Origin of the sequence: Paraburkholderia elongata, assembly GCF_013177735.1 — a bacterium.
Classification (GTDB): Bacteria; Pseudomonadota; Gammaproteobacteria; order Burkholderiales; family Burkholderiaceae; genus Paraburkholderia; species Paraburkholderia elongata.
This window is the reverse complement of record NZ_WOEZ01000090.1, coordinates 1-54,729: the sequence shown is the minus strand read 5'-3', so window position 1 is coordinate 54,729 and position 54,729 is coordinate 1. Positions and strand designations below refer to the sequence as shown.

Here is a 54,729-nt window from a genome sequence, read left to right as displayed (position 1 = left end):
AGAAGGTAATCGCCTCGAACGGCAAAATCTCCATGCGGGCAACCTGCGACCTGCCAATCCGTGGCGTGACTACCTGTGCGATAAGCGCAAGCACCAAGATGGGGCCCACCAATGCGTGATGCTTCCCTGATGTCAGCATGATTGCCCCTCATGAGGATGGTAGCCAGAGTCGGCGCGCTAAGGTTCCGGCGTGGCCAAGAGCATTCCATCGGCCACCATTTATTTCCAACAAGCCAAATTTGTCAGTGGGTGGTACCTCTGGGCCAAGTAATAGACAAAATCCCACCCTTTGATACGGTTAGGCGACGTGTGGCTAGGCCAGCAACGAGCCCAGAATGAGCATCGGCTGGCCCCAACGACAGGTTCGAAGGTCAGGGTATGGGATTCTCTCAGTGTGTGATGGATACCGACGCGGCTCTATTGTCTTGTACAGAACCAAATACGGTCGAAATCGGTAGCGGCCCGAGAATTTGCGTGGAGACACTGACGGAACCAGTAGCCGAACTGGAATTTCCGTCGCTGTGACGGTTCACTGACACCGAATTGGTAGACGAAATTGGAACCGTCATCTGCTCGGTAATCGAGTCTTGGAAGGGAAGCCCAACTGCGTTCACGGTGACCTGGAAGCTAATGGTGTCGGCCCCGTCGAACGTGGGCACGTTGCCCGACACGGTGACCGATTTGGGTACCTGGGTGCCATTTCCGTCTTGGGCGGCAAATTGGATGTTAACGCTACTGAAGCCGGCAGTGCTAAAGAAGGTGTGGGTGCAGGAATTGAAGCCAAATACCACCACGAAGGCAAAGGCGGACTGCTGCGTGGGAGGCGAATTTGTAGGGGCATGCGTCGCCCCAGCAGAAGAATTCAGAAACATGCTGCCCGACCTGCAGTTGTCGGAAATCACCCCAGACACTTGGACCCCGGTGCCGCTCGAAGTGAACTGGTCTGTGGTCGCCGCTCCTTGTGCGAACAGCGGTGCGAGTGAAAACAGCGCGGCGGCAACGGACCGCGCGCCTACTCGAAAAGCGCCGGTATGTGAAGGCGAAGCAAGCTGAGTAGTCATTTTCGATACCTCCATCTGTAGTCGTCGAGGGCTGCGACGTCCTGCCGCGTTGCACTCCGGATGATGAAGTTGGCAGCGCACAGGGCAGCCCCCCGGTTGGTTCAGTTAGTCTTAGTAGGGTCAGTGGGCCACAGGGGCAACACCGGCGGCGCCACCGATGTGGTAATGCCGCTGTTGCTATCGACGAGCTCTGCGTTCGTCACAATTCCGCACTGCGGCGTGGTCGGATTTGTGACGATTGCAGACGTCTGGAAAATTCTCTTAAGGAGCGGAATCAGGTCTTTCATGTCGACCTCCAACATGCCAAAGCTGTTTTTAGGCGGGGCGCCGGTACCGCGTGGGACGGTGGTAAGAAATGGCAGACAACGGCCGACGCGATGCCGGAGGGCAGTGGCGCAGCAAGTTGGCCGGAGATGTTGCAAAACTGCTATTTGGGCGAATTGATGAGCTTCGCATGGCGCGCCACTATGCCACGTCCATCTCCGGATGGACCGAGAAGCGAGCGAACGCAGTCACCCGGCCTCTGTGTTTCGTTATCGACAGAGACAAGCGCACGCGCACGCCGGAGAGGGCGCACCAAGGCGCTACTGACGGGGTATCGAGAGTATGTGCTGGAAGCAAGTGTCCATAGTCGCCGCTTAGTCTTGGTTAACTACACCGCCCCGGACACCAAGCAGGCCCACGATGAGGTGAGCAGTACTTCTATTTATTTGTCAATAAACGATAGGCCAGCGTTTGACGGATTTCAACCTGCTACTGAGAAAACGGTACGCTTAAGTCAGGTAACAAAAATGTCGCTGAAACCCTTACGGAACGAGGACCTCGTGGCGTTCACGCGACCCTCGTCTAAGCCACGGTGGGTCGGAGTGAGTCGTTGAGTTTCATCCGATTATTGCAGGGCTCATAACGCGCCAATTTTTTAAAGCGTCTTCGAGTTTCGAGCGGGCGCCGGCTTAATGGCCGTCAAAGGGCGGGCTCAAGATGGGTTGAAAAAGGAGCGTAGCGTGTCAGGGGCGGAAGCTAGGGGCAGCGCCAGCTGTACCGGTCGCAAACACCACCGCCCATACAACCGAGACAAAGCTGGTCCGCGCGTCACAATCAGCACAGCGACCTGAGCCTTGCTGGCTCAAGCAACGCGACAGGTGCAATCATTTCGTAGCTTGAACGTCTAACAATAAGGCTGCGCTTCTCAATGGGTAGACCGCAATGCTGAAAGTTATTTGCAGATATCTGCTCGCTTCGAGCCTGTTTCTGGCCGTCGGTACCGCTTTCGCTGGCGAACAGGCTTTCAACCAGGCCCAGTTCGACAGGTTGAACGCTGACGGGAAGCCAAACATCGTCTACTTCCATGCGACCTGGTGCCCCACCTGCAAGGTCCAACAGCCCATTGTGGACCGTCTGGCAGCGCGCCCGGAAATGAAAGACGTGACCATTTTCGTGGCCGACTACGACAAGGAAGTTGCTTTGAAGCGGGCGATGAAAGTGACCCAACAGTCGACATTCGTTGTTTTCAAGGGTGGCCACGAGGTCGCGCGCTCAACGGGGCAGACGCGCGAACAGGATATCAAGAACACGTTCGCCAAAGCCCTGTAATGGATTTCACGCCGGGTACGTACGTGCTCGGGTTCCTGGCCGGAGCCCTGACGACGTTGTCACCGTGCGTGCTCGCGCTCGTTCCCATACTCGTTGCGTCGGCATTGGCGGCACATCGGCTGGGGGTTGTTGCACTCTCAGCTGGATTAGGCGTGTCGTTCTCGGTCATCGGGATTTTCGTGGCCAGCGTCGGCGCGTCGCTGGGTGTGGATAGTGAACTCTTTCGTCGCCTGGCCGCCGTGCTGATGATTTTGTTTGGGCTTGCGATGTTTTCCCACCGATTGCAGGCCATTTTCAACCGCGCGGCCGCTGGAATCGGTGGCCCGGGTCAGAACTGGTTGAGCAGGATACGAGGCGACACCCTGTCAGGCCAGTTCGCGGTCGGACTGCTTCTGGGAGCCGTCTGGAGTCCCTGCGTCGGCCCCACATTGGGCGCGGCAACCACACTCGCCGCGCAAAGCAGGAGTCTCGGCAGTATCGCACTGTTGATGGGCATATTTGGCATCGGAGCCAGCCTTCCGCTGGCGATTCTCGGTTCCCTTTCCCGGACCTCGACGCAGAAGCTGCGACGCCGACTTGGCCCAGTGGGAACGGCAGGGACAACCATCCTCGGAGCGGTGTTCATCGCCATCGGCATGCTCGTGCTTACGGGGCTGGACAAGACGCTGGAGACAGCGCTGCTGTCTGCAAGCCCCGCGTGGCTGACGGACTTCACAACGTCCCTTTGAACCTGACAAACGCGGTTATCGGCATCGGTGGCCGTGCAATGGCCTCCCCAACGGGCTCCGATACCGCAGAACATCCGGGCTTCCGTTGCGCCATCGCAATATCACTTCATTTTCGCCAGCATGTCCCAATTTGAATCCAATAGCCTGTGTCTCCCGTATATGCGGTTAGGGCAGGGCAATTGTGCGCTGCGTTTTCATGAGACCAATTATGAAATGCAAGATGATTTTTTCGGCTGCAGCGTGGTCGACGGCAATATCCAACGCCTTTGCCGTCGGCGGGACCGTGACTGTAGGCAGTCAGGCGATGTAAACGAATGCGACTTCGGCACGACCAGGAGCACACACCCACTGCCGCCTCTGTCATTTTCAGCACCCAACCACGACCAAACCACATGCTTGAGTCCTGATGCCACGCAAGTCCGGCATCTGCCAGCTCAATCAGCTGGCTGCGCTCTGCCGCTGCGCTACCAGGCTGTCATCAGCGGCTTACGTAAGCTCGCAGCGACCCCAATTCCTGCCGAGCTCGCCGGGAGAAATGTCATGCGCAAGCTAACGCTAAAACTCATGCTTGGTTGTACCGCTGCTATTTCAGTCGTTGTGTGTAGTACGACGTTCGCACAAGGTGGAGGAAATGGACAGGGCGGAATCGGTGCGGGCAATGCCCACGGTGCGGCAACGGCAGGAATGACGTACCACGGGGACCCCGTCACGAGTCCGCTGGATACGATGCCGGGAAATGCAATGAAAAAAAATGACCCGCACGAAACCGATATGCACTCGATGTCGCCCGATGACGCCATGAGTCCGGCGAAAACCGGACAGTGAACTGCACCCGCGCTTCGCATCAGGCGTCACTCAGTCTGATGAAGCGCGGGTACCTTCCGTGGCTTATATGTCAAAGAGACTGTTCAATAGAAGAGGATGTTAAAGACATATTGAACGAATGGCTTTATGCACTACATGCCTTCTAAAATTTAGCGCCGCTTGCAGCTCGAGGACGATGGGCCACGAGCAATTTCGAGGCGCTACCCTTTGTGGAGCGAGGCCGTCTTTGCCAGCAGGCAAGCAGGTACGAACCCTCGTTGACTTTGTGCCGCCCCTCCCGTAATGTGAAATTCGCCGCTGTGAACAACGTTGCTCTGGCGGCCGTCTGTCGAGCTAGCAGCATCCCGGCATCCCGACCTTCGAACTTTCTCTATTTCTCCAGTCGCTTTGTCAGCCATAGAAAGCAATCGCGCGCCCAGTCAAACGGATGAGCTCGCCCGCAGGCCGGTCCGTGCCGCAGATTATGCGGCCGAGAACCGAGCGCTTGTGGCACTCTCCCGAGCTCAGGCCGGTCCGCGCTCCGAATTTCTGCAAGCCATCGCGGACACGGCTCTGGCACTTTGCCATGCTGGTAGCGCTGGCATCAGTCTTGTCGAAGGACCAGATGACAATCGGGTCTTCAGGTGGCTTGCAGTTGCCGGGCTCTGCGCTGGCCTGCGCGGCCATACGACCGCATGGGACGAGTGCCCGTGCGCTGTAACCCTGGAGGCGGGGACACCGCAACTATTCGTCAACCCGCAGGCTCAGTTCCCTTGCCTTGCGTTTCCGGGAGTCGACGTACCGGAAGGAATAGTCGTTCCAATCACGGCTGAGAATGCGGAGCTAGGAGCGATATGGGTGATGTCACACAGAGAGGATTGGAGATTTGACCTCGAAGACGTCAGACTGCTCTCAAACCTCGCCGTTTTCGCCGGCTCGGCGTTGACCATCGTCAATGCGCGCGACAGCGGTGAAGAGAGCGACCGGCGGCACAACGAATTCATCGCGATGCTCAGCCACGAGTTGCGAAATCCGATGACGCCAATCGATGGCGCCATAAGTGCAGCAAAACGACTTTGCGCTGACGACGAAAGAGCCGTCGAAGTGCTGACTATCGCGCAGCGCCAGATGAGGCATCTGCGCACGCTGGTCGATGACCTGCTCGACGCCGCCCGTCTGAAACATGGCAAGCTCGCTATCAAGCACAGCGACACGTCACTCAGCGACATTGCGTTTGATGCCGTGACAGCCATCAGACATCACATCGCATCCCGCAGGCACACACTCAAAATCACCGGGCTGGACGAGCCCATCCCCGTGCGTGCTGACCATGTGCGCCTGAGCCAGGTGCTAGGCAACCTCCTTTCGAACGCAGCGAAATACACACCTGTCGGAGGCACCATCGAACTCAACGTTCGCGTCGAGCCAAACAACTCGCGCGAAGAAGCACCCGGGCTGATTGTGATTGACGTCACTGATAACGGCATGGGCATCGATAGCGCGGTCCGGCCGCACGTCTTCGAGTTATTCGCGCAGTCTGCCCGCGGCCAGACGCGTTCCGAAGGAGGCTTGGGAATAGGGCTCGCGGTGGCAAAGCGGATGGTCGAACTTCACCATGGAACAATCTCAATCAGGAGTGAAGGCTCGGGCAAAGGCACGGTTGTGACGCTTCGTTTGCCAATACTCCGAATGGAAGCGGATACAGACGTAGCTGCCCCCAAGGTGCACAGCGCGACTCCCGAGCCGACGCGGCTGCTGCTCGTTGACGACAATCAGGATGCGCTCAAGGCGCTGAGCGTTTTGCTCGAGCTTGAAGGTCACGAAGTAACAACGTCGAACAACGGGCGCGATGCCATACGGCTGATGTCTGAAAAGCACCCAGAAGTTGCAATCATCGATGTGGGGATGCCGGAAATGGACGGCTTCGAAGTCGCACGCGCAGTTCGACTTGAACGAGCACTCGACGGCATCGTGCTCGTGGCCCTTACGGGCTATGCATCCGAATCCGACAAATCGAGGGCTTTGGCGGCCGGTTTCGATTTTCATCTGACCAAGCCCCTTTCGCTCGATAAGCTGCAGTACATCCTGGCGAATCGTGCCGACGGCACGTTGCGGGGAATTGTCTAACGTCGGCGCGCCCTTTGTCGCGAGTTTCAGTGCTACAAGAAATCGGCTGAACTTGGAGGGTGCACAGGCCCAAACGGGCAGAAACGCCCTCACCACCTGCCAGTCATATCCAGTTGTTTACCTGGCGCTTGGAATGCGCAAGGAGGCAGGCCGGAAGAGCCTCTGACTCGCAGCACGTAATCGTATGACGCGCACGCGTCAGCTTGACGCCGCCGAACGGACACGGATGTTTTGGCTAGACCTGCGCGACAGTCACTCTCACGGTATTGATGCCCGAGCCGTGTGTGTATGCGGAGTGTGACGAATCGCCCGACAGCCGTGATATCGGAACGCTCACGCGTACGCCGCAGGTCCAGGCAGAATACGCTCAACAGCGAATCACTTGCGACCCGCGTTCTCGGGCCGATATGAAAGCAACGCTGGAACGTTCACGTCTTCATCTATTTCAGGCCAGATTATCAGCTCATGGTCTAGAGAGATGGCAAAGTGTTCGCGCTCGGCTGCCGTGGCGGCCTGCAACACGGGAAACCAGTCCAGTGGAAATTGAACGGCGGGACCGTCGGACATGTCGATGAACATGTGCACGCGGTCAAAATGCACGTCCACTGCAGCGCGGTTCATGGTCATCTCCTGAAGTGAATCAGCTTAAAGATAGGCCGCGGCAGAGCGGCGTTCAAGAAAGAATGCCGGAAAGAAGGCCCGCGCCAGCGCTGGAACGGAACAGCCCGTTCGCTGGCTCCACCAGCGGCCAATTTCACGCCCGGCCCCAAGGCTTTGTCGAACGATGGTTGCGCGAAGTATTCAAACGAACAACTCGCCGTATTGAACTACAGGTGACGTTCACCCTGTGTGGAGCTCGTGTGAATGACGGGTTCTCAACAACGAACAACGCTGAGAATGGAGGACACGTCACTTTCTTCGAAATACACGCGGTCAAGCGATAGTGTCACGCCGAAGATTGAAGCTCGGCGTCGACCCGTCGTTCCACAGATTTCAACCTGTCCGTGCTGGCCAACGACCATGACTTCGCGGGCGCCGCCTTCCAGATAGGCATTGACCCTCCGGCCGATATCTTGCGCCCTGTCGCTATCAAGAAGGACCTCAACGCACAGGTCGGGCACGAATGGCACCGGCTCGTCGCGGTCGAAACTTTCCCATCGTTCGCACGGCATCCAGACCACATCGGGGACCCTGATGCCAAATGACCGTGTCGTTACGGCGACCGACATGGCCGCAAGATGTCCAATCTGTCCGGTGATGTCACAGTAGACGTCCGTGAGCGCTATCTGGCGCCGCGCCGACGGGCGTGGATTTGTCACCACTTCACCGTGCTCATCCAGCTCGCACCAGTCTGTTCGGTCAGACCCCACCGTCGCAGCCATGTGGCGCCATAAAGCAAGCAATCCGTTGCAGTCCAGAAGAGGAGACACGTCCATGAGCTTCTCGCAGGGAAGGTGCTTAAGCGTATACCCTCTCGCCCCGATTTAACAATTATGTATGTGTGCACTGCATCATTTACGCGGCTTTCACGGCCGACGCCGGCACCAGTCTGTTTTGTTCATGCGGGATTGCGGCGAACCGACCCACGTTCGTTTTCGGACAGGCGACGAATCCGGCTCGCCTTTGCCTGATGGGTCAGCCACATCCCGACGAAGCCAAAATATGACCTCTGCCGCTGGGTTGCCCCCGTCCGGGCATGGGTGTTGCCGTGCTGTTGCTATTTTCATGAACGTTTGCGGTGAAATCGTCCATCTCCTTGCGAGGCAGCCCTTCACAGTCTAAGGTTCAAGTAGTTTCTTAAGTCTGTTGTGCACTGCGGCGGGAGGAAGAGATGAGAACCACGACGCGACATCTCGTACGATTGCTGTCCGATATCAAGCGTGCCCATGAATGCAGGACGCTCCGAGCGGTCGCCACCCGCAACACGATGCGCCTGGCGGCGGAGGAAGCCGCCGCTGAGTCGGCCTCACCGAAAGACATCCGTCGCGACGAGACGCGCCGCTCGTCGGCGGAAATCTACCTCCTGCCCCGTCCCGAAACAGGCTCTCGGCTGCACTAGAAGTGTGCGTGCGAGGGCGTTGGCTGAGGCCAGTTCACATCGGCGCGCCAGGCAGCAGGAACCGTAACCGGCGTGTTAGCGCCAGGAAAGCTGATAGAGCGTAGGATTGGGACACGGCCTTGCGGACTAGCGCGCTGTCGGCCCATGCCGGTCCTGCATCGTGTGCCCGCATTCCGGTGAAAGACACCACGAAATTCGTTGCAGCGACAACCGCCATATTCAACGAGCCAGGCAAATGAAGGAGAAACATCGCTTTGGGGCTGGTCGACTCAGGGTGTGCTCCGCCGTCTGGCCACAGGAGGTCCAACATGAAACTAGACGCCGCCATGTTTGTGCGACTGCGCCGTCTCGCTCCGGTTCTCGATGACGTACTCAACGCAGGAGAGGTCGAGCACGCAGACCAGGCCGTGGACCTCACTTCACTTGCTGAGCTGTGCTCACAGTTGTTCGACGCGTACCACTGCGAACACCCGGGCGAGATTGCGCAAGCGCGACTCGACGCTCTCGAGTCGCAGTAACATACTTTGTCTGGACAAACCCCACACGGCTTGCCAAACAACGGGAACGCAGTCCTGAATCATCGGGCGTGCTGATAGTGCGTCTTTTCTTGCATCGCGACACTTTATACGAGACAAGGTGTTGCACCTCACATTCGAGACCGCCACCCGAATTGACCCGTACTTCGCAATCGGATACAAATTCGGTGTCGGAGTCTTGGATAGCGGTTTCAACACTGTGGTTGAGCGCCGGGCAGTAACTTCCGCTGTTGCAATATGTACAAGATTCAGGCGTACGGAATTCGGTGCGCTCTTTACACTTTGTTGGATTGAATGATGGATACAGGTACAGTAAAGTGGTTCAACGACGCGAAAGGCTTCGGCTTTATCACGCCGGACAATGGTGGTGCGGACTTGTTCGCTCACTTCTCGGAAATCAGGGCAGAGGGTTTCAAGTCATTGCAGGAAAACCAGAAGGTCAGCTTCGACGTGAAAATGGGCCCGAAAGGCAAGCAGGCCGCAAACATCACGCCAGTCTAAGAGAAAATCTGCATCACTGCAGCACACGATGCCCGGTTCGCCGGGCATCGTCCATTTGTGCTCGGTCGTCTTCAGGATGAAAGTCAGACTTCCCGTCGAGGGACCGCGACGGGTCCGCACATCACACTCTGTTATAGGTCTCCCGCGTTGGAGTTCAACGAACATTCAATGCAGCGTCTGGACGCTGTGCAGCGGCGACCAGCTCTGCCACATTTGCGCTGCGGCGAACGGATATCGATGTTTTGCACGCCTGGCAACACAGGCGAATTGCAAGTGTTGGCTTCGCGTCGGCAACCATGATTCATGGTGTTAGCCGGGACCCAACACTGCGGCATCCTTTCCACCCTCCGCTTACCGGGTCCCGCCGGTGCAACGCAATGAAGCCCTTGTGTCACAAGCGAGACGGGCGACTGGTGCGGTCATAGGCACACTCATTGCGTCGTTGTGCCAGCCCGTCACTCGAGCGGCGTTCAGACTACATCTCACTGGAGGCAAACGTGCTGGCAACGAAATCGTGCACTGCAACTTGCGTCATAGACGGCATAGCCGTCACGCTCACATTCTTCCCTGACACTGGTGTCTTGCGAATTACCGACACCACTGGTGTCCGCTTAAGGGAGACAAGGTGGGCCGCTTCATGGCATAGCCTTGTCACGACATTCCGCGAACTCAGCGAAACACCGGTAGAGGACCGTGCCGACCCTGAGACGCTCTTCGGTCGTCAGAACCGCGGCTTCGGGCGCATTGAAGAATCGATGGCCACGTTTAGCTGAGGTTACGGGTAGAGCGCCCCCCTGAATTTCAGGACACAGTCTCCTACTTAAAAGCGGGTACGCGCACCGCCAGGTCTAGCTCTCGCTCTTGGTCACTAACTAAGGCTAACCATTCACTTTTTCGCAGCGATGCGGGTAGCCGCGAGTCGCATCGAGGAGTGACCGTGGAGGCGCAGATGACAGAATCGTAATCTGCCGGTCAGCACACAGTCAGTTTAAAAGGTCAATATAAGGACATTGCCTTGTGGACTTGGGGTGCCGACCTATGCCGGTCCTGCATTGCCACCCCTTCCGGGTAGAGACATCATGAAACTCGTTGCATGCAAACGACATTTTTAACGAGCCAGGCATACGGAGGGTGAGCATCGCCTTGGTGCTGGCCGACTCGGTGAACTGCACAGTCTGGCCACAGGAGGTTCAACATGAAACTAGACGCCAGCACGTTTGTGCGACTGCGCCGTCTCGCCCCGGTTCTCGATGACGTACTCAACGCGCGCGAAGTCGAGCATGCAGAGCAGGCCGTAGACCTTGCTTCACTTGCCCAGCTATGCTCGCAGCTGTTCGACGCATACCATTGCCACCACCCCGGCGAGATTGCGCAAGCACGACTCCAAGCCGTTGATTCGCTGTAACGTACCACCTCGGGGACTGGCTCGAGGCTTCAGGTATCGCCGGTACAATCGAAGGACCTATCGCATTGACCTCAGAACATGACTGCACGTGCGTACAGGGCAGACTTTCTGCAGACGCTCATAACGGACAAGACCACCGCACTGTGAACGTGTTCCTCGTGAACGGCATCAGACCGAGTGGCCAACTGGCCGGCTTTGACCAGTTTGCAGTTCTGCAGGCGTTTGGCGCTGACCCGCATTTTCCGGTTGAAACGCAGACCAGCCGCCGGAAGAAAGTTCGGGCGAGTTGGCTCGTGCGGCAGGCTGGATGCGAGTCAATTGCTGGTGAAAATGCACAATTACGGTGGCAGGCGAGCTCTGCAAAAAATGGAAGGCGCTCTCAACGTGTCGGTCGCAGTGTGCTCGCCGCTATCATGTCGTCGATGATGCGCTGAGCGGCGCCGTAGCCCCGCATCAAGGGTTCGGCTTCGGTAGCGAACGGGCGCCCATTGTTCCGAACGAAGCGCAATGGCTGAATTGTTGCAGGACTTGCGCCCGATGAGATGCGGACGACGACGTATCCGACCGGCATGGAAAGAACCTTTCCGCCGCAAATTCCGTCGGTGGTCTCGGCGTCCAACTCGATGGAGAAGTCTTCGTAGCCGTATGTCCGATGCACGTCGAAACCACCCTGCATTGCGCCTTCGTGAAATTTCATCGTCCGCGCACATCACCCAATTGCTCCAGCGCCTTGTTGTGGGCGCTAGAACCCCGGGCCTTCGGGCCGTGCCTTTCGCGCTCCGGGGCGATTCTTAGCCCATGTGCAAGCCACCGTTCAGCGAGAAATCCGCCCCCGTCGCGAAAGCCGCTTCATCACTCGCAAGCCACGAGACGATTGACGCAATCTCAGTGGCCTCTCCGAGACGCCGGACCGGAATGCTCTGGACGATTGCATCCAATACTTCGGGACGTACGGCACGAACCATATCCGTCCCAATGTACCCGGGGGAAACCGTATTCACTGTGATGCCCTTTGTCGCTACTTCCTGAGCAAGCGACATCGTGAAGCCGTGAATGCCCGCCTTGGCAGTTGAGTAGTTGGTTTGGCCGAACTGCCCTTTCTGTCCGTTCACGGACGAGATGTTGATTACCCGGCCCCACCCTTTGCTGACCATAGCCTCAATGACCTGTTTGGTCACATTGAAAAGGCTCGTCAGGTTCGTGTCAATGACATCGCTCCAGTTCTCTCTCGACATTTTGCGAAACACGCCGTCTCGAGTAATGCCGGCATTGTTCACCAGCACGTCAACGTCACCGACCTCTTTCTTCACCTTCGCGAGGGCGGCCTCTGTCGACTCCCAGTCCCCGACGTTGCCCTCCGAGGCGGTGAAGGAGAATCCAAGCTCTGACTGCTCGGCTAACCATCGCTCCCGTCGGGGCGAGTTTGGTCCGCATCCGGCCACGACGGTTAGCCCATCCATATGCAGACGCTGACATATTGCTGTTCCAATTCCACCCATGCCGCCGGTCACATACGCGATTCGCTTTGCCATGCTGCCCCCTCTCTCTTTTGTGCTACGTTCATGAAACAAAATGCTCTTAAATGAAGCGTCAACGATTAACGTGGCGGTCCCGCTCATGAATTGCAGGTCAGCCCATAGGACCGATTCGCCCGCGTCCTGGATTGCACCATTCTTTTATGCAGAGAACAATCCGTCTCCCGAAAAAAGCATCGATGCGTCCTGCATACCCCTCGCGTCAGGCTGCATCTGCTCGGCACAGTCTACGCTTTTTAATGCGTAGTCCTATTCCTATTCGCTTGAACGCCAATGCAACGACAGTGGTTCCTGTTCGTCTGATGGCATCGTCGCCCAATGCCATGTTTTTTCAATTGCGCCGGTCGCTTTTTATTCACGCAGCACCTGTCGTTATGCGTGCCTAGCCTTCATTGAGTGAGTACCTCGCAGCTTTTGGTCGGGTGGTCCGCTGGATGCGCCCCATGGCGAGTTCGACAGCGCTCCACAACGGCTTCGGCCGGCTGACTGCAACCTTTTTTGCGGCGTTGCACACACCCAGGTAAATGTGCATGCGTGACCTCCAGGCAAGGCCCTAAGCGTTGGTCGGGTTTTCCCTGGAGCACTGCTGTGCGTCAATACCAGCGGAGCATTCAGCGTCTCTGGTACACGCCGCGCATCGCCGCGACGCAGCAAACGATTGACATTCGCACACCCGGTCCTAGAATGAATTCCGCTGCACCGCACCAACGTTCCTACTTTGTGGCTCGTCGATTGTGATGCCGTTCGGCGGTATTCCGGAGACTCGCCACGTCCACCCTTATGGAGTTAGTGATGAGCAGTCTCGCCCCTGAACAACTTTTCGCAGCGCAGAAGGTCGTTTTCGAAACAATATCTGGATTCCTGAACACATTTTTTGGCGGCATTGAAAAACTGGTTGAGCTGAACCTGCAAGCAGTCAAATCGACGCTCACCGAAAATCAGGAAATCACGGCCAAGGCGCTTTCGGTCAAAGACCCACAGGACTTGTTCGCTCTGCAGGCCAGCTATACGCAGTCCGTGACAGACAAAGCGCAGTCGTACGGCCGTAACGTGTACGAAATCATCTCCAGCACGCAAGGTGAATTCGCGGCGGCGGCTGAAGCGCAGTTCCAGCAGTACTATCGCGAGACGCAAGAGTTCGTCGACAAGTTCGCGAAGTACGCACCTGCCGGAAGCGAAACCGCCGTGGCAGCATGGAAGACATTCATCACGACGGCCAGCGAAACGGCCAGCACGACGTATGAAGCTGCCAAAAACGCTACGAAGCAAGCGGTTGAGATTGCCGAAAGCAATGTTAGCGCTGCGTCGTCGGCCTCGGCTAAGCGGACTCGACAGGCCGTCGTACCAGTCGCCGCCGCTGAGGAGTAACCGCGGCTTTGACGTCGGCCACCGTCGTCTAATTCTTCAAGCGAGCCCCTGCTCGCTTTTTTTTGCGCGCGGCCTTTTGGAACACGGGCGGCGTCCAGCGCGCCTCGGACGCCGTCATGGAGCAGTGGCCTGAGCCAGAAATTCGCGGGCATGGTTGCGCGGGTGGCCGCCGTTGCTTCGTTAGGTTGCGTCCACTGCCAATGATGCTAATTGACCAGACCTCTTGTGGCCGAAACTTCGTCGTGCCAAGTCCAACGGGGTACGACCGAACCAACGGCAACGAGGTTGAAGGAGAAGCGGATGACCACCGCAGAAAACTCTTTGCGTTTTTTGGTTGAAAAATGGCTGACGCCAACTTCAGCGATACCAGTTCGGGTAACCCGATTCGGTCGCACAGCCTCTAACGGGAGACGTTATGTATGCGTTGAGGCACTGCGACCTGAAGGCCCGGTTGCGCTTTTTTTCTTCCGGCACAATGACGGTACCTGGCGCGTGTTCCCGCCTGAGACCGGGAGCTAACAATACGTGCTTACGCAAGTGCCGTATGATTGGGTTAGACGTCGCCGCTCGCTCCGCCCAGACCGAGCGGCTGCGCCGAGCCGCAACGGTGCTCATACTACGGGGTGTTTATACAGGTATGCGTTTTCTCGTCGCTGGAGGTTTGCACGGCCGGAATGGCGCCTTCGGTAGCGCTATTTTGTCGCAAGGAGCCGTATGCCCACAGTAAGGAAGCCAACTGATGAAGCACTTGCGCTGGAACGAGTGGTGAATGCTGCTCGGGCAGTTCAAGCTGCGCTGGCCGCTCTTCAACCGCACTTTGCTTCGGATGGAGACGGACAGCCGTCGACGCTGGAGCTCGTGGCGTTCGAAGTCGCGATGCAAGAACTGAAAGACGCGCGCGAAGCGTTTGACATCCTCATGTCCCGCACGTCAGGCGAAAATCCGACAGCGAGGCATCTGTAGCATGCAGCTCGTTACCGGTTCATCCGCTGTTTGCGACGTCCCGCCGCAGGCAGCTTCGTAGCTCAACTTGGCCGGTGGGTGCAGCCGACGCCGCGACGAATGTTCGGCCGGGCAATCGAACCCCGATGAAATGCAAGCAATGGGAGATGTTTCATGCGTATCAACGGTGCGACAGGCACGATGATTCTGATGACTGAGCGAGACGACACGACCGGCCAAGACGTGCGCGTCTTGCGACTGGAAGCGGCGGCAGACGGCAAGGCCGTCCTGCTCATCGACGTCGACCAACGGAAGCCCGGCATTCATCGCGAAATACGCTACGAGATTACTGCCGCAGAGCTGATTGCAGCGATTCGTGCGCATGGTGCTGAGTTGCCTTGGGAGCAGCCCAATCCGTGAAGTACGCTACAACTCGGGGCCCCTGGACCAGCACCGGTCGTTCCACCGCCCACTAAGCCCGACCTGGCACCACCCTGGAACGGCGCGCCGGCGAGCGAACGGCTGACGAGCGCGTCGCGTTCCCAGGGGCGATTTCCCGAACCGCTAGTGACATTCCGTACAATGGGCATTCAATTGCGCCGGCATACTCTGCGGGACCGTTACTGGCAGTTAAACGTTGAACTCAGATACGCATTATCAGACGCTTGGCGTTGCGAGCACCGCGTCTGCCGACGATATCGTGAAGGCGTACCGCCGATTGGCGATGCGCTGGCACCCGGACCGCAACCCGGCCAACCCGCACGACGCCAAAACGCGGTTCCAGCAAATCAGGAGCGCGTACGACGTGCTGAGCGACCCGCGCAAGCGAGAGCTTTACGACCTCCAGATTTCACCACGCCGGTCTAGCTCATCCGGTAATGCGTCGCCAGGCTCGTCCTTTGACGAGGCCGTCCGGGCGCAATGGAACAGGCGACGTGGACCGCCGCCGGTCCAAGGTGCGGATATCGAATGCAAGATGACGGTCCCGCTCGAAACGGTAATTTTCGGCGGCGCTTTGGACGTAACGATGCGTGCACCGAGGCCGTGCGGGACCTGTGACGGAAACGGCAAGCTCGCCGGTCGTTTCGCGTGTCCGTCATGCGGCGGCGACGGCAAAAACGGCCATGGGCGCAACTGCAGAACGTGCAGTGGCTACGGCGCGGTCGACGAGACACGATGTCCGAACTGCAACGGAAAGGGCGTAGTCAAGACTGAGAAGACGATAAGGGTGACTGTCCCGCCCGGTGTCGTCGAAGGAACGGTGCTGCGTGTTAAGGGCGCCGGAGGCCCTGGTCTGAATGGGGGTGCACCGGGTGCGGCTTTCTGCCGCATCAAGGTCCAGGCACATCGCACCTACAAGCTGCACGGCCTTACCCTGACCCGGGACCTTACGGTGGACTTTGTCACAGCCATGCTGGGCGGCTCGGTCCCGGTCGAGTTATTCGGCGCGAACGTCAAGGTCGCCGTGCCGCCAATGACCCGAGCGGGGAAAATCATCACGATGGAAAAAGCGGGGTTGAAGAATTCGAAGACCGGAGAAAACGGTGACCTCAAATTTAAGGTCGTCATTGATTTGCCCGCCAGTGCTCGCCGGTTGAGGTCCGAGCACAAAGAAATACTGCGGGCAATGTTCAACGCGGCTGCCGCTAAGTGAGGGTTCCAGCGGCGGCGCGCGTCCGCGTTGAATGACCGTGAAGTCGTGGGCGTTTGATTGCCCAGTGCGGTTTCGAACCGCACCGAAGCCTCGGCGTGCTTGTGCGGCGCCAGAAACGTTTTGAGGTGGCCGATGCCGCCCGTATACCCGCCACGCCCTGCGACACTTATTCCGACATTTTCTTGGCAAGGTCATGGACAACACGGGCACATGTGCCACAAGCATCTGAAGCTGGACGACTATCCCCTGCCAGCCCCGGACGCTGGCACACGCTGTCGGTCGTGGGCCCCCGTGCGAAAATTCGCTAACCGTCCATCGCCTCAAGCGCGGTGACCGCCAAGCACACATCCATTGAAGCCGCTAAATTTGCAATCGGAGGCGGCCGGCGAACCCATTGAGCTTGTCGGGCTCCCCCTTGAGGCGGATGCCGTGTCGCGACGGGCTGTTGCTCCGGAATAGCGTGCGTCGGATACCTGGGGCGTGCCTCATTCGCTTAACGAGGGACCACACTTACGCGTAGCACCCGTGCACTACGCGCGCGAGGTTCTCGCCCGATTGTCTTCCGCATTGGGAAGCGACCGTGGCGCCCGCTCCCCTGTGCTGGGCATCACCGTAGAGATTGCGTGCTTGAATACCATCTGGTGGCCGGACGGGGACTCCAGGAGAACTACGTATGAGTCGAACGACGCGACCTGGCCGCTCAGTCTGATTCCGTTAATCAGGTAAACGCTTGCCGGGGTCTTTCCCTTGAGCAGGGTCTGCAGGAATTCGTCTTGAACTGAGGCTTGATTTGACATGTTGTTCTCCGCCGCCGGTCGTGCTCCGGGACATTGTACGCTTACACCTTCAGTGAAAGAGTGAGGTGTTTTTGGCGATGTCGGCCGCTAGCCGCCCTCCGGCACGGGCTCTCCGGTTTCACAATGGCTAGCGCCATGGACACCCGTGTTCGCAAACCGGCCCTGCACCTGATGCCGGAGCTGGCGGCATTCATGACCCAGTTGCGGGGCGTGTTCGGTGACGCCGTCATCGACGACGCAGTTGGGCGCAGCAAGGCAGGTGAACCAAAGTTCTACGCATGCGAAAATGGCCACGCAGTCGGCACGGCCAGTCCGAAGAGTGGGAGCGCGTGGCGGGTCGACGATTCCATTCTCGGCCGCCACTTTTGCCCCGGCTGCGATGTGGCACCTGCGTGGGACAGGGGGACCGCTGTAGCGAGTGGCTCAAGCGGCGCAATATGGAGAAGAGAAGGTGAGAATAGCTGGATGCGCTTTGCTAGTATTGGCGTTTGCTTCCTCCGCGTTAGCGGGCGAACATCACGACGTCGGGAATCCACCAGAGGCACAGAGTCGATTGCACCAGGCCCGGACCGCCCAGAAACATATGACGCACCAGCATTCGGCGCCCCATCTTGTAAAGACGCGGGCGCATCAACCGGCGACTGCCAGTACGAAGCTGACTGCCAAGCCGCGCGCCAGACATTTCGGCGCTCCACACATCGCTCCAGACGAGTCCGATATCCCGCGAGTCACCACTTCAGATGGAAACGTGCTCCGCGTCGGGTCCGATGGAAGCGCAGTACGGGTGGGCAACCGCTGATGGAAGCCGAGAGCTACAGGGGATACCGCATCTGGGGGCATGCCATTCTGCAACAGGAAGATATTCTTCAACCTGTGCGATACGCTGCAAGCGGGACCATTACCCGAAACGGCAGGCTCGTGGAAGCCTCGGGAGTCCTCGGCAGTTGTGAAACGGAAGAAGAGGCCCAGCTGGTCGGCCTGGACTGGGCACGAGCGTGGGTCGACAACCATGGCTAACCGGAGCTGAGCCATCGCAGGCTAGCGAGAAGCAGCGCGCGGGCGGAACGCCAAGGGAGTCTAAAACGAACGCGCCTTGCGGGTAAAATACCGGTTCGCTAAAGATGTCTTTAACTTCTTGTTCTTCTGTATCCCCCTTCAGACATCAAAGCCATCATGTGGATGGGGGTCTTTTTGCTAGCGCGAGGCGGTCCACACGGACCGCCTTGCAGATGGGTCAGCTCCCGGAAAACCTCAGAGATACTCCGGCAGACAGTGCGATGCGCATTGCGCATCCGCGCAGGCCAAGTTGCGCCGCATCGACTCGAACAAGAAAAGATTAAGTAACATTCAGAGCATCGGATTCGAGCTCGTTACGGGTCAACAAACACTATTTATCGGGTGACGGTTAGTACGTGTGTCTTGTAGTTGTATAGGTAAACTACAAAGTTTGAAACGCTTAGATTCCCAACGCTTTGCGAGGAGATAGTTACTGCTCCGGTTCCCAATGTGGCGTTCATATCGGCCTTATCGTCAATCTTTAGCACGCTATTGCCGAATGAAAATATTTCATGGTCGTCGCGCTTATCCTGATACGCGACACCAACCCCGTTGAGAGCCATATTAAAGGTTACGGTGTCGGTACCGTCGTCCGATGGCAACTGACCAGATGCAGTTACTGTTTTGGGAACCTGTACTCCTTTGCTGTCGTCCGCAGAGAACTGAACGGGTCCGGAGTAGGAGTTACCAAAGGTGGTTTGAGTGCAGGTATCGTAGCCGGCGACTTCCACGAAGCTATAGGCGGCAAGTTGCGTAGTTGCCCCGCCACCATGCGTGACACCTGCATTTGCGTACACATGTATGTCAAAGAAGCCTGACTTGCAGTTGTCCACAATCGTTCCGGAGGCTTCTGCGGCATCTCCGTAGGTGCTGGTATTCGTCACGACGGGAGGCTGGCCATACGCGAGCAGACATGAAGCCGCGAAGGCGGCAACTGCGGTCAGTGTTCGTCCGGCGATGTTGAGCATGGGAGAACGGCGGGACGGGAGAGGATTTTTAGTCATATCAGCACCTTCGGGCAAGGCAATGGCGCCGCGCCGGGGCGCAGCGGGCTAGTGATTTCACGCATCTGCTATCAAATCGCGCTGGCTAGACGGGTCTTCAGGTTCACCCCTTGATTTGAGTGCAAGTATTCATCCACAGTGATTCGGTAAAACTTGTGCCGACGTAACGAGAAATCCGAAAAGCGAAATGCGCCCTCCATCCTCATTGACATGGGGAGAAACCTACCGAGTCGTTTGGCTGGTCTAGAACGGTCACTAAGCCATCGCTTGTCGGCTTATTGCTGGCAGACAGGTACTGAAACGCCGCACAGAAGTCTGCTCGGGCTGACTCTATGTGTCAGCAACCGCATCAAGATTGCGATGCATGATGTGTTATAGGCAAGCGTCGTGACGATTACAAGACAGCAACTTTGCAAGCATGCAAAGACTAGGTAACCACAACGCATTTGCCGACCTGCCGCTCGATTTACGGGGATGGCCCAGTGCGCTACGCCAACCTGGGAGTCTAATTCCTGGAAATGCTCCAGTCCTCCAACCGTGTGGCTTCGTGATTGTTGCTGGCTCCATACCCGGAAGGGGTAAAAAAAATTATCGACACCAGTGGCTGGACGAAGCCGAGGGCCACGTCAAGGAAACGGAAAAGCGGCCGGTCTGCTCAACGTGCCAGCTACCATGCGCGTGCCACACGACTGCTTGCGGCGCATCATGCTCTTTGCCCGGCTGTATGGCGTATTGAACGGAACCATCACTCCTCGTGGTCATGGTTGCGTCGAAGCCGTTTATGTACGCGCGAACATTTGCGTTGCTGACCAGCGTGGTGACCTGCTCTTGCGACAGCGGCGCGGTCCCCTCCGGAACCACGACGTAACGCGAAGGCGCACACCCGGCAAGCAGTGCCCACCCAGTTGCGGCAGCGACATTGATAATTTGACGTTGAGTCGGCACGACGAGTCACCGGCATCAGCCGCCCGAAACGTCGAAATCGAAATACTTCTTCGATATCGTTCCGTAGACCCCGTTTGCGCGGATGTCGGCAATCCCTTTATCCAACCGCTCCTTCAGTTCTGCCGCTTTTCAAACCGATGGTACAGGCTATCCAGGGCTTTGACGCCCGCACCCTGCCTCGGTGGAAATGGAGCGCGGCGCCGGGAGCCATGGAGCGGCATCTGCAGCGGCGCTATAACAATCCCCTGTTTCCCCTACATCGCCAGGTTGTCACCTCAAGCGACGTCTATGCAGCGCGTGTCGCGGACTATGAGGCGCTGGCTAATATTCGCAACGAACTCGCTGAACTCACCCGGGAGTTTTACGGACTCACAGAACTGCCCGCCGACTGGCAGCATCCGACGCAGCCTGAGTCTAAGAGGTGCCGGCACTCCGTCAGGGCGCCTCGCTATCACAACCATAGCCATCCGTATCACGATTATTCTTGCGCTTCTCTCAGTCACGCACGCGACACCGGGCGCGAAGCCACCGTCCGGCCGTGCGGCGATAGGAACGTTCAAGCGCTTTTCCGTCTCGGTTTGTGACTTCGGCATCCCGATGACGGCGCGCGACCAGGACAGCCAGCGCCGCATCTACAAAATGTAAATGCGAGATATCTCTCCCGTGCCGTCGGCGAACTCAAACACATCCAGGCGACCAGCTCTGACGTGAAGCAGAAGCCGCTCGACGTCCTCAATCGCGACCGCAAGAGACGGGTTGAATTCAACTTCGGATGTGAGTTCCCGCCTTCTCTCGAGAAGTCGTTCAATGGCGCTAGCGCGGGAAACAAAGAGTTGCTCCATCGACAACCGCCATTCAGCTAGAACCTGTACCGGCTAACTCTGCGCCGGCAGGCCAATCGCGTTGGGGCGCGAATTACCTCACCGCTCAATCCGGCAGTGCCTTTCCCAGCGCAGAGGTTGTGGTCGCGGGCAACGCCAGGCGCGCCGCCCTTCGTATTCTAGGACAAACACAATTCTGTCGCCGCCCCACGGCGGCGACCGTCCCCACGAGCGCCCCTGGGTACGAAGGTGCAACGTTTGATGACCTTTCTGTGAACTTGGACACATCAACGTTACAGGCAAGTATCGCGTCGTAGGCCGTGGAATCAATCGCGTAGACGGGTAGCGCTCGTGGGCGGCGTCGGGGCACGTTGACGAAAGGCTCGCCATCGGGCTAAGTAATTCGGCACAAAGGAGACCGGCCGTTAACCTTGAAAAGCGTCTCGTGGCTGCCTAAGATAAGGGCTAAGCGAATTCTCGCGAAAGGCGAGCGCCTGCCAAACCGGCTCAAACAAATTTTGGGCAAGGACAGTGCAGGAGTTCCGCCGCGTAACCGGCCTCGGTGTAATTCGACGCGACCACGTCTTTACGAATTTCAGTAATGGCTCCGACAAACTCGAACGCCCTTTGTCTTGTTAAAAGACGAAGGGTCTAGTGGCGTACCTTGAACATGCGGAGGTTAACATGAAAAAGCTGTCAGTCGTGGTTGGTCTGTTGGTGACATTGGTTTATGGAGGAATGGCAACAGCAGCAGACTCTGGCCCTTATCTGGTAGGGCATTGGAAGCTCAACGACAGCTTTACGGACTTCAATAACCCGCCATCCCCGATAGTGACTGATAACACAGAGTTCGTTTTCCTCAATCCCACGCCATTAACGCTCACGCTCGAATACGCTTTTTTTGATTCACAGGGTACTTTTTGTGGTTGTGACCGCGATACCCTCAAGCCCAACGGGCGTACTCGGTACACCATGTTGGGGGAATTGCAAGGTGGTCAGTTTTCTAGAACGCTGTGCCCTGGCACGAACACGGCAAACCCCCAGACCGACGGTGTAATGAAAACCATAGTCTTTACAAAGGCGGATGCTGATGGTGATAACGTTGATGTTGGTGATGCGGTAGAGGCGGGGTACCAAATTGATTTGTTCGGAAGCGGAAGAACGGAATCCGACTTGAAGGCGGTTATTCTGAACCACCATACAACAGCTGAAATCACCTCGATTCACCGGCAGTGCAACAAGTTCATTAAAAAGTAACTGACATCCAATACAAAAACTATCTGTTAAAAGACATGCTCTGCGCTTAAATCTGGACGGCCGCTTTATTTTCGTCCAGCAGTTTTGAAGGCGGGCGTGCGCTGTACGCGTGGGGGTCCATGCACTTCGCATCCCAAAGCTCCACCGCGGGCGGATTGAAGTTTAGCTGCACCGCCACGCTGGCACACACAACCGCCAATCAGAACGCTGGCGAGCGTCGCGCCTCCTTATCGAGGCTTAACTACGCAAGGCATCGAGCTCAAGCTGCTCTCGGGGTACATGACGAACATTGGTACCCTTGATAACGTAGACGACAACCTCGGCGATGTTGGTCGAATGGTCGCCGATACGCTCGATGGCCTTCGCGATGAACAGGTAGTCCAGTCCATTCGAGACCGTCCGAGGGTCTTCCATCATGTACGTTACGAGCTTGCGCACGAAAGCCCGGAACTCATTGTCGATGGCTTCATCATCCCGGACAATCTGCGCTGCTGCAACGGTATCCATCCTCGCAAAGCGTACGCTCCGCATTGCCATGGATGGCACCGGGTGGACCGTCAACGAACAACGCCTGACAACGGCCGCAGTGGACGGTCAGTCCGCGTGCCACAATGCGCGCTTTGTCAATTGGTGGATGCGCCCAGTGGCACACGGGCCTCGGCGCTCCGCAGCTTGCCGGTGTCTACCGCCCACCGCTCTGCGCTGACTCCGATACCTTCCAATACAGGACTAAGACAGTGCGCCCCGACAACCACGAGCTGAGCCGGTGTCCGGCTCGCAGCGCATGACCAGGAATATCTGCGACCGACGACACACTGATGTCACGAAACATGATTAACCTTCGGGTCGAGGCAACCGACCGCCGAGACATACAAAAGACCGTCCGGCCCGAACACCACACCTCGCGGATGGAACTCGGCAGTGAACGCTTGCCGGTCCAGATTGCCAAGAAAGGCACCCGCGGCGTCATATTCCTTGACATTGCCTTGATTGGAACACTTGCTAGACTGTGCACCGATATCGGCCACGTAGAAGCCATTGTCCTGCCCCCCGCGCACAATGCCGCGCGGTGCGAAGGGTGCGTTTCGGTCGCTCGAGGCGACAAGTTTGCCGACAAAAGTGCCGGTCGCGCCGTCGAATTGCAGAATCTCGCCGGACTGGCCGGTGCCCAGGTTCTGGTTGACAACCACAAGTTGCCCACCCGTAAAAATCATCCCCATGGGCCCCTTCAGCCCGGCAGTCTTCGGCGCAATGAAGGCGCCAAGGTATGTCCCGCTCGAGGCATCAAAACGCTTGACAGAATTGTCGCCAACGTCGCCGACGAACAGCTCCCGCGCCCTCGAGGATTGGCTGACCGACAACACACTGAACCCCAATGCTGCGGACAGCAGGATGGAGCGCAATACATTGCGATAATTGGTGAGCGGCGCGCACAGCGCCGCAAGCAGTACCAGCACACAGTTCTTCTTGTTCACGGGAATGACTCCTTTCAGGAAAGGTCCGCGCCGACGCGGCGCCATGGTGTATTGGACGATTGGGTTTTACGTCAGGCGCAGCAAAGAGAACGCCTGAGCTACCGCAAAGGGGGGGCATGGAATGTTCATGGTGACCTCCTCAGAGGCAGTGTGTTGCACACAATGGGCGGCACCGCACGACACCGCCCAACCGTCGCTACGGACCGAGCGGGTGTAAATCAATCACCTCGGCAGGGAACCCATCCAAGGCGACTCGACTGTTTGGATTGGCTGTACTGGACTTAGCAATAAGGCCAGTTTGGCTGACGGTGCACCGACCTTGGGTGCCTTGCGGCAGCCCGTTAATAGCCAAGTAATATGGGGTAAACGGTCCGGTTGCTTGCGACCGGAAGGCGGCGTACTGTAGGCCAGGTGAGGTTAGGAACGTCTCCAAGTCGACCATCGGGTTACCGGTGGTAATGTACGTGATATCGAGAAACGAATCGCCCAGACATACTCCAGAAGGCGTTATGCCAACCATCAATCGGCAGGATAGTCGCTGTCCCATCGGCGCGGGCTCGACCTGGCAGCAGACCCACGCCGCCAAGGGCAGCACCAGCAACAACTCCGCCTGCAGCCTTGAGCCAGCCGCGACGAAAAGACAAGAGAGAATGTGTCATTTCAGTGTCTCCTATGGTTCTACGGGAAGACTATCCGGATGCCGTAATGACTGTCGCCTACTCTCGGCATCCGGTGAATTCCATTGCAATGGATGTGACAATTGCCAATGCCTGCAATACTTTCTTGACGAATGGGACCAAGTCGTGTGGCTATCGAAGAAAACGCAGGTGGCCTAGCCTGCGTTTTCCCTAGCGGAAGCCGCGCAAGGCAATGGCTCACACGAACGGAGCCGACGTGTTTGCGATTGGTACGGTCTCAACTCACGGGCAACGCGCGAGGAAACGGTCGAGGTTCTGCTCGGCGCTCCTGCCGTCGCGACGCGGTACTGCACTGCGCGCATTGCTGCAACCAATTCGTGCCGACTCCTGCTATCAGACGCGTTTTCATGTTCACCCCTTGATTGCGAGCAAGCATTCATCCCGAGCGTTCCGGTAAAACCGGTGGCGATAAATCCGCCAATCCGAATAAGCCAAACGCTCCCCCTCCATCCTCATAGAGATGGGGAGAAATCCATCGAATCGGTCTTCTGTTGGGAACGCGAGCAATGTCTCTACTTCAATGAGAGATTGCCGCGACCGGAACCAGCGTTATAGGAGGGAGGGAGTACTGCATCACTAAGCCATTGCTTGGCGGTTTAGTGCTGACAGACAGGTGCTAAACGTTGCACAGAAGTCTGCCGGTGGTGACTTTTTGAGTCGGCAACCGCATTAGAATTGGGTTGCATGAAGTGTTATAGACGGGCACTGAGGCGAATACAAGATAGCGGCGATAAAGCTCGAGCTAGAGGCTGCGAGCCCGGTGAAGAGCGGACCGCAAGACGGCTCGCACGGCTTCGGGGGGCATTAGACCACCGGCTTGTAACCGCAATGTCATAACGAGCGCCTTGTCGTAATTTGTCTGCAATAACAGTCGGTGCCAGCCTGCACTATCCCGCTTGTGACTCCTGGTGTTGGTTCTTTGTGTTGGGACTTCGTAGCGTTGGTGTTAGCAGCGGCCCAACACCATGTCACGTTTTGAATCGCTCCCGTGTTGGTTGCCGCGCACTCAGCTTGATTAAACCCTTGTGCCTTAAGCGAAACGGGCAAGCGGTGTGGTCGTAGGCACATTCACTGCGTAGTTGTGCCAGCCCGTCACCCGAGCGGCGCTCTGACTGCACATTTCAATGGAGGCAAACGTGCTGGCGACGAAACCATGTACCGCAACCTGCGTCATTGACGGCATCGCCGTCACGCTCACATTCTTCCCTGACACTGGTGTCTTGCGGATTACCGACACCACTGGTGTCCGCTTAAGGGAGACACGGTGGGCTGCTTCATGGCATAGCCTTGTCACGACATTCCGCGAACTGAGCGAAACACCGGTAGAGGACCGTGCCGACCCTGAGACACTCTTCGGTCGTCAGAATCGCGGCTTCGAGCCCATCGAAGAATCGATGGCCACGTTTAGCTGAGGTTGCGGAAATTCGAGCCATCGTCTCACGTCGTAATGCAGTTGGCTGTCTGAGTTGCGGTGCCGTCGCGACGTTTGTTGTAAGCGTGGGTTCCATCCGTTGACTCGGGCGTTTGCGCCAGAGTGCTTGTAGACCATGGCCTGACGATAAGGAATTCCCGCGAGTCCTTACCATCCAGCCATTTGGGGCGTGCGCCCCATCCGGTCCAGGTTTGCCTGGTTTCTGGGTTCCTGTATCGCGGTGGGACGGGAGGCCGTCCACGCTTCCGGCCAACCAACTCACTCGGCGCGATACCATATTCGCGCATCAATGTGCGAATTTTCTGGATGGCGGCATCGCGTTCGATACGCCGTGCGCTTTCAATGCGCTTCTCAAGCTCAGCCAGGTCGGCCAAGAACTCCCGATAGGTCTTCTTGCTCACAGCTCTCACTGCAAGTTCTTCGTGAGTTGTCCCCGGAGGGTGACCGCTATCTGCTGCAGAATGTCAGGCAGCAAAACCTGCGCGTCCAGCGGTCCCACGACCGAGTATCCCGAGCCGGCGTCGCCGTCGATAACGATGACGGCAGCGCAGCGTGCGCCCGTCCGTTGCCGAACCTGATTGCACGCAGCATCAAATTGTCCGGCCGATTCGCCGCCCTGCATGACCTTCGCCCCAATGTTATCGGCCATCGCGTCCTCACCAGGAAGTAAACACTCGGCGGACATTGTATGCCGACGGGGCGCAGTCAACGCTACGCGAGATTGCCTCTCTCCGCTCCGAGAACATTTTGCATGAGCTAATCCAATGCACATCAATGCGCCGTCTCTCGTTGCCAATCCATCGGGTTACCAGGCATCCGAGACGCTTGCGTCGAGCGGGCCGTCCTAATAAAAGAGTCTCATAAGAACCGTGGCTAACGTGTCCGAAGAAGTTCACTTCAAGTGAAGAGGTTAAAGACACGAGTAGCGATGTCATTTAGACGCAGCATATCCCTAAAATCTAGATGGGCGGAGCCGCGGTCGGATGCAACCAGTATCTGCACGGCGGACTCCTTCATGCTCTGCCTTCGACATGCCCGTGCCGACACGGAAGACAACTGGTTCGCGCGTCACGGCTACGAATGAACGCTGGCCGAGGGGAGATTGCATCGGCGAGCGCCACGCTGGGGTTGGCAACAATCGTCCCCAATATCGGAGGACTTTCCGATGAACGCTACGAAGCAGTGGAGCACCAAACTCACTGGCGACCTGGACTCCCCTGCAATCTATGTTCGCGTGAAAGACCGCAGATGAATCGTCGCGGGCGCCACGCCGACCGAGGTGCGAGCATCAGGACGCATCTGGACTCACAGGGTACCAACTCGTGAGCCAAAGATTCCCACGAAGAGCGGACTAGGCGACATGGGTCTGCCCTGTTGCAAAGCCAGTAACCGTCGAGATTCAGAACAGCGGCGAGACGCGTACAAGCGTTCAGCGGCGGAACAGTGATTCCGCGTCGCCAATATTGCACGTCGTCTTCACTCACGCCTATACGCACGCGCCGCCAACGACTTTGCGCTTCGAGTTCGACAGCGCTCCACAATGGCTTCGGCCGGCTGACTGCAACCTTTTTTGCGGCGTTGCACACACCCAAGTAAATGTGCATGTATGACCTCCAGGCAAGGCCCTAAGCGTTGACCGGGTTTTCCCTGGAGAACCGCTGCGCATCAATACCAGCGGGGCATCCAGCGTCTCCGGTACACGCCGCGTATCGCCGCAACGCAGCAAACGATTGACATTCGCACACCCAGTCCTAGAATGAATTCCGCTGCACCGCACCAACGTTCCTACTCTGTGGCTCGTCGTTTGTAATGCCGTTCGGCGGTGTTCCGGAGACTTGCCACGTCCACCCTTATGGAGTTAGTGATGAGCAGTCTCGCCCCTGAACAACTTTTTTCAGCGCAGAAGGTCGTTTTCGAAACAATATCCGGACTCCTGAACAAATTTTTCGGCGGCATTGAAAAACTGGTTGAGCTGAACCTGCAAGCGGTCAAATCGACGCTCACCGAAAATCAGGAAATCACGGCCAAGGCGCTTTCGGTCAAAGACCCACAGGACTTGTTCGCTCTGCAGGCCAGCTATACGCAGTCCGTGACAGACAAAGTGCAGTCGTACGGCCGTAACGTGTACGAAATCATCTCCAGCACGCAAGGTGAATTCGCGGCGGCGGCTGAAGCGCAGTTCCAGCAGTACTATCGCGAGACGCAAGAGTTCGTCGACAAGTTCGCGAAGTACGCACCTGCCGGAAGCGAAACCGCCGTGGCAGCATGGAAGACATTCATCACGACGGCCAGCGAAACGGCCAGCACGACGTATGAAGCTGCCAAAAACGCTACGAAGCAAGCGGTTGAGATTGCCGAAAGCAATGTTAGCGCTGCGTCGTCGACCTCGGCTAAGCGGACTCGACAGGCCGTCGTACCAGTCGCCGCCGCTGAGGAGTAACAGCGTTTTTGGCGTCGGCCACCGTCGTCTAATTCTTCAAGCGAGCCCCTGCTCGCTTTTTTTTTGCGTGGCCTTCTGGAGCACCGCGGCGTCCAGCGCGCCTCGGACGCCGTCATGGAGCAGTGGCCTGAGCCAGAAAATCGCGGGCACCGTTGCGCGGGTGGCCGCCGTTGCTTCGTTGGGTTGCGTCCACTGCCAATCATGCGAATTGACCAGACTCCTTGTGGCCGAAACTTCGTCATGCCAAGTCCAATGAGGTACGACCGAACCAACGGGAGCGAGGTTGAAGGAGAAGCGGATGACCACCGCAGAAAAGTCTTTGCATTTGCTGGTTGAAAAATGGCTGACGCCAACTTCCGCGACGCCAGTTCGGGTAACCCGATTCGGTCGCACAGCCTCTAACGGGAGACGTTATGTATGCGTTGAGGCACTGCGACCCGAAGGCCCGGTTGCACTTTATTTCTTCCGGCACGATGACGGTACCTGGCGCGTGTTCCCGCCTGAGAGCAGGAGCTAACAATACGTGCTTACACAAGTGCCGTATGATTGGGTTAGACGTCGCCGCTCGCTCCGCCCAGACCGAGCGGCTGCGCCGAGCCGCAACGGTGCTCATACTACGGGGTGTTTATACAGGTATGCGTTTTCTCGTCGCTGGAGGTTTGCACGGCCGGAATGGCGCCTTCGGTAGCGCTATTTTGTCGCAAGGAGCCGTATGCCCACAGTAAGGAAGCCAACTGATGAAGCACTTGCGCTGGAACGAGTGGTGAATGCTGCTCGGGCAGTTCAAGCTGCGCTGGCCGCTCTTCAACCGCACTTTGCTTCGGATGGAGACGGACAGCCGTCGACGCTGGAGCTCGTGGCGTTCGAAGTCGCGATGCAAGAACTGAAAGACGCGCGCGAAGCGTTTGACATCCTCATGTCCCGCACGTCAGGCGAAAATCCGACAGCGAGGCATCTGTAGCATGCAGCTCGTTACCGGTTCATCCGCTGTTTGCGACGTCCCGCCGCAGGCAGCTTCGTAGCTCAACTTGGCCGGTGGGTGCAGCCGACGCCGCGACGAATGTTCGGCCGGGCAATCGAACCCCGATGAAATGCAAGCAATGGGAGATGTTTCATGCGTATCAACGGTGCGACAGGCACGATGATTCTGATGACTGAGCGAGACGACACGACCGGCCAAGACGTGCGCGTCTTGCGACTGGAAGCGGCGGCAGACGGCAAGGCCGTCCTGCTCATCGACGTCGACCAACGGAAGCCCGGCATTCATCGCGAAATACGCTACGAGATTACTGCCGCAGAGCTGATTGCAGCGATTCGTGCGCATGGTGCTGAGTTGCCTTGGGAGCAGCCCAATCCGTGAAGTACGCTACAACTCGGGGCCCCTGGACCAGCACCGGTCGTTCCACCGCCCACTAAGCCCGACCTGGCACCACCCTGGAACGGCGCGCCGGCGAGCGAACGGCTGACGAGCGCGTCGCGTTCCCAGGGGCGATTTCCCGAACCGCTAGTGACATTCCGTACAATGGGCATTCAATTGCGCCGGCATACTCTGCGGGACCGTTACTGGCAGTTAAACGTTGAACTCAGATACGCATTATCAGACGCTTGGCGTTGCGAGCACCGCGTCTGCCGACGATATCGTGAAGGCGTACCGCCGATTGGCGATGCGCTGGCACCCGGACCGCAACCCGGCCAACCCGCACGACGCCAAAACGCGGTTCCAGCAAATCAGGAGCGCGTACGACGTGCTGAGCGACCCGCGCAAGCGAGAGCTTTACGACCTCCAGATTTCACCACGCCGGTCTAGCTCATCCGGTAATGCGTCGCCAGGCTCGTCCTTTGACGAGGCCGTCCGGGCGCAATGGAACAGGCGACGTGGACCGCCGCCGGTCCAAGGTGCGGATATCGAATGCAAGATGACGGTCCCGCTCGAAACGGTAATTTTCGGCGGCGCTTTGGACGTAACGATGCGTGCACCGAGGCCGTGCGGGACCTGTGACGGAAACGGCAAGCTCGCCGGTCGTTTCGCGTGTCCGTCATGCGGCGGCGACGGCAAAAACGGCCATGGGCGCAACTGCAGAACGTGCAGTGGCTACGGCGCGGTCGACGAGACACGATGTCCGAACTGCAACGGAAAGGGCGTAGTCAAGACTGAGAAGACGATAAGGGTGACTGTCCCGCCCGGTGTCGTCGAAGGAACGGTGCTGCGTGTTAAGGGCGCCGGAGGCCCTGGTCTGAATGGGGGTGCACCGGGTGCGGCTTTCTGCCGCATCAAGGTCCAGGCACATCGCACCTACAAGCTGCACGGCCTTACCCTGACCCGGGACCTTACGGTGGACTTTGTCACAGCCATGCTGGGCGGCTCGGTCCCGGTCGAGTTATTCGGCGCGAACGTCAAGGTCGCCGTGCCGCCAATGACCCGAGCGGGGAAAATCATCACGATGGAAAAAGCGGGGTTGAAGAATTCGAAGACCGGAGAAAACGGTGACCTCAAATTTAAGGTCGTCATTGATTTGCCCGCCAGTGCTCGCCGGTTGAGGTCCGAGCACAAAGAAATACTGCGGGCAATGTTCAACGCGGCTGCCGCTAAGTGAGGGTTCCAGCGGCGGCGCGCGTCCGCGTTGAATGACCGTGAAGTCGTGGGCGTTTGATTGCCCAGTGCGGTTTCGAACCGCACCGAAGCCTCGGCGTGCTTGTGCGGCGCCAGAAACGTTTTGAGGTGGCCGATGCCGCCCGTATACCCGCCACGCCCTGCGACACTTATTCCGACATTTTCTTGGCAAGGTCATGGACAACACGGGCACATGTGCCACAAGCATCTGAAGCTGGACGACTATCCCCTGCCAGCCCCGGACGCTGGCACACGCTGTCGGTCGTGGGCCCCCGTGCGAAAATTCGCTAACCGTCCATCGCCTCAAGCGCGGTGACCGCCAAGCACACATCCATTGAAGCCGCTAAATTTGCAATCGGAGGCGGCCGGCGAACCCATTGAGCTTGTCGGGCTCCCCCTTGAGGCGGATGCCGTGTCGCGACGGGCTGTTGCTCCGGAATAGCGTGCGTCGGATACCTGGGGCGTGCCTCATTCGCTTAACGAGGGACCACACTTACGCGTAGCACCCGTGCACTACGCGCGCGAGGTTCTCGCCCGATTGTCTTCCGCATTGGGAAGCGACCGTGGCGCCCGCTCCCCTGTGCTGGGCATCACCGTAGAGATTGCGTGCTTGAATACCATCTGGTGGCCGGACGGGGACTCCAGGAGAACTACGTATGAGTCGAACGACGCGACCTGGCCGCTCAGTCTGATTCCGTTAATCAGGTAAACGCTTGCCGGGGTCTTTCCCTTGAGCAGGGTCTGCAGGAATTCGTCTTGAACTGAGGCTTGATTTGACATGTTGTTCTCCGCCGCCGGTCGTGCTCCGGGACATTGTACGCTTACACCTTCAGTGAAAGAGTGAGGTGTTTTTGGCGATGTCGGCCGCTAGCCGCCCTCCGGCACGGGCTCTCCGGTTTCACAATGGCTAGCGCCATGGACACCCGTGTTCGCAAACCGGCCCTGCACCTGATGCCGGAGCTGGCGGCATTCATGACCCAGTTGCGGGGCGTGTTCGGTGACGCCGTCATCGACGACGCAGTTGGGCGCAGCAAGGCAGGTGAACCAAAGTTCTACGCATGCGAAAATGGCCACGCAGTCGGCACGGCCAGTCCGAAGAGTGGGAGCGCGTGGCGGGTCGACGATTCCATTCTCGGCCGCCACTTTTGCCCCGGCTGCGATGTGGCACCTGCGTGGGACAGGGGGACCGCTGTAGCGAGTGGCTCAAGCGGCGCAATATGGAGAAGAGAAGGTGAGAATAGCTGGATGCGCTTTGCTAGTATTGGCGTTTGCTTCCTCCGCGTTAGCGGGCGAACATCACGACGTCGGGAATCCACCAGAGGCACAGAGTCGATTGCACCAGGCCCGGACCGCCCAGAAACATATGACGCACCAGCATTCGGCGCCCCATCTTGTAAAGACGCGGGCGCATCAACCGGCGACTGCCAGTACGAAGCTGACTGCCAAGCCGCGCGCCAGACATTTCGGCGCTCCACACATCGCTCCAGACGAGTCCGATATCCCGCGAGTCACCACTTCAGATGGAAACGTGCTCCGCGTCGGGTCCGATGGAAGCGCAGTACGGGTGGGCAACCGCTGATGGAAGCCGAGAGCTACAGGGGATACCGCATCTGGGGGCATGCCATTCTGCAACAGGAAGATATTCTTCAACCTGTGCGATACGCTGCAAGCGGGACCATTACCCGAAACGGCAGGCTCGTGGAAGCCTCGGGAGTCCTCGGCAGTTGTGAAACGGAAGAAGAGGCCCAGCTGGTCGGCCTGGACTGGGCACGAGCGTGGGTCGACAACCATGGCTAACCGGAGCTGAGCCATCGCAGGCTAGCGAGAAGCAGCGCGCGGGCGGAACGCCAAGGGAGTCTAAAACGAACGCGCCTTGCGGGTAAAATACCGGTTCGCTAAAGATGTCTTTAACTTCTTGTTCTTCTGTATCCCCCTTCAGACATCAAAGCCATCATGTGGATGGGGGTCTTTTTGCTAGCGCGAGGCGGTCCACACGGACCGCCTTGCAGATGGGTCAGCTCCCGGAAAACCTCAGAGATACTCCGGCAGACAGTGCGATGCGCATTGCGCATCCGCGCAGGCCAAGTTGCGCCGCATCGACTCGAACAAGAAAAGATTAAGTAACATTCAGAGCATCGGATTCGAGCTCGTTACGGGTCAACAAACACTATTTATCGGGTGACGGTTAGTACGTGTGTCTTGTAGTTGTATAGGTAAACTACAAAGTTTGAAACGCTTAGATTCCCAACGCTTTGCGAGGAGATAGTTACTGCTCCGGTTCCCAATGTGGCGTTCATATCGGCCTTATCGTCAATCTTTAGCACGCTATTGCCGAATGAAAATATTTCATGGTCGTCGCGCTTATCCTGATACGCGACACCAACCCCGTTGAGAGCCATATTAAAGGTTACGGTGTCGGTACCGTCGTCCGATGGCAACTGACCAGATGCAGTTACTGTTTTGGGAACCTGTACTCCTTTGCTGTCGTCCGCAGAGAACTGAACGGGTCCGGAGTAGGAGTTACCAAAGGTGGTTTGAGTGCAGGTATCGTAGCCGGCGACTTCCACGAAGCTATAGGCGGCAAGTTGCGTAGTTGCCCCGCCACCATGCGTGACACCTGCATTTGCGTACACATGTATGTCAAAGAAGCCTGACTTGCAGTTGTCCACAATCGTTCCGGAGGCTTCTGCGGCATCTCCGTAGGTGCTGGTATTCGTCACGACGGGAGGCTGGCCATACGCGAGCAGACATGAAGCCGCGAAGGCGGCAACTGCGGTCAGTGTTCGTCCGGCGATGTTGAGCATGGGAGAACGGCGGGACGGGAGAGGATTTTTAGTCATATCAGCACCTTCGGGCAAGGCAATGGCGCCGCGCCGGGGCGCAGCGGGCTAGTGATTTCACGCATCTGCTATCAAATCGCGCTGGCTAGACGGGTCTTCAGGTTCACCCCTTGATTTGAGTGCAAGTATTCATCCACAGTGATTCGGTAAAACTTGTGCCGACGTAACGAGAAATCCGAAAAGCGAAATGCGCCCTCCATCCTCATTGACATGGGGAGAAACCTACCGAGTCGTTTGGCTGGTCTAGAACGGTCACTAAGCCATCGCTTGTCGGCTTATTGCTGGCAGACAGGTACTGAAACGCCGCACAGAAGTCTGCTCGGGCTGACTCTATGTGTCAGCAACCGCATCAAGATTGCGATGCATGATGTGTTATAGGCAAGCGTCGTGACGATTACAAGACAGCAACTTTGCAAGCATGCAAAGACTAGGTAACCACAACGCATTTGCCGACCTGCCGCTCGATTTACGGGGATGGCCCAGTGCGCTACGCCAACCTGGGAGTCTAATTCCTGGAAATGCTCCAGTCCTCCAACCGTGTGGCTTCGTGATTGTTGCTGGCTCCATACCCGGAAGGGGTAAAAAAAATTATCGACACCAGTGGCTGGACGAAGCCGAGGGCCACGTCAAGGAAACGGAAAAGCGGCCGGTCTGCTCAACGTGCCAGCTACCATGCGCGTGCCACACGACTGCTTGCGGCGCATCATGCTCTTTGCCCGGCTGTATGGCGTATTGAACGGAACCATCACTCCTCGTGGTCATGGTTGCGTCGAAGCCGTTTATGTACGCGCGAACATTTGCGTTGCTGACCAGCGTGGTGACCTGCTCTTGCGACAGCGGCGCGGTCCCCTCCGGAACCACGACGTAACGCGAAGGCGCACACCCGGCAAGCAGTGCCCACCCAGTTGCGGCAGCGACATTGATAATTTGACGTTGAGTCGGCACGACGAGTCACCGGCATCAGCCGCCCGAAACGTCGAAATCGAAATACTTCTTCGATATCGTTCCGTAGACCCCGTTTGCGCGGATGTCGGCAATCCCTTTATCCAACCGCTCCTTCAGTTCTGCCGCTTTTCAAACCGATGGTACAGGCTATCCAGGGCTTTGACGCCCGCACCCTGCCTCGGTGGAAATGGAGCGCGGCGCCGGGAGCCATGGAGCGGCATCTGCAGCGGCGCTATAACAATCCCCTGTTTCCCCTACATCGCCAGGTTGTCACCTCAAGCGACGTCTATGCAGCGCGTGTCGCGGACTATGAGGCGCTGGCTAATATTCGCAACGAACTCGCTGAACTCACCCGGGAGTTTTACGGACTCACAGAACTGCCCGCCGACTGGCAGCATCCGACGCAGCCTGAGTCTAAGAGGTGCCGGCACTCCGTCAGGGCGCCTCGCTATCACAACCATAGCCATCCGTATCACGATTATTCTTGCGCTTCTCTCAGTCACGCACGCGACACCGGGCGCGAAGCCACCGTCCGGCCGTGCGGCGATAGGAACGTTCAAGCGCTTTTCCGTCTCGGTTTGTGACTTCGGCATCCCGATGACGGCGCGCGACCAGGACAGCCAGCGCCGCATCTACAAAATGTAAATGCGAGATATCTCTCCCGTGCCGTCGGCGAACTCAAACACATCCAGGCGACCAGCTCTGACGTGAAGCAGAAGCCGCTCGACGTCCTCAATCGCGACCGCAAGAGACGGGTTGAATTCAACTTCGGATGTGAGTTCCCGCCTTCTCTCGAGAAGTCGTTCAATGGCGCTAGCGCGGGAAACAAAGAGTTGCTCCATCGACAACCGCCATTCAGCTAGAACCTGTACCGGCTAACTCTGCGCCGGCAGGCCAATCGCGTTGGGGCGCGAATTACCTCACCGCTCAATCCGGCAGTGCCTTTCCCAGCGCAGAGGTTGTGGTCGCGGGCAACGCCAGGCGCGCCGCCCTTCGTATTCTAGGACAAACACAATTCTGTCGCCGCCCCACGGCGGCGACCGTCCCCACGAGCGCCCCTGGGTACGAAGGTGCAACGTTTGATGACCTTTCTGTGAACTTGGACACATCAACGTTACAGGCAAGTATCGCGTCGTAGGCCGTGGAATCAATCGCGTAGACGGGTAGCGCTCGTGGGCGGCGTCGGGGCACGTTGACGAAAGGCTCGCCATCGGGCTAAGTAATTCGGCACAAAGGAGACCGGCCGTTAACCTTGAAAAGCGTCTCGTGGCTGCCTAAGATAAGGGCTAAGCGAATTCTCGCGAAAGGCGAGCGCCTGCCAAACCGGCTCAAACAAATTTTGGGCAAGGACAGTGCAGGAGTTCCGCCGCGTAACCGGCCTCGGTGTAATTCGACGCGACCACGTCTTTACGAATTTCAGTAATGGCTCCGACAAACTCGAACGCCCTTTGTCTTGTTAAAAGACGAAGGGTCTAGTGGCGTACCTTGAACATGCGGAGGTTAACATGAAAAAGCTGTCAGTCGTGGTTGGTCTGTTGGTGACATTGGTTTATGGAGGAATGGCAACAGCAGCAGACTCTGGCCCTTATCTGGTAGGGCATTGGAAGCTCAACGACAGCTTTACGGACTTCAATAACCCGCCATCCCCGATAGTGACTGATAACACAGAGTTCGTTTTCCTCAATCCCACGCCATTAACGCTCACGCTCGAATACGCTTTTTTTGATTCACAGGGTACTTTTTGTGGTTGTGACCGCGATACCCTCAAGCCCAACGGGCGTACTCGGTACACCATGTTGGGGGAATTGCAAGGTGGTCAGTTTTCTAGAACGCTGTGCCCTGGCACGAACACGGCAAACCCCCAGACCGACGGTGTAATGAAAACCATAGTCTTTACAAAGGCGGATGCTGATGGTGATAACGTTGATGTTGGTGATGCGGTAGAGGCGGGGTACCAAATTGATTTGTTCGGAAGCGGAAGAACGGAATCCGACTTGAAGGCGGTTATTCTGAACCACCATACAACAGCTGAAATCACCTCGATTCACCGGCAGTGCAACAAGTTCATTAAAAAGTAACTGACATCCAATACAAAAACTATCTGTTAAAAGACATGCTCTGCGCTTAAATCTGGACGGCCGCTTTATTTTCGTCCAGCAGTTTTGAAGGCGGGCGTGCGCTGTACGCGTGGGGGTCCATGCACTTCGCATCCCAAAGCTCCACCGCGGGCGGATTGAAGTTTAGCTGCACCGCCACGCTGGCACACACAACCGCCAATCAGAACGCTGGCGAGCGTCGCGCCTCCTTATCGAGGCTTAACTACGCAAGGCATCGAGCTCAAGCTGCTCTCGGGGTACATGACGAACATTGGTACCCTTGATAACGTAGACGACGGACTCGGCGATGTTGGTCGCATGGTCGCCGATACGTTCGATGGCTTTCGCAATGAACAGATAGTCCAGCCCAGGGGATATTGTCCGAGGGTCTTCCATCATGTAAGTCACGAGCTTTCGCACAAAAGCGCGGAACTCGTTATCGATGGCTTCGTCGTCCCGGATAATCTGTTCTGCGGCGGTCGTATCCATCCGCGCGAACGCGTCCAAGGCACGGTGTAAAACGTTCGAAGCCATTTCGGCCGAAACCTTGATTTCAGCGATGTTGACCTTCGGCGCGTTGGCATCCTTCGCAATGCGCTGGGTTCGCTTCACAATCTTGCGCGCCTCGTCGCCCGCACGCTCAAGATTGGTGACACATTTTGAAGCAGCCATCAGGAGGCGCAGGTCACGAGCGGCCGGTTGTCGACGAGCGATGACGTTGCTAATTTCCTCGTCGATTTCCATTTCCATCACATTGAGGCGGCGTTCGCCTTCGAGGACGCGTTCGATAAGGTCCACGTCGAACGTGTTCAGCGCCTCCATTGCGTGGACAATCTGTGACTCCACCAGGCCACCCATTTCGAGCAGCCGTGTTGAAAGCAGAGAGAGGTCAGCGTCGAACTGACTTGAGAGATGTTTGTCCGGCATATTTGCTCCTCAACCGACGCGGCCGGTGACGTAATTTTTAGTTGCCCGCCGTGTCCAGTTTGACCGAATCTGTTCGGGCTGTACCAATCCCGACGAGCTCGCCGAGATACATGAATGCCGTCCGTTCCGTGAGGCGGCCGCCCGATACATCGGTGCATTGCCCCGACCACCGCTAATGGCATAAGCCAAGTTGCGCTTGGGGGGGCATCCGCTACACAGCGGCACCTTGGAACCAGGCGGCGGATTTTGAAATTCCGCGCCGAGCGTAGGCTCCGGCGTCCCTGCCTGCCTCCGTCCAGACCATCAGGACCGTCAACCTCAACCGTTAAGCCATCAGTTAAAAACAGTATATACCGTATTATTCAGGTGCAAAATTCGACGCGCGGCACCATGTCACTCTCCCGAAATGAAGCGAGCGGTCAATCCCAATGGCTCAGAGCGCGTTTGTCGATTGGCAGACGCGCTTGCTTCGCTGACGTTTCGACGCAACGTCGGACGGTCACACATCCTGACCGGAGACCTTGACAGTCGTGTCCGCTCGACGCTGGTTTGCGACGGTGCGCCACCTTGGTGACACCAATGTGACGCACCATACGATGAGTGTCGCGACGTGGGAGTACCTTTGCGTGTCCGTCGTTGCACCAGGCGGTAGCTGGATGCTCCAGATACCTGAAGCCCAATCAACTCGATATCGGAGACGCTCGGCCTCAGTTATCCCCAGATTTTGTTGGCAAGGTTGGGGATAACATGGGGGCACTTGCGTTAAATGTGTGATGAGAACCGTGTATGCAGCCCCGGCCTCGACGCAAGCACTCGTGTCGACAGAGGCTGCGGTGCCTCGACTAACCTCTACCCCCGCGCCCTATCTTTAACCTTCATGAGGCTCCCATGGCTGCAAAGCGCAAGTCTAAGGTGAAGGACATCGCGTCGACGGGGATTTCTATCTCGGGCGACGACCTCAAACAAGCCCTTAAGCCGATTGCTACCGCCCTGTCGGAGGAGCTCGCGGCCCTTTTGGCGGCCGTCATGGATGGTCGAAAGAAAAAGACGCTCGACCGACTGTCGCAGGCGCTAAGTGAGGCCGTCCCCTCGCTCCTCCAGCGCGTTATTGAAGACGACCTGCTTGCAGATAGTGATGCGGACCGCGAACGTCGGGCGACGCTTGTCGCAGCGCTACGGGCGCGTGAAATGCCTGCGAGGCTTCAGCAAGCGAAGTCTGCCAGGCAAGGACCGGCGCACGGGGCTGATGACAGTACAGACTGGATGTCCGCCGACGCAGTCGCGAGACTTCTGAACGTATCGCCGGCACATGTGAAAAAGCTTTCGCAGGATGGAAAGCTAGGTGATGTTGACACGGACGCCAACGGCGTGATGAGGCTTGAGCGGACAGCCGTGCTCGTGTGCTACGAGCAAATGAAGCGACGACAGCAAATGGGACGACAAGAGACATTTAGTCGCCGTGAACGAGGTGGCGACAATGTCCTCCCTGCGGCGACTTCGGGGCGTCAGCGGAAAGGTGCCGACCGACCATAATGGAATCAATGAGGCATGCCGTGGCCGGGCAAGTCATTAACCTCGTACGGTGCCACGGGAAGACACACCGGCTTCCTCGAAGTACATGCTGTCGAGAGATAGTGCTATCCCGAAAGATGAAGCCTGTCGCCGGCCCGCGGAGCCCCAGAACTCAACCTGTCCGGAGTGGCATACAACGATGACTTCGGTTGCACCGCCCTCCAGATAGCTTGTTACCCGGCGGTCGATGTCATGCGTCCTGTCGCTATCGAGGAGCACTTCAACGCACAGGTCGGGCGCGAACGGCACCGGCTCGTCGCGGTCGAAACTCTCCCATCTTTCGCACGGCATCCAGACCACATCGGGGACCCTGATGCCAAGGGCTGGAGTAATCACGGGTACTGACATGGCGGCAAGGTGACCAATCTGTTCGGTCAGGTGACAGAAGACGTCCGTGAGCACTATCTGGCGCCTGGCTGATGGGGCGGGATTCAGTATCGTTTCGCCGAGTTCGTCTAGCTCGTATCGGTGGCGCCCGGCATGTTCTACCTCCGGAATGAGGCGATGCCACGCGGCAAGCAGTTCGTAACGGTCCAGAAGAGCAGGCGTGCCCATAGTCGTCTCGCGGGGAAGTCACCTGAGCGTAAACCCTCCCCTAGCGGCTTGACAATCATTATGTATTTGTGCGCCGCACAAATCGCGACTATGCTAGCCGGCATCCCGTAAGCAATTGTTTCGCGTCAGCGGCATCGTCCGATGCGGTGCATCGCCTACACTGCGGGCAATCGCAGTCTAATGCTCACGTAATTTCTCAGATTTGTTGTGCAGTGCGGCGGCAGCACGAACATGAGGACCGCAAATCGGCCTCACAAATCAGATGCTTTATGATGTCAGGCAAACCATTGACTGCAAGGTGCGCCTCCGGGCCGCACCACGAATGCCATGGGCCCGAACATACGGACCCTTGGGGGCGCCAAACTGGGTACTGCGCAACCTTTATTGGCGTGCGAGCCGCGAGCCTTGGAATACGCGCGTTGGCTCTACCCACACCTGCCTGACCTGCCCGGATGCTATGCGTCCCTCATAGGCAGAGACATCAAAAAGTTCCTTGCGGCCCGGCCGGCAGGTCCTACGGGCGAGACGGACAGACGTAGCCAAAGCTTTGGTGCAGGTCCGTTCAGCATGCGCTCTACCGGCTGACGACAGGAGGTCCAACATGAAACTTGACGACGCCACTTTCCGCCGATTGCGCCGTCTCGCTCCGGTTCTCGATGACGTACTCAACGCAGGAGAGGTCGAGCACGCAGACCAGGCCGTGGACCTGGCTTCACTTGCTCAGCTGTGCTCACAGCTGTTCGACGCGTACCACTGCCAACACCAACACCCGGGCGAGATTGCGCAAGCGCGACTCGACGCTCTCGAGTCTCAGTAACATACTTTGTCTGGACAAACCCCACACGGCTTACCAAACAACGGGAACGCAGTCCTGAATCATCGGGCGTGCTGATAGTGCGTCTTTTCTTGCATCGCGACACTTTATACGAGACAAGGTGTTGCACCTCACATTCGAGACCGCCGCCCGAATTGCCCCGTACTGCGCAATCGGCTACAACTTCGGTGTCGGAGTCTTGGATAGCGGTTTCAGCACTGTAGTTGAGCGCCGGGCAGTAACTTCCGCTGTTGCAATATGTACAAGATTCAGGCGTACGGAATTCGGTGCGCTCTTTACACTTTGTTGGATTGAATGATGGAAACAGGTACAGTAAAGTGGTTCAACGACGCGAAAGGCTTCGGCTTTATCACGCCGGACGATGGCGGTGCGGACTTGTTCGCCCACTTCTCGGAAATCAGGGCAACGGGCTTCAAGTCATTGCAGGAAAACCAGAAGGTCAGCTTCGACGTGAAGATGGGACCGAAAGGTAAGCAGGCCGCAAACATCACGCCGGTTTAAGAGAAAATCCGCGTCACTGCAGCATACGATGCCCGGTTCGCCGGGCATCGTCCATTTTCGATGACGCTCAGCCCGGACAGCATCGCTACCGTCCGCGCCGACTCATCCGACGCCAGGTACACGACCGCGCGCGTCATTTCTTCTGGTCGCCCGAAGCGACCCGCAAGTACCTAACCTCCGCGCAATCCACCGAACTGCCCGCCGAACGCCCCTCGTTTCGCTCAATCAGATTTTCGTTTCCACCCCTAAACTTGTTTCCATGGAGCGACGAGTCATTGAGCCCATCCGCGCAGCCTTCCCCCGCGTTGTTTTGAACCGTACCGTTGGTTGCAATTGAAGCAGCAGGAAGTTGAAGCAACAGGAGTCGAAGTACCACGCAGTTGAAGCAGCGTGCAGTTGTCTGCCCATTAGAAAAAGGTTTCAGCAGCAAAGCTTCGCGGCCCGCTCTGGTGGTCCAGCCGAATTGCGGCATCCGGGGCAAACAGGCGTCGGCGGCAACATGCGGCGCGGAACATGTGCGGTGAAGTGCGGAACAGCGCGGCGACTCGCACGAATGCTGTCACGCATAGGGCATTCGGATAATTGTTGAACCCCTAGGACAGCTGCGGCGAACAAGGACCGGGGTGGTGGGGGCAGGCATGAAAAGCACGAGTGAGCAGTCCCTGCGTTTCCAGGTCGAAAAATGGCTCGCGCCGGGTCCCACGATACCGGTCCACGTAACCGAATTCAGTCGCACCCGTTGGGCTAGGAGACGCTATGTACGCATCGAGACCTCGTTATCCGTCGGCTCGCGCGCATTGTTCTTCTTCCGGCACGATAACGGTCGCTGGTACGTGTTTCCGCCTACGGCCGACAGCCTGAAAATGACCGTCCTGCCGCGTGAGGGGTCATTCCCGGCGTCCGTACTGCTGTAACGCCGAGGACCATCGCGCGCTGCACTCCTGGCTGCAGCTACCAGCGCATTTTGACCTGCTTGGCGCAAGGCCCGGCAAGCTGCCAGGCCAATCCTGCCCATACCCCACGCAGTTTTTAGTCTTCGTAGTTAAGCGTCGCGGGATTGGTGTTCCGGAAGATTACGTAGAACGGTTGCTGAAGTGCGCCACCAGCAGAGTTGGCCGGCACGATGACGTCGCACTGCATGGTCGTGGGGCTGCAGCGCCGCAGCTGACCGGCTGTCGTGACATTGTCGCCGGTGATGGGAATGAAGAGATTCCGCCCCGGCCCGAAGATGATGGCCTGTGCATAGGCCCTTTTGCCGCCGCTAGCAACAGGAGGCGCCAACACGAGCTTGTCGAGAAGGGCGCCGGTGTGGCCATTAAGTTTGAGGATTTTATCGCTATCGCTGGCATTGGCACGGAAGCTCGTGACCCACAGGTTGCCTGCGCTGTCGAAGACCAAGCCCTCCGGTCGGTGCAAGTCCGGGACACTGGTGTTCGAGGCGAACACGTCAAAAAATTTGAATTTGCCGGTGCTGGCATCGACGCGAAAACGCAACACGTATCCGGTAAGCTGGTTGAAGAGCGGGTCCTTCGGGTCGAGGCAACCGACCGCCGAGACATACAAAAGACCGTCCGGCCCGAACACCACACCTCGCGGATGGAACTCGGCAGTGAACGCTTGCCGGTCCAGATTGCCAAGAAAGGCACCCGCGGCGTCATATTCCTTGACATTGCCTTGATTGGAACACTTGCTAGACTGTGCACCGATATCGGCCACGTAGAAGCCATTGTCCTGCCCCCCGCGCACAATGCCGCGCGGTGCGAAGGGTGCGTTTCGGTCGCTCGAGGCGACAAGTTTGCCGACAAAAGTGCCGGTCGCGCCGTCGAATTGCAGAATCTCGCCGGACTGGCCGGTGCCCAGGTTCTGGTTGACAACCACAAGTTGCCCACCCGTAAAAATCATCCCCATGGGCCCCTTCAGCCCGGCAGTCTTCGGCGCAATGAAGGCGCCAAGGTATGTCCCGCTCGAGGCATCAAAACGCTTGACAGAATTGTCGCCAACGTCGCCGACGAACAGCTCCCGCGCCCTCGAGGATTGGCTGACCGACAACACACTGAACCCCAATGCTGCGGACAGCAGGATGGAGCGCAATACATTGCGATAATTGGTGAGCGGCGCGCACAGCGCCGCAAGCAGTACCAGCACACAGTTCTTCTTGTTCACGGGAATGACTCCTTTCAGGAAAGGTCCGCGCCGACGCGGCGCCATGGTGTATTGGACGATTGGGTTTTACGTCAGGCGCAGCAAAGAGAACGCCTGAGCTACCGCAAAGGGGGGGCATGGAATGTTCATGGTGACCTCCTCAGAGGCAGTGTGTTGCACACAATGGGCGGCACCGCACGACACCGCCCAACCGTCGCTACGGACCGAGCGGGTGTAAATCAATCACCTCGGCAGGGAACCCATCCAAGGCGACTCGACTGTTTGGATTGGCTGTACTGGACTTAGCAATAAGGCCAGTTTGGCTGACGGTGCACCGACCTTGGGTGCCTTGCGGCAGCCCGTTAATAGCCAAGTAATATGGGGTAAACGGTCCGGTTGCTTGCGACCGGAAGGCGGCGTACTGTAGGCCAGGTGAGGTTAGGAACGTCTCCAAGTCGACCATCGGGTTACCGGTGGTAATGTACGTGATATCGAGAAACGAATCGCCCAGACATACTCCAGAAGGCGTTATGCCAACCATCAATCGGCAGGATAGTCGCTGTCCCATCGGCGCGGGCTCGACCTGGCAGCAGACCCACGCCGCCAAGGGCAGCACCAGCAACAACTCCGCCTGCAGCCTTGAGCCAGCCGCGACGAAAAGACAAGAGAGAATGTGTCATTTCAGTGTCTCCTATGGTTCTACGGGAAGACTATCCGGATGCCGTAATGACTGTCGCCTACTCTCGGCATCCGGTGAATTCCATTGCAATGGATGTGACAATTGCCAATGCCTGCAATACTTTCTTGACGAATGGGACCAAGTCGTGTGGCTATCGAAGAAAACGCAGGTGGCCTAGCCTGCGTTTTCCCTAGCGGAAGCCGCGCAAGGCAATGGCTCACACGAACGGAGCCGACGTGTTTGCGATTGGTACGGTCTCAACTCACGGGCAACGCGCGAGGAAACGGTCGAGGTTCTGCTCGGCGCTCCTGCCGTCGCGACGCGGTACTGCACTGCGCGCATTGCTGCAACCAATTCGTGCCGACTCCTGCTATCAGACGCGTTTTCATGTTCACCCCTTGATTGCGAGCAAGCATTCATCCCGAGCGTTCCGGTAAAACCGGTGGCGATAAATCCGCCAATCCGAATAAGCCAAACGCTCCCCCTCCATCCTCATAGAGATGGGGAGAAATCCATCGAATCGGTCTTCTGTTGGGAACGCGAGCAATGTCTCTACTTCAATGAGAGATTGCCGCGACCGGAACCAGCGTTATAGGAGGGAGGGAGTACTGCATCACTAAGCCATTGCTTGGCGGTTTAGTGCTGACAGACAGGTGCTAAACGTTGCACAGAAGTCTGCCGGTGGTGACTTTTTGAGTCGGCAACCGCATTAGAATTGGGTTGCATGAAGTGTTATAGACGGGCACTGAGGCGAATACAAGATAGCGGCGATAAAGCTCGAGCTAGAGGCTGCGAGCCCGGTGAAGAGCGGACCGCAAGACGGCTCGCACGGCTTCGGGGGGCATTAGACCACCGGCTTGTAACCGCAATGTCATAACGAGCGCCTTGTCGTAATTTGTCTGCAATAACAGTCGGTGCCAGCCTGCACTATCCCGCTTGTGACTCCTGGTGTTGGTTCTTTGTGTTGGGACTTCGTAGCGTTGGTGTTAGCAGCGGCCCAACACCATGTCACGTTTTGAATCGCTCCCGTGTTGGTTGCCGCGCACTCAGCTTGATTAAACCCTTGTGCCTTAAGCGAAACGGGCAAGCGGTGTGGTCGTAGGCACATTCACTGCGTAGTTGTGCCAGCCCGTCACCCGAGCGGCGCTCTGACTGCACATTTCAATGGAGGCAAACGTGCTGGCGACGAAACCATGTACCGCAACCTGCGTCATTGACGGCATCGCCGTCACGCTCACATTCTTCCCTGACACTGGTGTCTTGCGGATTACCGACACCACTGGTGTCCGCTTAAGGGAGACACGGTGGGCTGCTTCATGGCATAGCCTTGTCACGACATTCCGCGAACTGAGCGAAACACCGGTAGAGGACCGTGCCGACCCTGAGACACTCTTCGGTCGTCAGAATCGCGGCTTCGAGCCCATCGAAGAATCGATGGCCACGTTTAGCTGAGGTTGCGGAAATTCGAGCCATCGTCTCACGTCGTAATGCAGTTGGCTGTCTGAGTTGCGGTGCCGTCGCGACGTTTGTTGTAAGCGTGGGTTCCATCCGTTGACTCGGGCGTTTGCGCCAGAGTGCTTGTAGACCATGGCCTGACGATAAGGAATTCCCGCGAGTCCTTACCATCCAGCCATTTGGGGCGTGCGCCCCATCCGGTCCAGGTTTGCCTGGTTTCTGGGTTCCTGTATCGCGGTGGGACGGGAGGCCGTCCACGCTTCCGGCCAACCAACTCACTCGGCGCGATACCATATTCGCGCATCAATGTGCGAATTTTCTGGATGGCGGCATCGCGTTCGATACGCCGTGCGCTTTCAATGCGCTTCTCAAGCTCAGCCAGGTCGGCCAAGAACTCCCGATAGGTCTTCTTGCTCACAGCTCTCACTGCAAGTTCTTCGTGAGTTGTCCCCGGAGGGTGACCGCTATCTGCTGCAGAATGTCAGGCAGCAAAACCTGCGCGTCCAGCGGTCCCACGACCGAGTATCCCGAGCCGGCGTCGCCGTCGATAACGATGACGGCAGCGCAGCGTGCGCCCGTCCGTTGCCGAACCTGATTGCACGCAGCATCAAATTGTCCGGCCGATTCGCCGCCCTGCATGACCTTCGCCCCAATGTTATCGGCCATCGCGTCCTCACCAGGAAGTAAACACTCGGCGGACATTGTATGCCGACGGGGCGCAGTCAACGCTACGCGAGATTGCCTCTCTCCGCTCCGAGAACATTTTGCATGAGCTAATCCAATGCACATCAATGCGCCGTCTCTCGTTGCCAATCCATCGGGTTACCAGGCATCCGAGACGCTTGCGTCGAGCGGGCCGTCCTAATAAAAGAGTCTCATAAGAACCGTGGCTAACGTGTCCGAAGAAGTTCACTTCAAGTGAAGAGGTTAAAGACACGAGTAGCGATGTCATTTAGACGCAGCATATCCCTAAAATCTAGATGGGCGGAGCCGCGGTCGGATGCAACCAGTATCTGCACGGCGGACTCCTTCATGCTCTGCCTTCGACATGCCCGTGCCGACACGGAAGACAACTGGTTCGCGCGTCACGGCTACGAATGAACGCTGGCCGAGGGGAGATTGCATCGGCGAGCGCCACGCTGGGGTTGGCAACAATCGTCCCCAATATCGGAGGACTTTCCGATGAACGCTACGAAGCAGTGGAGCACCAAACTCACTGGCGACCTGGACTCCCCTGCAATCTATGTTCGCGTGAAAGACCGCAGATGAATCGTCGCGGGCGCCACGCCGACCGAGGTGCGAGCATCAGGACGCATCTGGACTCACAGGGTACCAACTCGTGAGCCAAAGATTCCCACGAAGAGCGGACTAGGCGACATGGGTCTGCCCTGTTGCAAAGCCAGTAACCGTCGAGATTCAGAACAGCGGCGAGACGCGTACAAGCGTTCAGCGGCGGAACAGTGATTCCGCGTCGCCAATATTGCACGTCGTCTTCACTCACGCCTATACGCACGCGCCGCCAACGACTTTGCGCTTCGAGTTCGACAGCGCTCCACAATGGCTTCGGCCGGCTGACTGCAACCTTTTTTGCGGCGTTGCACACACCCAAGTAAATGTGCATGTATGACCTCCAGGCAAGGCCCTAAGCGTTGACCGGGTTTTCCCTGGAGAACCGCTGCGCATCAATACCAGCGGGGCATCCAGCGTCTCCGGTACACGCCGCGTATCGCCGCAACGCAGCAAACGATTGACATTCGCACACCCAGTCCTAGAATGAATTCCGCTGCACCGCACCAACGTTCCTACTCTGTGGCTCGTCGTTTGTAATGCCGTTCGGCGGTGTTCCGGAGACTTGCCACGTCCACCCTTATGGAGTTAGTGATGAGCAGTCTCGCCCCTGAACAACTTTTTTCAGCGCAGAAGGTCGTTTTCGAAACAATATCCGGACTCCTGAACAAATTTTTCGGCGGCATTGAAAAACTGGTTGAGCTGAACCTGCAAGCGGTCAAATCGACGCTCACCGAAAATCAGGAAATCACGGCCAAGGCGCTTTCGGTCAAAGACCCACAGGACTTGTTCGCTCTGCAGGCCAGCTATACGCAGTCCGTGACAGACAAAGTGCAGTCGTACGGCCGTAACGTGTACGAAATCATCTCCAGCACGCAAGGTGAATTCGCGGCGGCGGCTGAAGCGCAGTTCCAGCAGTACTATCGCGAGACGCAAGAGTTCGTCGACAAGTTCGCGAAGTACGCACCTGCCGGAAGCGAAACCGCCGTGGCAGCATGGAAGACATTCATCACGACGGCCAGCGAAACGGCCAGCACGACGTATGAAGCTGCCAAAAACGCTACGAAGCAAGCGGTTGAGATTGCCGAAAGCAATGTTAGCGCTGCGTCGTCGACCTCGGCTAAGCGGACTCGACAGGCCGTCGTACCAGTCGCCGCCGCTGAGGAGTAACAGCGTTTTTGGCGTCGGCCACCGTCGTCTAATTCTTCAAGCGAGCCCCTGCTCGCTTTTTTTTTGCGTGGCCTTCTGGAGCACCGCGGCGTCCAGCGCGCCTCGGACGCCGTCATGGAGCAGTGGCCTGAGCCAGAAAATCGCGGGCACCGTTGCGCGGGTGGCCGCCGTTGCTTCGTTGGGTTGCGTCCACTGCCAATCATGCGAATTGACCAGACTCCTTGTGGCCGAAACTTCGTCATGCCAAGTCCAATGAGGTACGACCGAACCAACGGGAGCGAGGTTGAAGGAGAAGCGGATGACCACCGCAGAAAAGTCTTTGCATTTGCTGGTTGAAAAATGGCTGACGCCAACTTCCGCGACGCCAGTTCGGGTAACCCGATTCGGTCGCACAGCCTCTAACGGGAGACGTTATGTATGCGTTGAGGCACTGCGACCCGAAGGCCCGGTTGCACTTTATTTCTTCCGGCACGATGACGGTACCTGGCGCGTGTTCCCGCCTGAGAGCAGGAGCTAACAATACGTGCTTACACAAGTGCCGTATGATTGGGTTAGACGTCGCCGCTCGCTCCGCCCAGACCGAGCGGCTGCGCCGAGCCGCAACGGTGCTCATACTACGGGGTGTTTATACAGGTATGCGTTTTCTCGTCGCTGGAGGTTTGCACGGCCGGAATGGCGCCTTCGGTAGCGCTATTTTGTCGCAAGGAGCCGTATGCCCACAGTAAGGAAGCCAACTGATGAAGCACTTGCGCTGGAACGAGTGGTGAATGCTGCTCGGGCAGTTCAAGCTGCGCTGGCCGCTCTTCAACCGCACTTTGCTTCGGATGGAGACGGACAGCCGTCGACGCTGGAGCTCGTGGCGTTCGAAGTCGCGATGCAAGAACTGAAAGACGCGCGCGAAGCGTTTGACATCCTCATGTCCCGCACGTCAGGCGAAAATCCGACAGCGAGGCATCTGTAGCATGCAGCTCGTTACCGGTTCATCCGCTGTTTGCGACGTCCCGCCGCAGGCAGCTTCGTAGCTCAACTTGGCCGGTGGGTGCAGCCGACGCCGCGACGAATGTTCGGCCGGGCAATCGAACCCCGATGAAATGCAAGCAATGGGAGATGTTTCATGCGTATCAACGGTGCGACAGGCACGATGATTCTGATGACTGAGCGAGACGACACGACCGGCCAAGACGTGCGCGTCTTGCGACTGGAAGCGGCGGCAGACGGCAAGGCCGTCCTGCTCATCGACGTCGACCAACGGAAGCCCGGCATTCATCGCGAAATACGCTACGAGATTACTGCCGCAGAGCTGATTGCAGCGATTCGTGCGCATGGTGCTGAGTTGCCTTGGGAGCAGCCCAATCCGTGAAGTACGCTACAACTCGGGGCCCCTGGACCAGCACCGGTCGTTCCACCGCCCACTAAGCCCGACCTGGCACCACCCTGGAACGGCGCGCCGGCGAGCGAACGGCTGACGAGCGCGTCGCGTTCCCAGGGGCGATTTCCCGAACCGCTAGTGACATTCCGTACAATGGGCATTCAATTGCGCCGGCATACTCTGCGGGACCGTTACTGGCAGTTAAACGTTGAACTCAGATACGCATTATCAGACGCTTGGCGTTGCGAGCACCGCGTCTGCCGACGATATCGTGAAGGCGTACCGCCGATTGGCGATGCGCTGGCACCCGGACCGCAACCCGGCCAACCCGCACGACGCCAAAACGCGGTTCCAGCAAATCAGGAGCGCGTACGACGTGCTGAGCGACCCGCGCAAGCGAGAGCTTTACGACCTCCAGATTTCACCACGCCGGTCTAGCTCATCCGGTAATGCGTCGCCAGGCTCGTCCTTTGACGAGGCCGTCCGGGCGCAATGGAACAGGCGACGTGGACCGCCGCCGGTCCAAGGTGCGGATATCGAATGCAAGATGACGGTCCCGCTCGAAACGGTAATTTTCGGCGGCGCTTTGGACGTAACGATGCGTGCACCGAGGCCGTGCGGGACCTGTGACGGAAACGGCAAGCTCGCCGGTCGTTTCGCGTGTCCGTCATGCGGCGGCGACGGCAAAAACGGCCATGGGCGCAACTGCAGAACGTGCAGTGGCTACGGCGCGGTCGACGAGACACGATGTCCGAACTGCAACGGAAAGGGCGTAGTCAAGACTGAGAAGACGATAAGGGTGACTGTCCCGCCCGGTGTCGTCGAAGGAACGGTGCTGCGTGTTAAGGGCGCCGGAGGCCCTGGTCTGAATGGGGGTGCACCGGGTGCGGCTTTCTGCCGCATCAAGGTCCAGGCACATCGCACCTACAAGCTGCACGGCCTTACCCTGACCCGGGACCTTACGGTGGACTTTGTCACAGCCATGCTGGGCGGCTCGGTCCCGGTCGAGTTATTCGGCGCGAACGTCAAGGTCGCCGTGCCGCCAATGACCCGAGCGGGGAAAATCATCACGATGGAAAAAGCGGGGTTGAAGAATTCGAAGACCGGAGAAAACGGTGACCTCAAATTTAAGGTCGTCATTGATTTGCCCGCCAGTGCTCGCCGGTTGAGGTCCGAGCACAAAGAAATACTGCGGGCAATGTTCAACGCGGCTGCCGCTAAGTGAGGGTTCCAGCGGCGGCGCGCGTCCGCGTTGAATGACCGTGAAGTCGTGGGCGTTTGATTGCCCAGTGCGGTTTCGAACCGCACCGAAGCCTCGGCGTGCTTGTGCGGCGCCAGAAACGTTTTGAGGTGGCCGATGCCGCCCGTATACCCGCCACGCCCTGCGACACTTATTCCGACATTTTCTTGGCAAGGTCATGGACAACACGGGCACATGTGCCACAAGCATCTGAAGCTGGACGACTATCCCCTGCCAGCCCCGGACGCTGGCACACGCTGTCGGTCGTGGGCCCCCGTGCGAAAATTCGCTAACCGTCCATCGCCTCAAGCGCGGTGACCGCCAAGCACACATCCATTGAAGCCGCTAAATTTGCAATCGGAGGCGGCCGGCGAACCCATTGAGCTTGTCGGGCTCCCCCTTGAGGCGGATGCCGTGTCGCGACGGGCTGTTGCTCCGGAATAGCGTGCGTCGGATACCTGGGGCGTGCCTCATTCGCTTAACGAGGGACCACACTTACGCGTAGCACCCGTGCACTACGCGCGCGAGGTTCTCGCCCGATTGTCTTCCGCATTGGGAAGCGACCGTGGCGCCCGCTCCCCTGTGCTGGGCATCACCGTAGAGATTGCGTGCTTGAATACCATCTGGTGGCCGGACGGGGACTCCAGGAGAACTACGTATGAGTCGAACGACGCGACCTGGCCGCTCAGTCTGATTCCGTTAATCAGGTAAACGCTTGCCGGGGTCTTTCCCTTGAGCAGGGTCTGCAGGAATTCGTCTTGAACTGAGGCTTGATTTGACATGTTGTTCTCCGCCGCCGGTCGTGCTCCGGGACATTGTACGCTTACACCTTCAGTGAAAGAGTGAGGTGTTTTTGGCGATGTCGGCCGCTAGCCGCCCTCCGGCACGGGCTCTCCGGTTTCACAATGGCTAGCGCCATGGACACCCGTGTTCGCAAACCGGCCCTGCACCTGATGCCGGAGCTGGCGGCATTCATGACCCAGTTGCGGGGCGTGTTCGGTGACGCCGTCATCGACGACGCAGTTGGGCGCAGCAAGGCAGGTGAACCAAAGTTCTACGCATGCGAAAATGGCCACGCAGTCGGCACGGCCAGTCCGAAGAGTGGGAGCGCGTGGCGGGTCGACGATTCCATTCTCGGCCGCCACTTTTGCCCCGGCTGCGATGTGGCACCTGCGTGGGACAGGGGGACCGCTGTAGCGAGTGGCTCAAGCGGCGCAATATGGAGAAGAGAAGGTGAGAATAGCTGGATGCGCTTTGCTAGTATTGGCGTTTGCTTCCTCCGCGTTAGCGGGCGAACATCACGACGTCGGGAATCCACCAGAGGCACAGAGTCGATTGCACCAGGCCCGGACCGCCCAGAAACATATGACGCACCAGCATTCGGCGCCCCATCTTGTAAAGACGCGGGCGCATCAACCGGCGACTGCCAGTACGAAGCTGACTGCCAAGCCGCGCGCCAGACATTTCGGCGCTCCACACATCGCTCCAGACGAGTCCGATATCCCGCGAGTCACCACTTCAGATGGAAACGTGCTCCGCGTCGGGTCCGATGGAAGCGCAGTACGGGTGGGCAACCGCTGATGGAAGCCGAGAGCTACAGGGGATACCGCATCTGGGGGCATGCCATTCTGCAACAGGAAGATATTCTTCAACCTGTGCGATACGCTGCAAGCGGGACCATTACCCGAAACGGCAGGCTCGTGGAAGCCTCGGGAGTCCTCGGCAGTTGTGAAACGGAAGAAGAGGCCCAGCTGGTCGGCCTGGACTGGGCACGAGCGTGGGTCGACAACCATGGCTAACCGGAGCTGAGCCATCGCAGGCTAGCGAGAAGCAGCGCGCGGGCGGAACGCCAAGGGAGTCTAAAACGAACGCGCCTTGCGGGTAAAATACCGGTTCGCTAAAGATGTCTTTAACTTCTTGTTCTTCTGTATCCCCCTTCAGACATCAAAGCCATCATGTGGATGGGGGTCTTTTTGCTAGCGCGAGGCGGTCCACACGGACCGCCTTGCAGATGGGTCAGCTCCCGGAAAACCTCAGAGATACTCCGGCAGACAGTGCGATGCGCATTGCGCATCCGCGCAGGCCAAGTTGCGCCGCATCGACTCGAACAAGAAAAGATTAAGTAACATTCAGAGCATCGGATTCGAGCTCGTTACGGGTCAACAAACACTATTTATCGGGTGACGGTTAGTACGTGTGTCTTGTAGTTGTATAGGTAAACTACAAAGTTTGAAACGCTTAGATTCCCAACGCTTTGCGAGGAGATAGTTACTGCTCCGGTTCCCAATGTGGCGTTCATATCGGCCTTATCGTCAATCTTTAGCACGCTATTGCCGAATGAAAATATTTCATGGTCGTCGCGCTTATCCTGATACGCGACACCAACCCCGTTGAGAGCCATATTAAAGGTTACGGTGTCGGTACCGTCGTCCGATGGCAACTGACCAGATGCAGTTACTGTTTTGGGAACCTGTACTCCTTTGCTGTCGTCCGCAGAGAACTGAACGGGTCCGGAGTAGGAGTTACCAAAGGTGGTTTGAGTGCAGGTATCGTAGCCGGCGACTTCCACGAAGCTATAGGCGGCAAGTTGCGTAGTTGCCCCGCCACCATGCGTGACACCTGCATTTGCGTACACATGTATGTCAAAGAAGCCTGACTTGCAGTTGTCCACAATCGTTCCGGAGGCTTCTGCGGCATCTCCGTAGGTGCTGGTATTCGTCACGACGGGAGGCTGGCCATACGCGAGCAGACATGAAGCCGCGAAGGCGGCAACTGCGGTCAGTGTTCGTCCGGCGATGTTGAGCATGGGAGAACGGCGGGACGGGAGAGGATTTTTAGTCATATCAGCACCTTCGGGCAAGGCAATGGCGCCGCGCCGGGGCGCAGCGGGCTAGTGATTTCACGCATCTGCTATCAAATCGCGCTGGCTAGACGGGTCTTCAGGTTCACCCCTTGATTTGAGTGCAAGTATTCATCCACAGTGATTCGGTAAAACTTGTGCCGACGTAACGAGAAATCCGAAAAGCGAAATGCGCCCTCCATCCTCATTGACATGGGGAGAAACCTACCGAGTCGTTTGGCTGGTCTAGAACGGTCACTAAGCCATCGCTTGTCGGCTTATTGCTGGCAGACAGGTACTGAAACGCCGCACAGAAGTCTGCTCGGGCTGACTCTATGTGTCAGCAACCGCATCAAGATTGCGATGCATGATGTGTTATAGGCAAGCGTCGTGACGATTACAAGACAGCAACTTTGCAAGCATGCAAAGACTAGGTAACCACAACGCATTTGCCGACCTGCCGCTCGATTTACGGGGATGGCCCAGTGCGCTACGCCAACCTGGGAGTCTAATTCCTGGAAATGCTCCAGTCCTCCAACCGTGTGGCTTCGTGATTGTTGCTGGCTCCATACCCGGAAGGGGTAAAAAAAATTATCGACACCAGTGGCTGGACGAAGCCGAGGGCCACGTCAAGGAAACGGAAAAGCGGCCGGTCTGCTCAACGTGCCAGCTACCATGCGCGTGCCACACGACTGCTTGCGGCGCATCATGCTCTTTGCCCGGCTGTATGGCGTATTGAACGGAACCATCACTCCTCGTGGTCATGGTTGCGTCGAAGCCGTTTATGTACGCGCGAACATTTGCGTTGCTGACCAGCGTGGTGACCTGCTCTTGCGACAGCGGCGCGGTCCCCTCCGGAACCACGACGTAACGCGAAGGCGCACACCCGGCAAGCAGTGCCCACCCAGTTGCGGCAGCGACATTGATAATTTGACGTTGAGTCGGCACGACGAGTCACCGGCATCAGCCGCCCGAAACGTCGAAATCGAAATACTTCTTCGATATCGTTCCGTAGACCCCGTTTGCGCGGATGTCGGCAATCCCTTTATCCAACCGCTCCTTCAGTTCTGCCGCTTTTCAAACCGATGGTACAGGCTATCCAGGGCTTTGACGCCCGCACCCTGCCTCGGTGGAAATGGAGCGCGGCGCCGGGAGCCATGGAGCGGCATCTGCAGCGGCGCTATAACAATCCCCTGTTTCCCCTACATCGCCAGGTTGTCACCTCAAGCGACGTCTATGCAGCGCGTGTCGCGGACTATGAGGCGCTGGCTAATATTCGCAACGAACTCGCTGAACTCACCCGGGAGTTTTACGGACTCACAGAACTGCCCGCCGACTGGCAGCATCCGACGCAGCCTGAGTCTAAGAGGTGCCGGCACTCCGTCAGGGCGCCTCGCTATCACAACCATAGCCATCCGTATCACGATT

57 protein-coding genes and 8 pseudogenes (1 of these 65 only partly in view) are annotated in these 54,729 nt (G+C 57.8%); 36 read left to right on the top strand and 29 right to left on the bottom strand.

Annotated elements, in window-relative coordinates:
• From GNZ13_RS17775 to GNZ13_RS17765, 3 genes are all read right to left on the bottom strand, one after another.
• A protein-coding gene (locus tag GNZ13_RS17775) for a hypothetical protein (RefSeq protein WP_172166739.1) crosses the window boundary here: on the bottom strand, nt 1-34 show its beginning. Its footprint begins 131 nt before the window's first position; only the first 34 of its 165 coding nucleotides appear in the window; its start codon is at nt 32-34; the stop codon falls past the left edge of the window.
• Nucleotides 35-389: 355 nt separating this feature from the next.
• Nucleotides 390-1,061 carry a hypothetical protein gene (locus GNZ13_RS17770; protein WP_172166737.1) on the bottom strand — a complete coding sequence of 224 codons (672 nt, stop codon included), beginning with the start codon at nt 1,059-1,061 and terminating at the stop codon, nt 390-392.
• 101 nt (nt 1,062-1,162) lie between these two features.
• Nucleotides 1,163-1,348 (bottom strand): hypothetical protein, encoded by a 186-nt coding sequence (locus GNZ13_RS17765; RefSeq protein ID WP_172166735.1) that lies wholly within the window; start codon nt 1,346-1,348, stop codon nt 1,163-1,165.
• A 919-nt stretch (nt 1,349-2,267) separates the two neighbouring features.
• Between GNZ13_RS17765 and GNZ13_RS17760 the strand changes: the two genes are divergently transcribed.
• The 4 genes from GNZ13_RS17760 (at nt 2,268) to GNZ13_RS17745 (ending at nt 6,313) form a co-directional block, all read left to right on the top strand.
• Complete coding sequence (locus tag GNZ13_RS17760; protein ID WP_172166733.1) at nt 2,268-2,654, top strand: thioredoxin family protein; 387 nt, start codon at nt 2,268-2,270, stop codon at nt 2,652-2,654.
• Nucleotides 2,654-3,382 (top strand): cytochrome c biogenesis CcdA family protein, encoded by a 729-nt coding sequence (locus GNZ13_RS17755; RefSeq protein WP_172166731.1) that lies wholly within the window; start codon nt 2,654-2,656, stop codon nt 3,380-3,382. The genes GNZ13_RS17760 and GNZ13_RS17755 overlap by 1 nt, the downstream gene beginning before the upstream one ends.
• 540 nt (nt 3,383-3,922) lie before the next feature.
• On the top strand, nt 3,923-4,207 hold the full coding sequence (locus GNZ13_RS17750) for a hypothetical protein (RefSeq protein ID WP_172166729.1): 285 nt from the start codon (nt 3,923-3,925) through the stop codon (nt 4,205-4,207).
• 486 nt (nt 4,208-4,693) lie between these two features.
• Nucleotides 4,694-6,313, top strand: a complete 1,620-nt coding sequence (locus tag GNZ13_RS17745; RefSeq protein ID WP_328807245.1) for a hybrid sensor histidine kinase/response regulator — start codon at nt 4,694-4,696, stop codon at nt 6,311-6,313.
• Nucleotides 6,314-6,691: 378 nt separating this feature from the next.
• Here GNZ13_RS17745 and GNZ13_RS17740 read toward each other — a convergent pair whose 3' ends face one another.
• The gene (locus tag GNZ13_RS17740) at nt 6,692-6,934 is read right to left on the bottom strand and encodes a DUF2442 domain-containing protein (protein ID WP_172166727.1); all 243 of its coding nucleotides are present in this window, start codon (nt 6,932-6,934) and stop codon (nt 6,692-6,694) included.
• Between the two features lie 254 nt (nt 6,935-7,188).
• Entirely contained in the window at nt 7,189-7,749 is a 561-nt protein-coding gene (locus GNZ13_RS17735; RefSeq protein ID WP_216674895.1) for a Uma2 family endonuclease, read from the bottom strand.
• A 395-nt stretch (nt 7,750-8,144) separates the two neighbouring features.
• Here GNZ13_RS17735 and GNZ13_RS17730 point away from each other — a divergent pair, with 395 nt between their 5' ends.
• The 5 genes from GNZ13_RS17730 to GNZ13_RS17715 all read left to right on the top strand — a co-directional run bounded on the left by GNZ13_RS17730 (nt 8,145) and on the right by GNZ13_RS17715 (nt 10,814).
• The gene (locus tag GNZ13_RS17730; protein ID WP_172166725.1) at nt 8,145-8,372 is read left to right on the top strand and encodes a hypothetical protein; all 228 of its coding nucleotides are present in this window, start codon (nt 8,145-8,147) and stop codon (nt 8,370-8,372) included.
• 308 nt (nt 8,373-8,680) lie between these two features.
• On the top strand, nt 8,681-8,890 hold the full coding sequence (locus GNZ13_RS17725) for a hypothetical protein (RefSeq protein ID WP_172166723.1): 210 nt from the start codon (nt 8,681-8,683) through the stop codon (nt 8,888-8,890).
• 315 nt (nt 8,891-9,205) lie between these two features.
• A complete protein-coding gene (locus GNZ13_RS17720; RefSeq protein WP_172166722.1) occupies nt 9,206-9,409 on the top strand; it encodes a cold-shock protein in 204 nt (67 codons plus the stop codon).
• Between the two features lie 497 nt (nt 9,410-9,906).
• The gene (locus GNZ13_RS52375) at nt 9,907-10,182 is read left to right on the top strand and encodes a hypothetical protein (RefSeq protein ID WP_328807244.1); all 276 of its coding nucleotides are present in this window, start codon (nt 9,907-9,909) and stop codon (nt 10,180-10,182) included.
• A 422-nt stretch (nt 10,183-10,604) separates the two neighbouring features.
• Nucleotides 10,605-10,814: a hypothetical protein gene (locus GNZ13_RS17715; protein ID WP_172166720.1), complete on the top strand. Its 210-nt coding sequence runs from the start codon at nt 10,605-10,607 to the stop codon at nt 10,812-10,814.
• Nucleotides 10,815-11,193: 379 nt separating this feature from the next.
• Here GNZ13_RS17715 and GNZ13_RS17705 read toward each other — a convergent pair whose 3' ends face one another.
• The gene (locus GNZ13_RS17705; protein ID WP_172166673.1) at nt 11,194-11,511 is read right to left on the bottom strand and encodes a hypothetical protein; all 318 of its coding nucleotides are present in this window, start codon (nt 11,509-11,511) and stop codon (nt 11,194-11,196) included.
• Between the two features lie 94 nt (nt 11,512-11,605).
• The gene (locus tag GNZ13_RS17700) at nt 11,606-12,346 is read right to left on the bottom strand and encodes a 3-ketoacyl-ACP reductase (RefSeq protein WP_172166718.1); all 741 of its coding nucleotides are present in this window, start codon (nt 12,344-12,346) and stop codon (nt 11,606-11,608) included.
• Between the two features lie 795 nt (nt 12,347-13,141).
• Here GNZ13_RS17700 and GNZ13_RS17695 point away from each other — a divergent pair.
• The 5 genes and pseudogenes from GNZ13_RS17695 (at nt 13,142) to GNZ13_RS17680 (ending at nt 16,313) form a co-directional block, all read left to right on the top strand.
• Nucleotides 13,142-13,717: a phasin family protein gene (locus tag GNZ13_RS17695; protein ID WP_172166717.1), complete on the top strand. Its 576-nt coding sequence runs from the start codon at nt 13,142-13,144 to the stop codon at nt 13,715-13,717.
• Nucleotides 13,718-14,431: 714 nt separating this feature from the next.
• The gene (locus GNZ13_RS17690) at nt 14,432-14,680 is read left to right on the top strand and encodes a hypothetical protein (RefSeq protein WP_172166687.1); all 249 of its coding nucleotides are present in this window, start codon (nt 14,432-14,434) and stop codon (nt 14,678-14,680) included.
• A 153-nt stretch (nt 14,681-14,833) separates the two neighbouring features.
• Nucleotides 14,834-15,079 carry a hypothetical protein gene (locus tag GNZ13_RS17685; RefSeq protein WP_172166685.1) on the top strand — a complete coding sequence of 82 codons (246 nt, stop codon included), beginning with the start codon at nt 14,834-14,836 and terminating at the stop codon, nt 15,077-15,079.
• Between the two features lie 217 nt (nt 15,080-15,296).
• A pseudogene (locus GNZ13_RS54295) lies at nt 15,297-15,488 on the top strand (DnaJ domain-containing protein); the annotation flags it as partial.
• 147 nt (nt 15,489-15,635) lie between these two features.
• Nucleotides 15,636-16,313, top strand: coding sequence for a DnaJ C-terminal domain-containing protein (locus GNZ13_RS17680; RefSeq protein ID WP_236002047.1), 678 nt, complete (start codon nt 15,636-15,638; stop codon nt 16,311-16,313).
• 6 nt (nt 16,314-16,319) lie between these two features.
• On the opposite strand, the pseudogene GNZ13_RS54290 reads toward GNZ13_RS17680, so the two are convergent.
• Nucleotides 16,320-16,468: pseudogene (locus GNZ13_RS54290) on the bottom strand (IS21 family transposase); the annotation flags it as partial.
• A gap of 375 nt (nt 16,469-16,843) precedes the next feature.
• Nucleotides 16,844-17,110, bottom strand: coding sequence for an RNA chaperone Hfq (gene hfq, locus GNZ13_RS17675; RefSeq protein WP_172166682.1), 267 nt, complete (start codon nt 17,108-17,110; stop codon nt 16,844-16,846).
• Between the two features lie 798 nt (nt 17,111-17,908).
• Here hfq (GNZ13_RS17675) and GNZ13_RS52360 point away from each other — a divergent pair.
• Nucleotides 17,909-18,127, top strand: a complete 219-nt coding sequence (locus GNZ13_RS52360; protein ID WP_236002046.1) for a hypothetical protein — start codon at nt 17,909-17,911, stop codon at nt 18,125-18,127.
• Nucleotides 18,128-18,501: 374 nt separating this feature from the next.
• On the opposite strand, the gene GNZ13_RS17670 is transcribed toward GNZ13_RS52360, so the two are convergent.
• Both GNZ13_RS17670 and GNZ13_RS17665 read right to left on the bottom strand, forming a co-directional pair.
• Entirely contained in the window at nt 18,502-19,170 is a 669-nt protein-coding gene (locus GNZ13_RS17670) for a hypothetical protein (RefSeq protein ID WP_172166680.1), read from the bottom strand.
• 1,577 nt (nt 19,171-20,747) lie between these two features.
• Nucleotides 20,748-20,957 (bottom strand): hypothetical protein, encoded by a 210-nt coding sequence (locus GNZ13_RS17665; RefSeq protein WP_172166712.1) that lies wholly within the window; start codon nt 20,955-20,957, stop codon nt 20,748-20,750.
• A gap of 663 nt (nt 20,958-21,620) precedes the next feature.
• On the opposite strand from GNZ13_RS17665, the gene GNZ13_RS17660 reads away from it, so the two are divergent.
• Nucleotides 21,621-22,193, top strand: a complete 573-nt coding sequence (locus GNZ13_RS17660) for a hypothetical protein (protein WP_172166710.1) — start codon at nt 21,621-21,623, stop codon at nt 22,191-22,193.
• A 237-nt stretch (nt 22,194-22,430) separates the two neighbouring features.
• On the opposite strand, the pseudogene GNZ13_RS17655 reads toward GNZ13_RS17660, so the two are convergent.
• Nucleotides 22,431-22,709: pseudogene (locus GNZ13_RS17655) on the bottom strand (phosphate signaling complex PhoU family protein); the annotation flags it as partial.
• A 305-nt stretch (nt 22,710-23,014) separates the two neighbouring features.
• The gene (locus tag GNZ13_RS17650; RefSeq protein WP_172166714.1) at nt 23,015-23,668 is read right to left on the bottom strand and encodes an NHL repeat-containing protein; all 654 of its coding nucleotides are present in this window, start codon (nt 23,666-23,668) and stop codon (nt 23,015-23,017) included.
• Nucleotides 23,669-25,502: 1,834 nt separating this feature from the next.
• Here GNZ13_RS17650 and GNZ13_RS17645 point away from each other — a divergent pair.
• Entirely contained in the window at nt 25,503-25,778 is a 276-nt protein-coding gene (locus tag GNZ13_RS17645; protein WP_172166695.1) for a hypothetical protein, read from the top strand.
• Nucleotides 25,779-25,803: 25 nt separating this feature from the next.
• On the opposite strand, the gene GNZ13_RS17640 is transcribed toward GNZ13_RS17645, so the two are convergent.
• Both GNZ13_RS17640 and GNZ13_RS17635 read right to left on the bottom strand, forming a co-directional pair.
• On the bottom strand, nt 25,804-26,199 hold the full coding sequence (locus GNZ13_RS17640; RefSeq protein ID WP_172166693.1) for an H-NS histone family protein: 396 nt from the start codon (nt 26,197-26,199) through the stop codon (nt 25,804-25,806).
• Nucleotides 26,200-26,204: 5 nt separating this feature from the next.
• Complete coding sequence (locus tag GNZ13_RS17635; protein ID WP_172166691.1) at nt 26,205-26,447, bottom strand: hypothetical protein; 243 nt, start codon at nt 26,445-26,447, stop codon at nt 26,205-26,207.
• A gap of 1,215 nt (nt 26,448-27,662) precedes the next feature.
• Here GNZ13_RS17635 and GNZ13_RS17630 point away from each other — a divergent pair.
• Nucleotides 27,663-28,238, top strand: coding sequence for a phasin family protein (locus GNZ13_RS17630; protein WP_172166690.1), 576 nt, complete (start codon nt 27,663-27,665; stop codon nt 28,236-28,238).
• Nucleotides 28,239-28,274: 36 nt separating this feature from the next.
• Here the strand turns inward: GNZ13_RS17630 and GNZ13_RS17625 are convergent, their stop codons facing one another.
• Nucleotides 28,275-28,544, bottom strand: coding sequence for a hypothetical protein (locus tag GNZ13_RS17625; protein ID WP_172166688.1), 270 nt, complete (start codon nt 28,542-28,544; stop codon nt 28,275-28,277).
• A 406-nt stretch (nt 28,545-28,950) separates the two neighbouring features.
• Between GNZ13_RS17625 and GNZ13_RS17620 the strand changes: the two genes are divergently transcribed.
• From GNZ13_RS17620 to GNZ13_RS17610, 4 genes and pseudogenes are all read left to right on the top strand, one after another.
• On the top strand, nt 28,951-29,199 hold the full coding sequence (locus tag GNZ13_RS17620) for a hypothetical protein (RefSeq protein ID WP_172166687.1): 249 nt from the start codon (nt 28,951-28,953) through the stop codon (nt 29,197-29,199).
• Between the two features lie 153 nt (nt 29,200-29,352).
• Complete coding sequence (locus GNZ13_RS17615; RefSeq protein ID WP_172166685.1) at nt 29,353-29,598, top strand: hypothetical protein; 246 nt, start codon at nt 29,353-29,355, stop codon at nt 29,596-29,598.
• A 217-nt stretch (nt 29,599-29,815) separates the two neighbouring features.
• Nucleotides 29,816-30,007: pseudogene (locus GNZ13_RS54285) on the top strand (DnaJ domain-containing protein); the annotation flags it as partial.
• A gap of 147 nt (nt 30,008-30,154) precedes the next feature.
• Nucleotides 30,155-30,832 carry a DnaJ C-terminal domain-containing protein gene (locus GNZ13_RS17610; RefSeq protein WP_236002047.1) on the top strand — a complete coding sequence of 226 codons (678 nt, stop codon included), beginning with the start codon at nt 30,155-30,157 and terminating at the stop codon, nt 30,830-30,832.
• Nucleotides 30,833-30,838: 6 nt separating this feature from the next.
• On the opposite strand, the pseudogene GNZ13_RS54280 reads toward GNZ13_RS17610, so the two are convergent.
• Nucleotides 30,839-30,987: pseudogene (locus GNZ13_RS54280) on the bottom strand (IS21 family transposase); the annotation flags it as partial.
• Between the two features lie 375 nt (nt 30,988-31,362).
• Nucleotides 31,363-31,629: an RNA chaperone Hfq gene (hfq, locus tag GNZ13_RS17605; protein ID WP_172166682.1), complete on the bottom strand. Its 267-nt coding sequence runs from the start codon at nt 31,627-31,629 to the stop codon at nt 31,363-31,365.
• Nucleotides 31,630-32,427: 798 nt separating this feature from the next.
• Between hfq (GNZ13_RS17605) and GNZ13_RS52345 the strand changes: the two genes are divergently transcribed.
• Complete coding sequence (locus GNZ13_RS52345; RefSeq protein ID WP_236002046.1) at nt 32,428-32,646, top strand: hypothetical protein; 219 nt, start codon at nt 32,428-32,430, stop codon at nt 32,644-32,646.
• Nucleotides 32,647-33,020: 374 nt separating this feature from the next.
• Here the strand turns inward: GNZ13_RS52345 and GNZ13_RS17600 are convergent, their stop codons facing one another.
• Together GNZ13_RS17600 and GNZ13_RS17595 are read right to left on the bottom strand one after the other, a co-directional pair.
• A complete protein-coding gene (locus GNZ13_RS17600) occupies nt 33,021-33,689 on the bottom strand; it encodes a hypothetical protein (RefSeq protein WP_172166680.1) in 669 nt (222 codons plus the stop codon).
• A 1,577-nt stretch (nt 33,690-35,266) separates the two neighbouring features.
• Complete coding sequence (locus GNZ13_RS17595) at nt 35,267-35,476, bottom strand: hypothetical protein (RefSeq protein WP_172166712.1); 210 nt, start codon at nt 35,474-35,476, stop codon at nt 35,267-35,269.
• A 663-nt stretch (nt 35,477-36,139) separates the two neighbouring features.
• On the opposite strand from GNZ13_RS17595, the gene GNZ13_RS17590 reads away from it, so the two are divergent.
• Nucleotides 36,140-36,712 carry a hypothetical protein gene (locus GNZ13_RS17590; RefSeq protein WP_172166710.1) on the top strand — a complete coding sequence of 191 codons (573 nt, stop codon included), beginning with the start codon at nt 36,140-36,142 and terminating at the stop codon, nt 36,710-36,712.
• Nucleotides 36,713-36,949: 237 nt separating this feature from the next.
• Here the strand turns inward: GNZ13_RS17590 and phoU are convergent, their stop codons facing one another.
• Nucleotides 36,950-37,657 (bottom strand): phosphate signaling complex protein PhoU, encoded by a 708-nt coding sequence (gene phoU / locus GNZ13_RS17585; RefSeq protein ID WP_172166708.1) that lies wholly within the window; start codon nt 37,655-37,657, stop codon nt 36,950-36,952.
• An 888-nt stretch (nt 37,658-38,545) separates the two neighbouring features.
• Between phoU and GNZ13_RS17580 the strand changes: the two genes are divergently transcribed.
• On the top strand, nt 38,546-39,190 hold the full coding sequence (locus GNZ13_RS17580) for a hypothetical protein (RefSeq protein WP_172166706.1): 645 nt from the start codon (nt 38,546-38,548) through the stop codon (nt 39,188-39,190).
• A gap of 36 nt (nt 39,191-39,226) precedes the next feature.
• On the opposite strand, the gene GNZ13_RS17575 is transcribed toward GNZ13_RS17580, so the two are convergent.
• Entirely contained in the window at nt 39,227-39,784 is a 558-nt protein-coding gene (locus tag GNZ13_RS17575; protein WP_172166704.1) for a Uma2 family endonuclease, read from the bottom strand.
• Nucleotides 39,785-40,385: 601 nt separating this feature from the next.
• Here GNZ13_RS17575 and GNZ13_RS17570 point away from each other — a divergent pair.
• The 3 genes from GNZ13_RS17570 to GNZ13_RS17560 all read left to right on the top strand — a co-directional run bounded on the left by GNZ13_RS17570 (nt 40,386) and on the right by GNZ13_RS17560 (nt 42,034).
• Complete coding sequence (locus tag GNZ13_RS17570) at nt 40,386-40,601, top strand: hypothetical protein (protein WP_172166703.1); 216 nt, start codon at nt 40,386-40,388, stop codon at nt 40,599-40,601.
• A 315-nt stretch (nt 40,602-40,916) separates the two neighbouring features.
• The gene (locus GNZ13_RS17565) at nt 40,917-41,120 is read left to right on the top strand and encodes a cold-shock protein (RefSeq protein ID WP_172166701.1); all 204 of its coding nucleotides are present in this window, start codon (nt 40,917-40,919) and stop codon (nt 41,118-41,120) included.
• A gap of 638 nt (nt 41,121-41,758) precedes the next feature.
• Nucleotides 41,759-42,034: a hypothetical protein gene (locus GNZ13_RS17560; RefSeq protein WP_172166699.1), complete on the top strand. Its 276-nt coding sequence runs from the start codon at nt 41,759-41,761 to the stop codon at nt 42,032-42,034.
• A 115-nt stretch (nt 42,035-42,149) separates the two neighbouring features.
• On the opposite strand, the gene GNZ13_RS17555 is transcribed toward GNZ13_RS17560, so the two are convergent.
• The gene (locus tag GNZ13_RS17555; RefSeq protein ID WP_328807243.1) at nt 42,150-43,283 is read right to left on the bottom strand and encodes a Vgb family protein; all 1,134 of its coding nucleotides are present in this window, start codon (nt 43,281-43,283) and stop codon (nt 42,150-42,152) included.
• A 1,834-nt stretch (nt 43,284-45,117) separates the two neighbouring features.
• Here GNZ13_RS17555 and GNZ13_RS17550 point away from each other — a divergent pair.
• The gene (locus tag GNZ13_RS17550) at nt 45,118-45,393 is read left to right on the top strand and encodes a hypothetical protein (protein WP_172166695.1); all 276 of its coding nucleotides are present in this window, start codon (nt 45,118-45,120) and stop codon (nt 45,391-45,393) included.
• A gap of 25 nt (nt 45,394-45,418) precedes the next feature.
• Here the strand turns inward: GNZ13_RS17550 and GNZ13_RS17545 are convergent, their stop codons facing one another.
• Nucleotides 45,419-45,814, bottom strand: coding sequence for an H-NS histone family protein (locus GNZ13_RS17545; protein ID WP_172166693.1), 396 nt, complete (start codon nt 45,812-45,814; stop codon nt 45,419-45,421).
• Nucleotides 45,815-45,819: 5 nt separating this feature from the next.
• Nucleotides 45,820-46,062, bottom strand: a complete 243-nt coding sequence (locus GNZ13_RS17540) for a hypothetical protein (RefSeq protein ID WP_172166691.1) — start codon at nt 46,060-46,062, stop codon at nt 45,820-45,822.
• Nucleotides 46,063-47,277: 1,215 nt separating this feature from the next.
• On the opposite strand from GNZ13_RS17540, the gene GNZ13_RS17535 reads away from it, so the two are divergent.
• The gene (locus GNZ13_RS17535) at nt 47,278-47,853 is read left to right on the top strand and encodes a phasin family protein (protein ID WP_172166690.1); all 576 of its coding nucleotides are present in this window, start codon (nt 47,278-47,280) and stop codon (nt 47,851-47,853) included.
• A 36-nt stretch (nt 47,854-47,889) separates the two neighbouring features.
• Here GNZ13_RS17535 and GNZ13_RS17530 read toward each other — a convergent pair whose 3' ends face one another.
• Entirely contained in the window at nt 47,890-48,159 is a 270-nt protein-coding gene (locus GNZ13_RS17530; RefSeq protein WP_172166688.1) for a hypothetical protein, read from the bottom strand.
• 406 nt (nt 48,160-48,565) lie between these two features.
• Here GNZ13_RS17530 and GNZ13_RS17525 point away from each other — a divergent pair, with 406 nt between their 5' ends.
• From GNZ13_RS17525 to GNZ13_RS17515, 4 genes and pseudogenes are all read left to right on the top strand, one after another.
• Nucleotides 48,566-48,814 carry a hypothetical protein gene (locus GNZ13_RS17525; protein WP_172166687.1) on the top strand — a complete coding sequence of 83 codons (249 nt, stop codon included), beginning with the start codon at nt 48,566-48,568 and terminating at the stop codon, nt 48,812-48,814.
• A 153-nt stretch (nt 48,815-48,967) separates the two neighbouring features.
• On the top strand, nt 48,968-49,213 hold the full coding sequence (locus GNZ13_RS17520) for a hypothetical protein (RefSeq protein WP_172166685.1): 246 nt from the start codon (nt 48,968-48,970) through the stop codon (nt 49,211-49,213).
• A gap of 217 nt (nt 49,214-49,430) precedes the next feature.
• Nucleotides 49,431-49,622: pseudogene (locus GNZ13_RS54275) on the top strand (DnaJ domain-containing protein); the annotation flags it as partial.
• 147 nt (nt 49,623-49,769) lie between these two features.
• Nucleotides 49,770-50,447 (top strand): DnaJ C-terminal domain-containing protein, encoded by a 678-nt coding sequence (locus GNZ13_RS17515; RefSeq protein ID WP_236002047.1) that lies wholly within the window; start codon nt 49,770-49,772, stop codon nt 50,445-50,447.
• 6 nt (nt 50,448-50,453) lie between these two features.
• Here GNZ13_RS17515 and GNZ13_RS54270 read toward each other — a convergent pair.
• Nucleotides 50,454-50,602: pseudogene (locus GNZ13_RS54270) on the bottom strand (IS21 family transposase); the annotation flags it as partial.
• A gap of 375 nt (nt 50,603-50,977) precedes the next feature.
• Entirely contained in the window at nt 50,978-51,244 is a 267-nt protein-coding gene (gene hfq / locus GNZ13_RS17510; protein ID WP_172166682.1) for an RNA chaperone Hfq, read from the bottom strand.
• A 798-nt stretch (nt 51,245-52,042) separates the two neighbouring features.
• On the opposite strand from hfq (GNZ13_RS17510), the gene GNZ13_RS52330 reads away from it, so the two are divergent.
• Nucleotides 52,043-52,261, top strand: coding sequence for a hypothetical protein (locus tag GNZ13_RS52330; protein ID WP_236002046.1), 219 nt, complete (start codon nt 52,043-52,045; stop codon nt 52,259-52,261).
• 374 nt (nt 52,262-52,635) lie between these two features.
• Here GNZ13_RS52330 and GNZ13_RS17505 read toward each other — a convergent pair whose 3' ends face one another.
• The gene (locus GNZ13_RS17505; RefSeq protein WP_172166680.1) at nt 52,636-53,304 is read right to left on the bottom strand and encodes a hypothetical protein; all 669 of its coding nucleotides are present in this window, start codon (nt 53,302-53,304) and stop codon (nt 52,636-52,638) included.
• 1,154 nt (nt 53,305-54,458) lie between these two features.
• On the opposite strand from GNZ13_RS17505, the pseudogene GNZ13_RS51545 reads away from it, so the two are divergent.
• Nucleotides 54,459-54,729: pseudogene (locus GNZ13_RS51545) on the top strand (hypothetical protein); the annotation flags it as partial.

Excerpts from the sequence above, each read along its gene's own strand:
- GNZ13_RS17770 (WP_172166737.1), bottom strand. The coding sequence starts at position 1,061 with ATGACTACTCAGCTTGCTTCGCCTTCACATACCGGCGCTTTTCGAGTA.
- GNZ13_RS17765 (WP_172166735.1), bottom strand. The coding sequence starts at position 1,348 with ATGAAAGACCTGATTCCGCTCCTTAAGAGAATTTTCCAGACGTCTGCA.
- GNZ13_RS17760 (WP_172166733.1), top strand. The coding sequence starts at position 2,268 with ATGCTGAAAGTTATTTGCAGATATCTGCTCGCTTCGAGCCTGTTTCTG.
- GNZ13_RS17755 (WP_172166731.1), top strand. The coding sequence starts at position 2,654 with ATGGATTTCACGCCGGGTACGTACGTGCTCGGGTTCCTGGCCGGAGCC.
- GNZ13_RS17750 (WP_172166729.1), top strand. The coding sequence starts at position 3,923 with ATGCGCAAGCTAACGCTAAAACTCATGCTTGGTTGTACCGCTGCTATT.
- GNZ13_RS17740 (WP_172166727.1), bottom strand. The coding sequence starts at position 6,934 with ATGAACCGCGCTGCAGTGGACGTGCATTTTGACCGCGTGCACATGTTC.
- GNZ13_RS17735 (WP_216674895.1), bottom strand. The coding sequence starts at position 7,749 with ATGGACGTGTCTCCTCTTCTGGACTGCAACGGATTGCTTGCTTTATGG.
- GNZ13_RS17730 (WP_172166725.1), top strand. The coding sequence starts at position 8,145 with ATGAGAACCACGACGCGACATCTCGTACGATTGCTGTCCGATATCAAG.
- GNZ13_RS17725 (WP_172166723.1), top strand. The coding sequence starts at position 8,681 with ATGAAACTAGACGCCGCCATGTTTGTGCGACTGCGCCGTCTCGCTCCG.
- GNZ13_RS17720 (WP_172166722.1), top strand. The coding sequence starts at position 9,206 with ATGGATACAGGTACAGTAAAGTGGTTCAACGACGCGAAAGGCTTCGGC.
- GNZ13_RS17715 (WP_172166720.1), top strand. The coding sequence starts at position 10,605 with ATGAAACTAGACGCCAGCACGTTTGTGCGACTGCGCCGTCTCGCCCCG.
- GNZ13_RS17705 (WP_172166673.1), bottom strand. The coding sequence starts at position 11,511 with ATGAAATTTCACGAAGGCGCAATGCAGGGTGGTTTCGACGTGCATCGG.
- GNZ13_RS17700 (WP_172166718.1), bottom strand. The coding sequence starts at position 12,346 with ATGGCAAAGCGAATCGCGTATGTGACCGGCGGCATGGGTGGAATTGGA.
- GNZ13_RS17695 (WP_172166717.1), top strand. The coding sequence starts at position 13,142 with ATGAGCAGTCTCGCCCCTGAACAACTTTTCGCAGCGCAGAAGGTCGTT.
- GNZ13_RS17690 (WP_172166687.1), top strand. The coding sequence starts at position 14,432 with ATGCCCACAGTAAGGAAGCCAACTGATGAAGCACTTGCGCTGGAACGA.
- GNZ13_RS17685 (WP_172166685.1), top strand. The coding sequence starts at position 14,834 with ATGCGTATCAACGGTGCGACAGGCACGATGATTCTGATGACTGAGCGA.
- GNZ13_RS17680 (WP_236002047.1), top strand. The coding sequence starts at position 15,636 with ATGACGGTCCCGCTCGAAACGGTAATTTTCGGCGGCGCTTTGGACGTA.
- hfq (WP_172166682.1), bottom strand. The coding sequence starts at position 17,110 with ATGTCAAATCAAGCCTCAGTTCAAGACGAATTCCTGCAGACCCTGCTC.
- GNZ13_RS52360 (WP_236002046.1), top strand. The coding sequence starts at position 17,909 with ATGGAAGCCGAGAGCTACAGGGGATACCGCATCTGGGGGCATGCCATT.
- GNZ13_RS17670 (WP_172166680.1), bottom strand. The coding sequence starts at position 19,170 with ATGACTAAAAATCCTCTCCCGTCCCGCCGTTCTCCCATGCTCAACATC.
- GNZ13_RS17665 (WP_172166712.1), bottom strand. The coding sequence starts at position 20,957 with ATGGAGCAACTCTTTGTTTCCCGCGCTAGCGCCATTGAACGACTTCTC.
- GNZ13_RS17660 (WP_172166710.1), top strand. The coding sequence starts at position 21,621 with ATGAAAAAGCTGTCAGTCGTGGTTGGTCTGTTGGTGACATTGGTTTAT.
- GNZ13_RS17635 (WP_172166691.1), bottom strand. The coding sequence starts at position 26,447 with ATGGCCGATAACATTGGGGCGAAGGTCATGCAGGGCGGCGAATCGGCC.
- GNZ13_RS17630 (WP_172166690.1), top strand. The coding sequence starts at position 27,663 with ATGAGCAGTCTCGCCCCTGAACAACTTTTTTCAGCGCAGAAGGTCGTT.
- GNZ13_RS17620 (WP_172166687.1), top strand. The coding sequence starts at position 28,951 with ATGCCCACAGTAAGGAAGCCAACTGATGAAGCACTTGCGCTGGAACGA.
- GNZ13_RS17615 (WP_172166685.1), top strand. The coding sequence starts at position 29,353 with ATGCGTATCAACGGTGCGACAGGCACGATGATTCTGATGACTGAGCGA.
- GNZ13_RS17610 (WP_236002047.1), top strand. The coding sequence starts at position 30,155 with ATGACGGTCCCGCTCGAAACGGTAATTTTCGGCGGCGCTTTGGACGTA.
- hfq (WP_172166682.1), bottom strand. The coding sequence starts at position 31,629 with ATGTCAAATCAAGCCTCAGTTCAAGACGAATTCCTGCAGACCCTGCTC.
- GNZ13_RS52345 (WP_236002046.1), top strand. The coding sequence starts at position 32,428 with ATGGAAGCCGAGAGCTACAGGGGATACCGCATCTGGGGGCATGCCATT.
- GNZ13_RS17600 (WP_172166680.1), bottom strand. The coding sequence starts at position 33,689 with ATGACTAAAAATCCTCTCCCGTCCCGCCGTTCTCCCATGCTCAACATC.
- GNZ13_RS17595 (WP_172166712.1), bottom strand. The coding sequence starts at position 35,476 with ATGGAGCAACTCTTTGTTTCCCGCGCTAGCGCCATTGAACGACTTCTC.
- GNZ13_RS17590 (WP_172166710.1), top strand. The coding sequence starts at position 36,140 with ATGAAAAAGCTGTCAGTCGTGGTTGGTCTGTTGGTGACATTGGTTTAT.
- phoU (WP_172166708.1), bottom strand. The coding sequence starts at position 37,657 with ATGCCGGACAAACATCTCTCAAGTCAGTTCGACGCTGACCTCTCTCTG.
- GNZ13_RS17580 (WP_172166706.1), top strand. The coding sequence starts at position 38,546 with ATGGCTGCAAAGCGCAAGTCTAAGGTGAAGGACATCGCGTCGACGGGG.
- GNZ13_RS17575 (WP_172166704.1), bottom strand. The coding sequence starts at position 39,784 with ATGGGCACGCCTGCTCTTCTGGACCGTTACGAACTGCTTGCCGCGTGG.
- GNZ13_RS17570 (WP_172166703.1), top strand. The coding sequence starts at position 40,386 with ATGAAACTTGACGACGCCACTTTCCGCCGATTGCGCCGTCTCGCTCCG.
- GNZ13_RS17565 (WP_172166701.1), top strand. The coding sequence starts at position 40,917 with ATGGAAACAGGTACAGTAAAGTGGTTCAACGACGCGAAAGGCTTCGGC.
- GNZ13_RS17560 (WP_172166699.1), top strand. The coding sequence starts at position 41,759 with ATGAAAAGCACGAGTGAGCAGTCCCTGCGTTTCCAGGTCGAAAAATGG.
- GNZ13_RS17540 (WP_172166691.1), bottom strand. The coding sequence starts at position 46,062 with ATGGCCGATAACATTGGGGCGAAGGTCATGCAGGGCGGCGAATCGGCC.
- GNZ13_RS17535 (WP_172166690.1), top strand. The coding sequence starts at position 47,278 with ATGAGCAGTCTCGCCCCTGAACAACTTTTTTCAGCGCAGAAGGTCGTT.
- GNZ13_RS17525 (WP_172166687.1), top strand. The coding sequence starts at position 48,566 with ATGCCCACAGTAAGGAAGCCAACTGATGAAGCACTTGCGCTGGAACGA.
- GNZ13_RS17520 (WP_172166685.1), top strand. The coding sequence starts at position 48,968 with ATGCGTATCAACGGTGCGACAGGCACGATGATTCTGATGACTGAGCGA.
- GNZ13_RS17515 (WP_236002047.1), top strand. The coding sequence starts at position 49,770 with ATGACGGTCCCGCTCGAAACGGTAATTTTCGGCGGCGCTTTGGACGTA.
- hfq (WP_172166682.1), bottom strand. The coding sequence starts at position 51,244 with ATGTCAAATCAAGCCTCAGTTCAAGACGAATTCCTGCAGACCCTGCTC.
- GNZ13_RS52330 (WP_236002046.1), top strand. The coding sequence starts at position 52,043 with ATGGAAGCCGAGAGCTACAGGGGATACCGCATCTGGGGGCATGCCATT.
- GNZ13_RS17505 (WP_172166680.1), bottom strand. The coding sequence starts at position 53,304 with ATGACTAAAAATCCTCTCCCGTCCCGCCGTTCTCCCATGCTCAACATC.